The organism is Pseudoalteromonas shioyasakiensis, assembly GCF_001550135.1.
Classification (GTDB): Bacteria; Pseudomonadota; Gammaproteobacteria; order Enterobacterales; family Alteromonadaceae; genus Pseudoalteromonas; species Pseudoalteromonas shioyasakiensis.
Genome location: NZ_LRUE01000010.1, coordinates 1 through 57671 on the forward strand (window position 1 = coordinate 1; position 57671 = coordinate 57671).

Consider the following 57671-nt stretch of genomic DNA (forward strand, 5'->3'; position numbering starts at 1 on the left):
TTTGTCGGATAGACGACACTTGTTACCAAGTGCCGCCCTCCTAAGAACCGTACGTGCAACTTTCACCGCATACGGCTCAAGCCTCCACTAAGGCAACATAATGTCACCCAGCAATGTCACAAACTTGCTACGACAGGTTGGGCCCAAGTATTTCGTCCGTAATTATTGGTCTTCCTATTCTCCAGGTAATCCCGATATTTAGGATCGTACGGGGTTGACGCACTTCGGATCTTAACGTGTCTTCTGATTGGCGTTTTGTTAATTTGAGCAAGAATGAGAACTCGTATTTCATTGTTTATCATTTGATAACCATGAAATAGCCATTGACCATTTAAACCTTGAAAGTATTTACGACCAACCCACATTCTGCTTCTACGGGTATGACGCCGCCGCGCCCACCGCCATAGCGCCCAGAAGATCTGATGACCTACATAGGTAAAGGTTCGCTTTGCCACACAATGGCGATAATAATTCGCCCAACCGTGCAACTTTGGATTCATTAGTTTAATGAGATCTGTCGTTGATACAGTTGCGTGTGATCTGATAAGTTCACGCATGTTACTTAAGAATGACAGCACGTTGCTCTTGCTTGGTTTAATAAGCAGTTTTCCTTTGTACTTTCGAAGGTTAAACCCTAAAAAGTCAAAGCCGTCATCAATATGGGTAACATGTGTTTTCTCCTCAGATAGAGTTAACCCTCTTTCCTTTAGGAACTTAACCAGTTGCGGTTTGACCTCATTAACGAGCACATCTTTCGATGTACCTGTGATAACGAAGTCATCAGCATAACCAATAAAGTTTATCCTTGAGCCAGTTTTAAGCGCTATCGATTTCACTTGCTTCTCCAAGCCTGCAAGCGTCAATAACATCAGTGTTGGCGAGATTATTCCACCTTGTGGCGTTCCTTCGTCTGTTTTGTAGAATAACCCTTTGTCGATAAACCCGCACCCAAGCCATTGTTTCAATATTCGTTTGTCCATTGGAATGTTATCTGTTAGCCATTGGTGGCCAATTTTATCGAAACAAGCCTTGATATCGCCTTCGAGTACCCACTGCGCTGAGCTTGGTTTACACAAGCACTTAAAGCATTGTGCAATCGCATCAGCCGTGCTGCGGTTCGGTCGAAACCCGTAGCTGTTTGGGTCAGCAATAGTTTCAGATATTGGCTCCAAGGCTAGAAGATGTAACGCTTGTTGCGCACGGTCTATCATGCACGGAATACCTAATGGTCTGAGTTTGCCGTTTTTCTTGGGGATATAGATGCGTCTGAGCGGTTTCGCTTTATAGCCTTTTCTGCTCAATTGGTTAACTGCCGCAAGTTTTTGTGCATCAGAATTCCATGTGATGCCATCAATTCCTGCCGTTCGTTTACCTTTATTTTGTGATACTCGTCTGACAGCAAGTAATTTTGCTGACTTCGAGTGAGTCAGTATCCATTGCAAGGCTTTAGCCTTACCCCGTTTACCTTCTCGAATTGCCTTTGCAATACGCATTTGAAGCTTTAATACATGTTGCTCAACGACTTTCCAGTTTATGGATTGCCATTCGCTGTTGTCTGAAGAGGCACTAACTTCAAGCGAAGTCATCATTTGCGTTTCTCCATCAATAAAGTTCTTCAAATCATCTTGCAACGGGAGACCAGTTGGAAGTGGGCTCACTTTCGTGCCAGATAAAATCTGTATCTGCATCATTACAACGCAGCATTGGCTTTTTCCAACCTCCTTTACCTGCACATCTATCGGCAACCTTCACAGGTTACTTTCCCGTAAGGAGAAATACAGGCTTACCTTGTTCCGTATGTCGCGCAATATCAGGTTAGATGCCCACTATAGTGCGGTGAGCCTATCGATCACGAAAGAGCACTGTCCAATCTCTTTCCTACTCACGTTGCCGTTTGGCCACAGCATATAAACCACTTCCGCTGCTTCTCGTATAACGCACCTTACATGGATTCACATACGTTCATCATACTGACACCCTAGCACTTACCCGATTGTGGTTATCAGGAAGAAACGCCTCTCGCGATTTGTTTCCCGCCAATTGGCTTTGTTACATTGTCTGGCTCGCTGCTTTATTCAGAGCCATAGGGTCATCTGGTGATACAGATGGTTCACTCTTATCGCGGTGAACAGCGCTTCATACGACTTCAAGTCGCACGGACAATTATGAGTTAGGGCTAATGCGTGCATTATGCCAAATCTGAGCCTTGATATAGCGAGGCAGATTTTCTATTTCTGATTTTCCAGAAACCATAATCATTATAAATAAACAGACAACCTTACAAGCTCAATTAAAATTTCCTCGTTGAATAGGTATCAATCATTTTGATCCTATGTGTACTATTACTTTAAGGAAATTATTTAGAGAAGGCCTTTAACCGCGTCATGACCAGTTTCTCACTTAGGCGGTCGGTATATGAAAATAGGACAAGTGACACATTGTTTGCTTTACACTTTGCTACCTTATCTCTGTCTCTTTGCTGTGTCTTTTTAAGCCCTTCAACTCCTCCAAATAACTTAACAGGCTTGTAGTGTTGCTGACCCTGATATTCAACAGCTAATACCAGTTCTGGGATGTATATATCAAATCTCTGTTGCCCTAGCCAATCAGGTGACGCTTCTCGTAATACTTCATAATCCGCAAAAAGTGCGTCAATGTACTGGAATAGCATAGTTTCGGCAATCCATCGCTCACCTATGCGGGGATAACCTTTTAATTCTCTTACTTCGTTTTCAGCTTCACGAGGGTTTAATCCCTTCTCAATCGCCAGTTTTTCAATATACGCACCATATCTAACTCTGAATACCGAACCGTACATATTGGAGCAGTAACTTAGGCTTGAATTTGTATTCGCACAAATATGACAAATCCCTTTTTTAAAGCTGTTGTGCTTTAGTGCATAGTCGATATGGGGATGAGACAGGTTGCTTTGGTTGTTAATTGCTAACGCTTCTCTAAAACATTCACAGAAAAGGCTTCGCCGGAAAGTCTATCATAAAAAGTTTGTCGCCACTCGTAAGGATATGTGTGTGACGTCGGTGATAGAGAAGTGGTTTCCCCTTTCAACAAATTGTGCAACCGCCTAAGTGTTTCTCTTTCGAGTGTTGTTTTAAATTTAACGACCGCACGGCTTTTGGTTTTTAGAGAATACACTTTTATCTTATGTACATCTCTGCAATCACTGTCTGCGTAAAAAGGCACCTTCTTAAAAAAGTCGGGGATACTGATACTTGTGAGCTTGCTTAGTTCATTGGGCTTTGCAGTTTGTATCTCCATTTCTATGTAAGTCAATTGCAAGCCACCGTCATTAATAAGCTCAGGGAGAGACAGTGAAGCCTGAGTATCATAATATTTGGAAAGCTTTTTAAGTGTACAACTTGTCAAGGCAACATTGTCGGCTTGCTGAAGACACCCTGAAAATACTGCAAAAATTGCATCTGAGATAGACTCATTATGTTTCTTAACTCGCTCAGCACAGGACGTTAAAAAAGCTCCTTCAGAAAAGCTGTATTGAATAATCAAATTATTAATCACCAATAGTTCATCGGACATATCATAACCATACTGTGGAATTGGTATTTATTCCAACGCTTTACCATCCGCTTTTCACTCTTTAGAGATATCTCAGCTTTGTGCCATTTTCGGTCTTTCGACTGTAATATTACATCTTAAAACTAATTGCGACTACAGATGTTCACCATCTCATTTTTGATTAAACTTATCGTTGAGTATTATTTTCTCTGCTGAGAATACCAATAGTTTTTATATGCCAAACTTCCCCACAATACATGAGCCAATGCGATCTCTGAAGTGTCACGGTTAATATCTATTGGCGATAGTTTGTTGAGTTCATAATTATATTGAAAGTTCAAAGGTGCTTTACTTGGCTGAAGGATGGTTACTTCATCATTAACCATATAAGCAAAATTCTCTGCATACTGCATCATAGCTCTATTAGAAGCCGTTGGATCTGTTAGGTCTTGACCTAACATTGGTGAAATATTCTCTATACCCATTAATGACAAAAGTGTTGGTGCTAAATCGATTTGACTGACTATTCGTTGATCTAAAGAGGGTCCTTTACCTGAGTTTAGAATCACACCCGGAATGTGGAAATTGTTAATGGGAACAAGATCTTTGCCCATTGCTCTCGCATCATGGTCGGCAACAACGAGGAATATAGTATTTTCCCAATAGTCTTGCGCTTTTGCTTTTGCAATAAATTGTCCTAAGGCATAATCTGCATATTGTATGGCTTTATGGCGCAGTAATTCTTTGTCATCATATTGTTGTAATTGTTCAGCAGTGTATTGAATTGGTGAAACAATACCATCAGGTATTTCAAATGGATCATGGTTACTTGACGTAAATATGAAACTAAAAAATGGTTTTCCTTCGTTATGAAGCTTAGTTAATTCAATATCAGCTTGATTAAACAAATCACCATCGCTTGCCCCCCAAGACGCTACAAATTGTGGATTTTCAATATCATTAAAGTCAACAATGTCAGTAAAGCCGTTTCCTAGAAAGAAGCTTTTCATGTTGTCGAAATGACTTTCTCCACCATAAATGAATTGAGCCTCATAACCATTTTCTTTGAGCAGAGATGCAATAGTAAAGAAGTCCTTTTGCGATTTATCTAACTTAACAACTGCCCTAGAGGGCGTTGGAGTAAAGCCAGTTATAACTGCTTCAATACCTCTAACGGAGCGAGTGCCTGTTGCGTACAATCGTTTAAATGCCCAGCCTTCTTGATTTAATTTATCAATTTCAGGTGTTAGCGGGATTCCACCAAGAGATGATACATATTGGGCACCTAAGCTTTCTTCTAAGATTATTACCAAGTTTTTTGGTTGTCCCTTAAAGCTCGGAGAGCGTTTACTTAGAGTGGGTAAGTTGTTGTTTTTGAAGCTTTCTAAAGGTTGTTTTGACTCCTGACGAACCAGCTCAATAACTCTACTATCTTCCATATTGCCATACAACTTAGCTGCATTTTTTTCGTCACCAAATTGATTAAGTGCATAAGCAACACTATATGTTGAATTTAATGTCAGTGAGTTTACTAATGGATCAGTAGAAAAATATACTAAGGCAGGGTTGATTGGTCTATGCCCCAATGTCCCCCGTGCAGATAAAGCAATTACTACAAAAAGCATCAAACAAGAAACCAGCCTACTTCCGATTGTTGCGTTATCTTCTTTTACTTTGTTAGAGACTACCTGATTAGTAAACTGCCATAACTTTTTAACAGGTAATAGCAGTAGAGCAAACACAATCAGTATTGTCATCAAATGACCATTTACCAGCATTTTAGACACTTCATCAGGATAAGCTAGATATTCAATAAATAGCCTGTTTGGTCTAAAGCCGTATTCATTTATAAATGCGGGCGTTGCTAATTCAAAAAACAATATGCCCATAAAGCAGATCAGAAACCAAATTCGCAAAACCAATGACCAATACTCTTGAAATCTAGTTTTTGACACCCAAGGGTGCAATAACGCAGGGATCGCGCATAAGTAACCTACGCTACTTAAGTCTATGCGAAAGCCATTTGTGAGTAGGCTCCAAATACTATTTAAGTCATTAAATCTATCTAATTGCCAGATAGCCAACCCAGTTCGTACTAAGGTTAGGAATAGCATGACAGAAATAGAGAAGAGTAAGAATGGTCTAATAAAGCTGTAGATAGAAGTAAACATCGCAATTCTTTTTGGTGAATAACACGATGTTTACTTTATTAGGTGAAACTTAAGAATTACTTAATTAAAACTGATAATTAGATATTAATGTTGTTTTAAAGCTGGTCGCTGAGGTAGAAGTATAATCAAAACTATTATTACAAACAGTAGTGTCGCGGTAGCTGAATATCTACTCAATTCCAAACCGCCGTGCGCAACAGGCTTGTCTAAAAAGTCACCTACAACAGCTCCTAGGGGGCGAGTCAAAACAAACGCAAGCCAGAATAGTACTGTTCTAGATACTTTAGTGAACAAGTATAGGAACAATACAACTACTAGACCTGTACTGAAAATATATGCAGCTCCAATATAACCCAATCCAGCAGTATCAGCAGTCCAATCTCCCAGTGCAGTCCCAAGTGTTTGAGAAAACATAATAGTTAACCAGTAAAACGATTCTGCTTTAGGGTTGTCAATAGAAGAAACACTGATACTCCCAATTGTTCTATACCAAATAGCCAATGTAATAATTAAGAGAGTAGCTAATAGAGTTGAGCCTCCTAAATACCCAATTCCCAACGATCTATCGGCAAAATCAGCAAGTGTTGTCCCCACTGTCGTTGATGCAATAATAGTGATCCAATAAATAAACGGGCTAAATTTTGTAGATTTTACTTGCATAACAACAGCGGCAATAAAAAAGGACATAAAGATTACAGTTCCAACTAAATAGCCCAAATTCATTGACATTGAAACAGCATCACCACCTGTTTCACCTAACGTAGTCGCGAGTATTTTTATGATCCAAAACCCTATTGTTAATTGAGGTACTTTTATCAGTGCATCGTTTAATTGTTTATTCATATAAAATTCCTCTATGTAGGTATGTCATTAAAAAAGAACTATCAACCAAATACATATGGCAATCACTATACTCACTAATACTGCGGCAGACCCTAAATCTTTCGCTAATCCAGACAGTGGGTGTATTTCGAAACCAATACGGTCAACGACTGCCTCTATTGCAGTATTTACTATCTCGGTAAACATAATAAACAGTACCGCAATGATAAGTATGAGTTTCTCTTTCAGTGTAATATTGAACAAGAAAGTTACTGGGATCGACAATACAAGCAACAGCAACTCTTGTCTGAATGCGGCTTCATTCCTTAGGAGCCACTTGAACGCTCTAGTTGAATTTAATGTTGCGAGATACACTCGTTTAAGACCTTTAGGTTTATTTTTACTATCAAACACGGATTAGTTTACTCCTTGAAAAATTGTTGGCGACTTTGCATTTGCTACGGAAAGATCATTAGTACACTGACTAAAAGGGTTGTTTTCAGGTTGATAAACTTTTGACTTTACCTGCATTTCCGCAAGTAAAATATCGAATATGTTGTCATGGGATATAGGCTGTTCACTCATTCCATTCAAACAATCTAACTTGGCTTTGTGATGTAATAGATCTCCCCAGTAAATTAATGGCACTTTTGTTTGCTCTTCTGGTGCAAATGCATAAGGTAGCCCATGTAAATAGACGCCACTTTCGCCTAAAGATTCGCCATGATCAGAGACATAAATCATTGATGTTTTGATATTGTTCTTATTGCTCAATGCCTCAAGTTCTGTGATGATTTCTGACAAGACTAAATCGGTATAAGCAATCGTGTTGTTGTAGGTATTAACAAGTTCCTCTTGACTACAATTTTGGATATCACTGCGTTGACAGTCGGGAGAAAATACTCGTTTGTTTTTGGGGTAGCGTTTGTAGTAAGTTGGTCCGTGAGAGCCAATCATATGTAATACAATCAACGTATTGTCGCTTTTTAACGAATATAGTTTATCTCTTAATGCTTCAACCAACACCTCATCAAAGCAATATTCACCATCACATAATGGCTTATTACTATTTGTTGAAATTTGCTCAGTTTTGACACGAGCGCAGACACCCTTACAGCTACCATTATTGTTACTAATCCAAAATACTTCAGCCCCAGCCAAATGAATTAAGTCAATGGCGTTTTGTTGGGCTGTAGCCACTCGTTTTTCATAGTTTTCTTTGTTTAATCTAGAAAACATACAGGGAACTGATACTGCTGTTGCTGTGCCACAGGAGGTAACATCTTTAAATGAAACAACGCCTAAGTCTTTGGTTTGGCTATTGGTCGGCTTGTCATAACCATTTAGAGAAAAGTTTTGGGCGCGAGCTGTTTCACCAAGCACCAAAACGGTAATGCTTTTAGTGTTGTTCGGACTAGAAATAGTTGGTGAAGTATCTAGTAAAGTAAACTTTAAAGGCGGATAGATATAATTTCTGTTTGCATATTTCACAGTAGAATCAATTAACGCATAGGGAGTTAAATAGCCGATCAAGTCACGGTTATTTCTTCCAATTGATGCATAGCTAGAATAAAAAACGATTGTTATTAAAAAAATGGTTGCAAAACTACCAATGATTAACTTTGCTCTGGATAGCAACTCTCCCATAAAGGATGAATATGTGAGCTTTACTTTCGCAATCAGTATTGATGGCAGAATACCTAAGACAACAAAAAATACACAAGCAGAAAAATTAACATATGAAAGTGCTTCGGCTCTGTCAGTTTCAAATGTGTTTTGTATCATCCCATAATCAAAAACAATGCCGTAGGTCACTGTGCTATAAAAAACAAGGGAAGATGTTAGTACTAGTAGTATTAGTATAGGTTTAGTTATCCAGCGAAATGCAAAGAAACATTGAATGATGATCGATAATGACAGGAGAAATATTGGGACAGATAATAAAAAGAAAATATTATATTCACTAAGTGCCACTATTGCAGAAGACGTTTTTAAAATAAACGGAGCGTTCAACACCAATGTTACATACGCACAAGTGAACATTACTAACTGATTGGTGGTTAGTGTGATATTTTTTAGAAAAACTAAAGCCTTGTTCATTATTACACCTTAAAATGAATGCTTTGTAGTGATACGGAATTCGATACCATTGACGTTTTGATCTGAGGTCATTGGCTTGATGATATCTACATGTATTACGCGAGCTTCGCTGGTTTGCGTCGAATAAAATCGAGCGCCAATGCCTACGGAAGTCATCCACGAATCTTGGTTGGTGGTATTATCTGAACTACCGAAAACTCTGCCTGTATCGACAAAAATAGCTCCGCCTAACTCAAGTAATTTATAGATATTGATGTGAGGGTAATAACGAGCTTCAGCCGTAAATTGAGTGCTGTGATCGCCATGCCTGTATTGTAATGGATAACCCCGTAAGCCAGTTTCACCACCTAAGACAATAGGGTTGTCTTGAAATTGATTCTCACTAAATTGACTGTTGTTTTTTAAATAGGCACCCCAGCTATCATTTAATTTATGAAAGTATTCATTATTGACGCTTAATACAGTTCTATTTGCATTGTTGGAATCACTGTAAATTTCCCCATCTAAGGTTGCACTAATAAACCAAAAAGTATCATCAAATATTTCTATGCCTTTTGTTAAACTTGACTGCCAAAGTAATGTTGGTGAGGTATCTGTATTCCCGATATCAGTGCCAACCTGAGTTGTTAAATTCCACCCAAGGTTGAAGTCTTCTATATGATTTATCAGGTTGAGGTTAGATAGTTTTCTGAAGTCTTTTTGCAAATACTCAACACTTAGATAAGGGTATATAAACTCTCTATTAGAAGGTACGACAGAAATTAAATCGGGGTTTTGTATCTCATTAATTGCTGAAAATTCATGCTGTTCATTAGTAAAACCAATACCAAATCTTAATGTATCTTCATTGGAGTCATTTTTAAGCCATTGCCAGCTAGCTGTTGAGTAACGTTGATTGTGTTCAAATTGGTTGTAAGTTTTGCCAAGTTTGTATTGGGTATCTATTTGCCTAAAGTTGTCAAAGCCAATATTAAATGCATTGTTGGTATCAAAACTTACAAAGTCTTTCTGTATGAATACAGATTCAGATGTGCCGTCGTCGCTGTTGGTTAGATTAACTTGCGCGTTAATATTATTATTGAGGAATAATGGGAAATGAGTTTTAAATTTATATCCACTGCGTTGATCATTGGTAAACGATTCAAGCTCAGCGTCTATACCCAAGCCTAAGAAATTTCTGTCTTTGATACCAATAGCGTATTTATTCTTTCCCCCCTTACGGCCAAAATCTACTGTTGGCATTAGTGACCAGTTATCCCAAGTTTCAACTGTGATTTTGTCAGAGTTATCGTTTCGAGTTACTCGTGCATCTCTTATGTATTTTTTACTTCTGAGGTGGCGTTCCAGTTCTTCAAGATCTTCTTGGCTTACATCGCACTTTTTTATGAAAAATGCAGCTTCATTGTACAGTGTTTTATTTTTGGTTTTGATATGAAAAAAGTTAGCCCAGCGATGGAGAAAAATAGTGTCTGGATCTTCTAAGTTAAAAATGTCGTAGGTCTTTAATTCTATTTTATCTTTTTGATTACAATTATCGTCAGTTGCATTCGCTGCTTGTGCTCTACAAGTTAAGAAAATTATTGATGTTGCAAGTAGGTTGATAACAAAATGCTTTTTCATAAAGACACCTCTTCTGAGTATGACTTTATGGTAATTTTGTTAACTTAAGATTTGCTTAGTTCAAACTGATAAATAGCAAAGTGTTGCTATTTTTTGCTTAGAAAGGCTTTGCTATTATTGAATTACGGTAGTTAGTTTTAGAAGTTAATTAGAAATGTAGTTTTTATCTTTTATTTGTAGGAAGGTTATGCCGATATTGCTTCTTAATGTTTCTCAATAGAACTTATAAGTAGTGTTGCGACTTCTTCTTCCTTGTGTTCTTGTAAAAGCATAATAGGAATATAGTCGTAATCAATTGCCAGCCAAATATGCGTCTTTCTAGTACTATTTTTTCTAATCCTGCTTAATTTTATGCAATTAAGTTCCCCAAGAGGTGTGTCAATAGTAACTCGTCCACCATTCAGGAAGTTAAATTCTTTGAAGCCACTTGTATCATAAACGGTGTAATGCAATTGTTTTACATTAGAAAACCCATCGTTTTTCAGTGCGTCAAGCCTTAACATTTCAAACACAAATAGTGGGTCTAACACGTCATCTTTTAAGGTTTGTTCACTAATTTCGCCATTCTTTTTAGCTATTAAAGTTTGGTTATTATGATCAAAATTTAACTGTAAATGTTTTTCTTTTTTAAAGGTTCTCGAATCTTTTCCTTTATAGCTCAGTAGCGCTACTTTATTGTCCTGCCATAGAAAAGTACTTGTCTCACTCGTATCTATGCTATAGAAAAAAATTGATGCGCTAGTATTGAATGATAACGAATAAGAAGTGTTATTTTTACTTAGTGTTCTTGTGGCTCGACCATATTTTTTCTTGCCACGTAATACACTGTATTTCGCGGTATATAAATTCAATTCAGATGTTTCTTCAGAACCACTTTTAATAAGAGGGGCAGCAGTTATTGGTAAGGCAAAATAAAGTATTACCAATATAATAATTTTAATAGCGCTGTTGTAGTTCAACATAATTTCTAATGTTCACCAGAGTTATACAATACATCAAGCGTACTATCATATATTGATGACTCAAGGCTAAGCGCTCCTAAAACGGTATGAAAGACATTAAACTGATTATGGCTATTAGCTTGATTTAAGTTTTTAAGCTTTAAATTTCTTGCATCTAAAAAAGTATCAGATGCCCAAAATAAAAATGGGATATCTTTTTGATAATCTGGTGCAAATGAATATGGTGTGCCATGCAAGTAAAGTCCATGCTCACCAAGTGACTCACCGTGATCAGAAATATACATCATTGCTGATGAAGTTTTCGCTAAGGTTTGTAACTCCATTATCAGTGTCGTCAGGAAATGATCGGTATACAGCAGGGTATTATCGTAGGCATTAATCAATTCCTCCGGACTACATTTGCTAATTTCTTCATCACGGCAGACAGGAGTGAATTGGTTAAATTCTTTTGTGTATCGTGAATAGTAGCTTGGTCCATGACTCCCTTTAGTATGCAAAACAACAAAGATCTTTTGTTTATCAGATGAATCGATAGCGTTAATTAAATTAGTCAGTAGTACTTCATCTAACTTACAGCCTTCACCCACGCAGTCAGCTCGTAATTCAACCGCCTCGGTATAACTTGTTGCTTTTATTGGTGGTTCACCCCAGTTATTGGTTCGCCACTGTACATCAACGCCATGTCGAGCTAAGTAAGTTGGTAATGCTTCAAAGTCTAAGTATTGATCACTAGGTGCTAAAATACATGCCAGAGAACCTGTGGTATAGGTAGTGCAGGATTTTGTATTGTTCAGCACTAGTAGATTAGACTGTTCTGCGAGCTTTGGGTTAGTTAATTTGGAATAGCCATACAATGAAAAATTGGCAGCACGAGCGGTTTCACCAATGACCAATACAAAGACTGTTTTATTGTTATTCAGAAAATGGCCATCTGGTAACGCTTTCTGTCCGTCAGTTGTTCTATTTATAGATGAGTAATATCTACCTGAATTTATTATGTATGACCAAGGTAAAATCTTTCCGCCTAAAACGCTGGCATGCTTATCAATCCAAAGCCAACTAGTAGAATTCGTATACAAGAATGCACCAGAGATTACTAAAGCAATTGACGCGTTACCTAATATTTTTACTCTATCAACTTGTTTAATTTTTATTAAGGCAACAAAACAAGCTGGCATTAACCCCAACATTATTATCGGGAAAACTAAGCTTACGGTGAGTAGTTCAATAGATTCTGAATAGCGGGTGTTAAATATATTTCCCATCATGGTTCTATCTAGCACCACTTGATAGTTACTCATGTAATATATAGCGGAAGCATTTAAAACAGTGATGATTACGAGAAATATTTTCAGAACTGTTGGTGAAATAAACGCTAGCAATGAAAATATGGTGTATGAAAAGATAAATACTATCACAACAGTAGATAGTAATATTCCAATTCCGCTAGTGCTCCATACATTGGTGTTTTGATTAACATACTCTAACAGCACCAAATTGTAAGCAAACGTCATTACAATGCTCACCCAAAAAGTGAAGCTGCTTGCCTTCAAAATTGAAATTTTAGAAAGGGCTTTAGTGTTCATCTTGTAATATTGATTTTAATGTGATGTATGTACCAACAATAGCGCTGACTGAAATTGCTATCCAAATTATAGTTAGTTCAGGAAGCTTTCCACTGATAGTACATACTAAAAGGATGAAGCAAAATCCAAGGACAAAATATCCTAAAATAGCAGGCTTTACTTTTGCCCAATTCCACCATTTTGAATAATGTTTTGATAAGTATTCGCCACTTAACCCTGAAACAGTGCCTATTATTGCTCCAAATGCTAAATCTGCGGGCCAATGAGCACCAACAGCGACTCTAGAAATGGCGACTACTGTAGCGACCATAAGCGATAAATATATCCAATACGTTTTATGTTGCTCACTGATTTTAGCTTCTCTCAAAAGAACAAATACCATTGCAGAGATTGCTGTAAAAATCGTAATAGTATGACCAGATGGAAAACTTGTATAAGCAGTCAGGGTTTCGCCAATAATAGTAAATTGCTGATGTTCTAAAACAGCAGCGGGTCTAGGAATGGCAAAGAAACTTTTACCTAAATGACTAAGTGCGCAAGCGAGAGGAACAGCTCCGAACATAGCTGCCCACATTCTCGTATTCACAAGGCAAATGAAGGAAAGCAGCGGAATTAGAATCAGAGCATCCCCCAAGTACGTAATATTGTGCCAAATTTCACTGGGTAGTATTTGCAGAGCATTGTTACTGAAAGAAAAGATATCTTTTTGGCTGGCGATATAGGCGTCTTTATTCAGTGCCATACTTACCATTATGGCACTCATTAAACATATAAAACTTATAAGTTTCCAAAATGGGAAATAGCCTTTAGAATATTGTTGACCAATTGTTAGCTTTACTGGCATAAAATCACCTCAATGTTGGTGATTACATGCTAAAAATTAAAACTTAAGTTTTGCTTAGTTGAAACTGAAACTTTAAATAAGATTGATTGAATGTTGCCTTAATCAAAAATGAAGTCGAATTTTCGCAAATAGATTATGAGCATCTTTTGCATTTATTGATTGTTTATAAAGGTTTCTTTTTCCAAACTTCGCGAGATCGTCTTCAAATTCCCCACCAAAACTATAGCTGAGGTAAAGCGCGGTTAATTTACTTAAAGAATATTTATAGCGAAGCTGGAAAGCACTTTCAGAAAATGAAAAATCATCTTGGTTTTTAGAGCCTATCAACTCACCCTGTCTATCAACGATGTATTGATTTAGGTGATTTGCTTTCCCGATAACAGACTCAAGTTTAAAACGTACTTCCTGACTTTCACTAATTTGATAATCTACACTTAGTTCAATGCCTTGCTCTGTGAAGTTAAATTCATCGACGGTATTACCGTCATCCCATTCAAGCCAACTATCACTATTGTATTGTGATACCGTTAGTCCAATGAGTAGTAGAGTACTAATCTGCTGCTCAATGCTCACTTCAGCGTTGTAAAAGTTACCAGTCAGGCCCTCCGTTCCCATCTCTAGTGCGACTCCAACACTTCCCCAGTCATATTCTGGAGAATTTAGTTCAAGTTCGGCTATATAAAAGGACGGTAGCCATACGGAATTATTCCCTCGCGTTAGTAAATCATCATATCCAGACGAACCCAACTCCAAAGAAAGTTGATATTCAAATTCTGTACTTGTCACCAATTCAACACCTGCACCAACAATACGAGGCAGTTTTTCATTTTGGTGGTTCTTTTTTAATTCAGTTTCAAACGCAAATGTAACATCTCTTATCAACCATCTATCTAAATCTGGAATTTGAAATTGATATTCATATTCAAATTGCTTTCGATTGACTCGCTTGACATAGCCGATGTCATTTAATTGTAAGTCGTCTCCATAGTTAAAAAGACTAAACTCATGACTATGCTGCTCGGATGGTTCTGTACTTCCTGTAAGCCACCAACCGAAGTCGCTCGTTGTTTCAGGCTCTTGTTCTATATCAGATCTGACTATGCCGAAATTTAGCTTAGTATTATCTGAGTATGCATAATTGAAATCAGACTCAATTATAATTGCCTTTCGCTCAATGCTGGGCGTATTAACCCTATTAATTGAAGCGCCAAACTTGTTAGCTCCTAATCGGTACTGCCCTCTTAATATCCAAAAATCTCTACCAAATTTCCCGCTATCGGCACTTTCAAATGCAGATAAAAGCCCAAAATCTAATTGTTCACTACTTATTGTGTATTTAATTGCAGAATCCAACTCACCTGAATAGTCTTCATCATAATATGACTCCCCGCCAATTCTTGGCGTATGTACTACTCTGAGAGACTCTGGCCCGGAAACTTCAAATAAACTTTGATTATCATTGAAAAAAGGTCGTTTTTCTGAGAAAAAGCTTTCTATGGCTGAAAAATTAACAACTAACTCATCTGACTCAACCTGTCCAAAGTCAGGGTTTATGGTGGCACTTAATTGCTGACTTTTAGTAGGTTTCCAAAACAATTCAGCCCCTATATCAGTAGAGTTTTTGTTGTTCGCAATGTCTCGATTAGCCGAAATGTATGGAAAAATATCTAGGCTCGACTGATTGTTAATTTCAACTTTTTGTTTGCTGAAATTTGTTAAAAAACTATTCATTGAAGCGTTTGCCGGAATTGATGAATAGGTTGCATTAGTGGATTCATCAAAACGAGTAATAGAAAGGCCGAATTCATTCTGCTCTTGAATAGCAAAAGACATAGTAGTCCAAGGGATATAAATTTCAGCGTTCCATGAATTGGTAAACACTTTAGTTTTGAAGTACCACTGACTACTCCAATCTAAATCTAACTCTTTATTCTGCTTATAGATACCATCATAAAAATATCCTTGATGATTGACTGAAAATACATAACTTGTTTGTTCGGTATTATTCATATCTATCATTAATTGAATATGATCATTAGTGAAAAGCGTGTCGTTTTCTTGTGTCCTTACTCTCAATGGCGGCTTAGTCGTTGCCACAACACCTATGTATATGCCGCGGTCAGTTGTTATCACTTGATAAGAAAAGTTGCTCTCTACCTTTGTTAGCGTTTGTGGAACAACTTGATAATTAACAGTGTTTCGCTGCGCGCTTTGCCAACCTGAATCATTCAGGGAGCCATCAACGACAACTTCAGTTGCAAAGGCAATACTTGAAGCAAACAGATAAAGAAATAGTAAAGAACCGTTATAATGCTTTTTCATTACAGTGACACAGTAAATGTAATTTTCCTCTCAACTAACGATACTGAAACAGTTGCTCCAATTTTTTCACAATAGGATTTTACTATTGCTAAACCTAATCCAAATCGCTCTGTTGATGTTCTTGATTCGTCTTTTTGCCATAAAGGCTCAAAAAACAATTTAAGTTCATTTTCTTGATAGTTTTCGTAGCAGATATTTGAAATTTTGATTAAAGCATTTCTGTTATCAGTCTTTGCTGTTGTTATCTCTATTGCTGAATTAGTTGGACTATAAAAGATTGCATTGTTAATTAAATTTGATAACACAGTTTCTAAAGCAAATTTATTGGTTTCTACTATCAATGATGGCAAATCGAAAAGAAGTATAATTTCTCTGTCATCTGAATTTTCTCTTGCGATAACATTACTAATCAGATCCGTTAGGTTAATTTCGTTAGTTTCTAATTCATTGCTACTACTACTTTTTTGCAATAGCATGATGCTACTAACGATATTTTTTAAGCGATAGGATATTCCATGGACATCGCTTGCAAGGTTATCTGATATTTCCTTTTCATGAGGAAACTTTAAGGCAACTTCGCTCAAACTTATAAGCTCTGCGATTGGTGTTTTTAATTCGTGAGCAATGTCAGAAGCCATCCTCTGCTCTCGAATGTACAGAATATGATTTTCTTTAATAAACTGATTAACGCCTTCAGCTATCGGAACGAGTTCTTGCGGTAAAAATTCTACTGAAACTTCCGGGTTTTTAGAGTTTAAACTTATTTTTCTTAGCTGCTGACTGAGTTGAGTTATTGGCTTTAAACTCCTATAAACAACAAGTTTGACAATTATTCTGATAATAAATACAGAGAATATAGATGTGAAAATAAAGATAATATCAACAAACCAGAGGATATAGTCTAACTCTTCTCTACTTAGCGCATAGGCAAGTTCCATTGGTTGTTGATTTTTTGCAAATTCTTCTCTGCTTATACCGAGTGTTTCTCGAATGTCAGAGTCAACCTGAGGAAAAAATTTTGTATAAAGCATCCTGCCATTTCTGCCGTCTGGTAATACGGTATCTTGAATAATAAATTCATGTAGTTTTGCATCTAGTCGAGAGAGATCTTTTATTTCAAAAAACTCTAGAGTGTCCGATCTCTCAAATACTTCGCTTTTGTGCCAAAGTTGGTAATATTCAGGGTTTTCTTTGCCTTCAAATTCCGGCATAAACTCCCCAGCAAAATCAAATTCTATTCCGTCCTCATCTTCTTCAACTAATGTTTCAAGTAGCCCAACCTTGTTGACCATGGCTCGGTCAAACTCATCACTTATCCATGTATCAACACTGATATCAGTTGCTAATAAGATACAAATTAAAAGTAATGAAATTGAAATTGATAGATAGCGACTTAGCTTTTTATGAATTGAATTCATTAATGACTCTCAACGAAGTAACCAAAGCCACGCTTAGTTTTAATTGGAAGCTCGTAACCAATAGCTCTTACTTTTTTCCGAGCAGAAGAAAGGTGAGCCTCTATAGAATTTTTTGCAATTGCATCATATTGTCCGGCGAGGTATTCGCTAAGCTTTTCAGAAGAAATGACTTTTCCTTGATTGGAGAATAAGCACTCAACCACTTTGTATTCATTAGGGGTTAGCTGAGCATCTTTACCACCACATCTTAATTGTTTTAAATGTAAATCTAGCGATATAGAACCAATGTTAATACTGTTAGCGTTCATATTCAAAGTACCTCGCCGCATTAAACAGAGTAAACGGACATGCAGCTCGTCAAAAGAAAAAGGTTTAGTAAGGTAGTCATCTGCACCGTTGAGAAGCCCTTCAACTTTATCTTCTGTAAGGTCTTTCGCAGACAAAATTAATACACGGATATCTTTACCTGCATTACGGATTGCTTTCAGTATTGAAGTACCATCGACAGAGGGGAGCATTAAGTCGAGAATTAGTAGTGAATAATCTCCAGACAAAGCCATGCTTAGCCCCTCAGAACCATCACCAGTATCATCCACGGTGAAACCGAGGTTGGTTAATCCTACCCTTAAACTTCGTCTAAGTGATATTGAATCTTCGATAACTAAAACTTTCAATGATGCATGCCTTTGAGTAAATATTATTCAGAATATCGCTTTAAACTTAAGAGTAGCTGAATTTACACTTAATTTATGTCAAAGCTATTTCGTTAAAGCTCTAGCTTTCCCTCTAAGTTTTCAGATTCTTTTTGTGAAAAATCAATTTTAAATCACAAATTAGAGTATTTAAGTTAACTGAACATGGGGAAATAAGAGGCTTAATGTCCGTTTTGTAGATATATTGATACAACTCAAACATAAAATCAGTGTCTCAAATTCGCTCAAAGCCGACCTATAGAGTATTTACGTTAACCCATTATGGGGCATTTTTGAGTTAAGAGACAGCGCAAAAAAGGCAGGTTTTTGATTAATCCAAACTGAGCTTTGTATTACCTCCAGTACTTGATATTTTAATTATGATTCATCTGTAGCTTTGAGGTAAATATACAGGTATCACGCCTTATCAGAAAACCCCAAATATCGACATTTCCCTCCACCCTAAAACCCTTGCCAGACAAGACTTTCTATTCCAATCTTGTCAGAAACCATTCCAGTTTTGGAACAGAAAGAACACTTTCCTCTGTTTTTGATATAAATAATCCGCAATATGACAATAGTCATAATTCTGTCATCTAACTGATCAATAATTGACGCTAATTTAATCACCTAACGTAATGAAGAAGTAATGGACAGTGCCTTGGTGCAACTTTCGTTTGCACTCCCCTCTAGTGAAGATCCTTTATGTGCTGCGCTTGCGCATACTATGGAATATGAACAATTGCATTTTGCGGCTAATGAGCAAAAGCGTGTTGTATTTTGTTGTGTGCTGCCAGATGATGCCCATGAAGGTGATGTGATCTCTATCAGTGCAACGCGCCCTGATGCACGTGAGTCTGCGTACTTTACTGCGCATACTTTAACGCAACACGATCTAGATCAGCACGTTATTATGCTTACGTTAGAGGATGTTACTCACAGTGGTGAATTTGTATTGCAATTAATGCTACACGGCATGCATGCAACACTTAAAGACAGCGCCCAGTTTGATGTCAGCATTGCAGCAAGCACATCACCAGAGCTGCTAACTGGCGATCAATCTAAAAACAATGGCTTACGCCATTACATCAGTAATATTGGCGCAAGCTTTTTAGCCTTTTTCTAGGGCCTAGTCAGCAAAGCTAATTTTACCCATGGTAATATCGGGGATCCCTTGCTCGGTATTACCAAAGCGTTGTTGTCCGCCCGACAAACATTCGTTCGCTAAAATAGCAAATAACACGGCTTCTTTTGCATCTGGGTTTATCCCCAACGAATCGGTGTTTTTTATAACAGAAAGTTCTGGGCAATTAGCCAAAATAATGTCCATTAATAATGGGTTATGAACTCCACCACCACTGGCGTAAACAGCCACATCGGTCAAGCCTTCGCTGCATTGGTTAATTGCTTTAGCAATCATTACCCCTGAAAACTGCACCAAAGTTGCCATCACATCAAAGTGCGATAAGCTCTGCGTATTCGAGCGTGCTTGTGCTGCAAATAAATACTCTAGATTAAACACTTCTGGCCCGGTTGTTTTTGGAAACCCTAAAGCAAAAAACGCATCATCACACAGCGCTGCGAGTAAATCTTCACTTACCGTGCCTTTTGCTGCAATAGCGGCATCTTTATCATAATGAAGTGGTGCAAAATAACGCTGCACATAGGCATCCATAATGGTATTGCCAGGGCCAATGTCAGAGCTAAAAACCGCTCGTGCATCTGCAGATTTAGGTAAGTAGGTTAAGTTTGCAATACCGCCCATATTTAGCAAAATACGGTTTTCGCTGGTACTTGTGAAATACAAGTAGTCACCATATACCGCAAGCGGTGCGCCTTCGCCACCCGCAGCAATGTGCTTTTGTCTAAAATCAGCTATGGTCGTAATACCTGCAGTCACCGCTAAATGATCGCTGTCACCAATTTGTAGTGTTGCATTGCCATATTCTGCACGCTTGTGTTGGTTTTTAGGGCAGTGATAAATAGTTTGTCCGTGGCTGGCAATCACATCAACAAGTTCTTTTGCTACTCCCCAGCTGGCTAACGTTTTGGCAACCATTTCACCATGTAATTGGCCAATCCAAGGGTTGAGTAAAGTGACTTCTTCAAGATCACATTCGCGTTTGGCGAACACTCGCTTTACACGCGTTTTATAATCATCGTCGTAGTCGACCGTCGTAAACTTTAATACTTCTACATGAGTGTTCATGCCCTGCCCTGATACTTCGCATAGCGCGATATCAAGGCCATCTAACGAGGTACCACTCATTAGACCAATTATTAATTTTCTTTCTTTTTTTGCGCTTAAATACAGTTTTTCAATATGTTGATGCATAAATAAATCACTTAAAATCAGCTTATTAGATGTAAATAAGCGGGTTGATGAGTTGGAATAGTTTATATTTTAAAATAATAGATTTAAAGAATAATTATTGCAAAGACTTTTAAATTGCTTTAAAACTGTACCGGTGAGCTCCCCAAAAGGAGAACACACAAGCATCATAACAAAAAGTATGACTCATTAAATTAACTAAATGGTCTAGGTCACTCACCAACCTGCGTTGATTTAAATGATAAAACGCAAGGGAATCATCATGAAAGCAAATACATCAACAGGGCATCGCTCGCTATTGCTGCTATCACCTTTAGCTCTCGCTGTAAGTTCAGTAATTAGTTATGCCCACGCAGAAGAAACTACTGAAGTAAAAAAACCTGAAGTGATCACCGTAACGGGTTCACGTATTCAACGTACCGAGCTGGTTTCAAGTAGCCCAGTGGTGAGCGTTGATGAAGCACAAATTCACCTAGACCGTGCAGTGAACGTTGAAGATATTACAGCAAAACTGCCACAAGCTGCGGCGGGTGCAAACAGCACCGGTGCCACAGTCGGTGACTCATTTGGCTCATCAACCATAGATTTACGCGGCCTTGGCCAAAACCGTACATTAGTACTTATTGACGGTACTCGCGCAGTACCATTTAGTTTTCGTAACTCGGTTGACGTAAATACCATTCCAGCCGGGTTAATTAAACGCGTTGATGTATTAACTGGTGGTGCAGCAGCGGTTTATGGTGCCGATGCAGTAGCAGGCGTTGTAAACTTTGTTTTAGACGATGATTTTACTGGCGCTGAGTTCTCAACCAGTTACGAAAGTGCCGACGGCGGTAACGAAAAGCTTAACTTTGAGGCTATTTTTGGTGGCGACATCGCAGATGGTCGCGGCCATGTAACAGGCTATATTGGTTATACAGAGCGAAAAGAGTTATTAGCCGGCGAGCGTGACTACGCACTTGAAAACTCTACGGCAATGATCAACAGCGGTGGTTATTATACTGACGTTGTATCTGGCAACAGCATAGGTATTGCTGACTCAGGAGCTGTAACAAGTGATCGTCAAACATCTGATTTCACAGCTGACCGTTATTTAACTCAACCGATGGACCGTTTTTCTGCGGGCTTATTATTTGACGTTGATGTAAGCGACAGTGCCATTGCCTATGGTCGCGCAATGTATTCTAAAGTGACCGTAAATGGTGCTGGTGCCAGTGGCCAAACACCGATTTTTGTTAACGAGCAAGTAACCCTAACGCAAGACAATGCGTATATTCCAGATGAACTACGCGACCAACTCACGTTTGATAGCGAAGGCAATGCCCTTGTTAATGTTGAACGTAACCTAGGTTTAGGCGTGCAACACACCGAAGCGGTGCGTGATTCAATGCAATTTCAATTGGGTTTAAAAGGTGATTTAACTGACTACTTACGTTATGACGTATATGGCCAGTATGGCAAAACTGACGAAGTAGCCACCATATACAACAACGCATACCGTAATGATAACAGCGGTAATAGTCGCTTTGCTGCCCTTGCAAATTCAGTGGATATTTTTGATCCAAACCATGATTTTAGCGACTTTAGCGACCCATTGCTATATACCACTCGCGACCGTACACAAAGTGTGATCTCAGCAACACTGTCAGGTGACTCTGGATTCTTATTTGAATTACCAGCCGGCGCTATCGATTTTGCAATTGGTTATGAATACCGTAAAGAAACCGGTAAACAAACCCCAGGTGATGCATTTAGAAACGGTACCAGCTTTGCGTCTATCAGCGCATTTGATATGGATGCAAGCTTTAGCTCTGAAGAGTTCTACGCTGAAATTTTAGTGCCTATCTTAGTTGATAAACCTTTTGCTGAAGAGCTTAGCTTTGAAGGTGCCTACCGTATTTCTGATTACTCAAATACCGAAGCAGAAGACACTTACAAACTAGGTATCAACTGGGCAATAAACAGTGACATTCGTATTCGCGCCAACCGCTTAACCGCGTTTAGAGCACCTAACTTAGGTGAGTTTGCCAGCCCAATCACAGCGCTATCGTTATCGTTATTTGACCAAAACAGCGATCAGTTTGTACCACGCCTAGCAGGGCGTTATAACGGCGATCCTTGTTTACTGGGCACCGGTGATGCGACTCAATGTGCTGCGTTTGGTGCGCCGCCTGTTGGCACCGAGTTTGATTCAAGCACGGCAGAGTACACCTACGGTGGTAACCCGAATATTAAACCTGAACAAGCTGAATCTGATACATTAGGCATTGTTTATACACCTGGCTATTTAGAAGGCTTTGATTTATCACTCGATTACTACAGTATTCGTGTAACAGATGCGGTAAGCCAAATTCAACCAGGTGCTGCACTGCAAAGCTGTTATGTTGATGACCCGAATCCAAACAACCCATTGTGTGGTGCGGTACTTCGCGATCCAAACACTGGTTTTATTAGCACAGCTATCGTCAATGACTTTAACTTAGCCGCAATTGAGCAAGAAGGTATCGACGTTGCAGCAAATTATGTGATTGATGCACCTGAGCAAATGGGTGGTCGTTTTAGATTCTCGTACCAAGGTAACTTTGTTACTAAGCAAACGCGCCAAAACAACAGTACGGTGGCTGAAATTGACTGTAAAGGAACGTACGGCAGCGCCTGCTCGGGCGACTTTGCGAGTATCCTGCAAGCTGATTACAAACACCGCGCAAGCATTGATTGGCAGTTAGATAACATGAACTTCCAACTTGGCTGGCGCAGAATCGGTGAAGTAGAGTATGCTGTTGACCGTTCAGAAACAATTTCAGCACAAAATTACTTAGACTTTGCCGCGGCATGGCAAGTTAATGAGGAACTTGCTGTTAACTTTGGTGTCGATAACTTATTAGACCGTGAACCACCAACACCTGAAGTAGGCGCAAACCACTTTAACACCGTGAGTGATTATAGTGTGATTGGCCGCTCAGTCGGTGTTTCACTGAGATATGCTCCAAGCTTCTAATTAATCCTACTGTTTTAGCTACACAGGATTGATCCCCTCAAGCGCACCCTGCCCGGTGCGCTTTTTTATTTTAAACAGGCTGTAATTATGTCAACAATAAAAAAGGGACAGTGTTTAGATTGTTGGTTATGATATGAGCAACAAAAAGCAGCAAGGAAGATGTAATGCTCAAATCAATAAAGTCCAAAATCCCATTTATTTTCCTAATTAGTATTAGTCTTTTTTGGGGTATGTATTACCAAGGTAGCCACCCGTTAAATGACTTTGGTAAAGCAAACTTTGAATGGTTATACCTGCTTGATGCACTGATAGTATTACCTGTACTTTGCTTAATATTAATTAAAAATAAGAAAGAAGCAGCTTTAAAAGCCTTGATGTTGTGCTCACTAGCTATTTTAGTGGGGAGTTACATTGTTCCCGAACAAAACAAGTTTTTAATGCATTTCTTAGAGCAAGGTCGTTACGGGATTTTAGCTTTGATTGTAATTTTAGAGCTAAGCGCTCTTATTACTGTGTACCTGGCAATAAAATCCGCTTTAAGCCAGCAGACCGACCCAGACACAGCTATAGAAAGGCCAATTAAAAAGCTTTTCAAACAAAGTGCTATTGCAAACTTTTTATGTTTCGAAACACGGATGTGGGCTTTCTTATTTTACGCTAAACACATTAAACCTAGTTATTTCACTGGTGAACAACATTTTAGTTATCATAATAAAGACGGCGCACAAGCTAACTTACTTGGCTTTATTTTTATTATCTTATTAGAACTGCTCATGATGCACTTCTTCATACACTTTGTGTGGTCATCAACAGCAGCAAACATAATCACTGGTTTAACTATATTTAGTCTTTTATTCTTCATTGCAGAATACCGAGCAGTTGCAAAGCGTCCTGTTTCTATTAGTAAATCACAACTCATTATTCGCTGTGGGCTCTATCCTGCTTACAATATTGCTTTAGAAAATATCAAATCCATTGATTTAAATACCGACTTTATTGCACGCGCTCGTTCAATCAAACGTTACAACTATTCTGGCTACCCGAATATTAAAATTAAGCTCATTGAACCTATGGGTGATATCAACACTGTTTTCCTGGGACTAGATGACCCTCATCATTTTATAAACGCAATGAACAAGGAACGAACAAATGCCATTTAACGAGCAAGAGCGCAACGCGCTTTTAGCACTCAAAGGTGTTGGGCCAACGGTGATAAAACGGTTTGAAGAAATCGGTATTGAATCGTTTGAGGAGTTAGCCGGGTTTGATGCCAACACAATTGCTGAACGTGTAGCATCAATGCTGCATTCAAGTTGTTGGCAAAATAGTCCGCAAGCAAAAGCGGCAATCACCGCCGCGATTGCACGAGCAAAACAAGGCTAAAGCTCAATCACTTCTATTGCACCGCGCTTTTGCATGGTGACATACACTTTGTTTTGCGTCTCATTGAAAGCCAAATTCGTCGGATGCTGGCCTTTTAATTGATAGCTATTTAAGAGTTTGCCGGTAGGCGATACTTCAAGCACTTTCCCTTCGCCGTAACGAGTAATAAAGACGTGCCCTTGATTATTAACGCGCATGCCATCTAAGCCATGATCAGCAAACTTAATCAAAGCTTTTTGGTTACTAATGTTTAAGTTCTCATCTAAGTCATATTGCCAAACAACTCGCTGCACACTCTCGTTCACATAAAGCTTCGTGTTGTCGTGATTAACCGCTACCCCATTGGTGGTACCCATGTTTTTTTCGAGTAAATGAGTGCTGCCATCTGCATTAATACGCCACAGCTGGCCCGTTTCGTTCGCCCAGTTAGGGTCACTTGCAAACAGCGCCCCGCTTTTGGTGATAGCAATGTCATTGGGTTGATTCATTTTACTATTATGGGCGAACACTTCTGCTTTATTGCTGCCAGCAGGTACTTTTAAAATATTGTGGTTAACATAATCAGCAATAAACAAATTGCCTTGTGAGTCAAACTGTAAGCCATTACCAACGCTGTCATTTGGTAGCCTTACAAATAACGATGTTTTGCCCATGTTATCAACGCGGCCAATGGTTCCTTGCTGGGCATAGTTCACCGCGTACAAGGCACCGTTATACATGGTTGGCCCTTCAACGCCTTGCGTAAAAACGTTATCTTTAACAAAGTCTTGGCTATCAACTGCAAAGGTTAACGGTGAGTTTAAAAGTAATGTAATTGCCAGTGGCTTAAGTAGTTTCATAGGTCTTCCTTTTACTCATCTAAACTCGTGTATACCGCTAAAATTGGGTATTCGTTTTCACCAAAAGATAATGTCAAAGAACGCTTTTCGCCATCATCTAACTTAATACCTTCGTCAAAGCTCTGAGGATGAACACGACGCCCATCGGCAAACAGCGCCATAATATGGTCAGCCTGAAGAATTCGCGACCCCGATGCTTTATTTTCAATCGTCACAACCGCTAAACGGCGACCACTTTCACTGCTCATTAATACACTATGGACAATGCTAAATTGGCTTTGCTTAGGGTAACGCTTGGCATCATTCTCAAATGAAAAAGCACTGCCAGAGAGCATGACCGGATCCACTGATAGTACATCGGTATTGGCTTGACCAGAGGTTGCAAAAACCGCTGCACATAATAGTAAAATGCGCTTCATATCAATCCTTTTCAATTAACTCAGCCTAAAAACAGCATACACCGTTCCTATAACCAGTGCAAAACCGTGAATAACCCTATAATGAGCGTGTTACTCAGCAATTACAATTTTAGTGTTGATTTTTAATGTTATGCCCGCAAAACGTTAAAGGCGTATCTTAATTTACTGCTGGCAAAAGGAGCCTAGTATGTCTGATATTCAAAATCGTCAATATATTCTTGAGACACGTCCAAAAGGCGTAGCGAATGATAAAAATGTTGTTTTAAAAACTAACTCAGTATCAGCGCCAAAAGATGGCGAGGTATTACTCAGGACCATTTATCTATCACTTGATCCCTACATGCGAGGACGAATGAGTGATGCTGAATCATACGCTGATCCTGTAAAGATTGGTGATGTGATGGTAGGCGCAACCGTATGCCAAGTTGAGCAATCAAACCACCCTGACTACCAAGAAGGTGAATGGGTGTTGGCATACACAGGCTGGCAAGAATACGCAATAAGCGACACTGAAGGCTTAATGAAACTGGGGAAAAACCCTGAAAATCCTTCGTATGCACTTGGAATTATGGGTATGCCTGGTTTTACCGCCTACATGGGGCTTTTAGATATTGGTGAGCCAAAGCCGGGCGAAACAGTCGTGGTTGCTGCAGCTACAGGGCCTGTCGGTGCAACTGTAGGGCAAATAGCTAAATTAAAAGGCTGTAAGGTCGTTGGCGTAGCTGGCGGTAAAGAAAAATGTCAACATGCCGTTGAAAACCTAGGCTTCGATGCCTGTATTGATCACAAAGAAAATGATTTTGCAGAGCAGTTAAGCGCAGCGTGTAATAATGGTATTGATGTTTATTACGAAAATGTCGGTGGCCATGTATTTGATGCTGTGTTACCCCTGTTGAATACAAAAGCACGTATTCCGTTATGTGGTTTAGTATCACAGTACAACGCTACCGAGCTGCCGCCAGGTCCAGATCGCTTATCTATGCTTATGAGTCACATTTTAAAGAAACGCATTAAAGTACAAGGGTTTATTATTTTTGATGACTACGCCCATCGTTATGAGGAATTCGCAAAAGATATGCAAACATGGTTAAGCGAAGGAAAAATCAAATATAAAGAGCATCTTGAAGCTAATTTCGAAAATACGCTGAACGCCTTTAATGCGATGTTAAATGGTGAGAACTTCGGTAAAACTGTCGTGCAAGTTCAGCAGCCAATTTAAATTTCAAGGCGTAGTCAGCTTGGCTACGCCATTTTTAAGGATAACGAATGATTAAATTACACCATTTAAATAAATCACGCTCTAAACGTATTATTTGGTTACTGGAAGAGCTTGGTGTCGATTACGACATTGTTGCTTATCAACGCAATAAAGAAACCTTCTTAGCACCTGATGAACTAAAACAAATTCATCCGCTGGGTAAATCGCCCGTTATTGAAGATAACGGTAAAGTAATTACAGAATCTGGCGCAATTACCGACTACTTAATTAGTAAGTACGGTAAAGGCAAGTTTATGCCAAGCCTGCAAAACGACAACTATGTTGATTATCAGCAATGGCTTCATTTTGCCGAAAGCTCAGCAATGGTCCCTTTTTTATTAAAATTATTTATTACAAAAGATGGCTGTAAAACCAACTTTATTGGTGATTATGCTGATCATGAAATTGGCAAGATACTGAGTTATGTTAATCAGCAATTAAAAGGTAAGCAGTACTTAGTGGATGAAACTTTGACCGGCGCTGATTTTATGATGTCTTTTGTTGTAGAGAAAGCTGATGAGGCAGGCCTGCTAGCACATTTCCCTGAAATTAAACGTTATTTAGAGCAACTGAAAACTCACGAAAGTTATCACACAGCCAATGAGCTAGAAGCAAAATACGGTTAACTCAATAAACAAAGGTACTTCCTGTACCTTTGTTTGCCGCAAAGCGTTGAAGGTGGACTACAGCCATACTTTTACTTCACCAATATTATCAAATAAGTCAGCGCAGCTACCATTTAAGCCGCACACACTCGATTGCGGCCTGACTTTTTAGCCTGATACATGGCTTCGTCAGCCCTTTCGATTGCCGCCTCGATATCGTCATCGGCATTTATTAACGAAACACCAAATGAGCCTGTCACATTGATGTGTTTACCTTTGCCAATTTCAATTTTTAAAACTTCAACGCCAGCTCTTAATCGCTCAGAAAGTGATTTGGCACCTTCTAGCTCTGTTTGGGGTAAGCAGACTAAAAACTCTTCACCGCCATAGCGATATAGTTGGTCGTACTTCCTTAAGTGAGATTTAATACATTTAACAAGGGCTATTAATACCTTATCGCCCGCAGCATGGCCAAACTCATCGTTCACTTGCTTAAAGTGATCAAGGTCGATCATTATCAGTGCGCAGCTCAGCGATTTACGTTTGCAAAGCTCATGCTCTTTTTGTAGGTTTTCAACTAAATTTGTTCGGTTTGATGCACCCGTTAAAGGGTCTCTTGTGTGCAGCAATTCAGAGAATTCATCGATAAGGGTTTCAAATAATTCATGCAAGCTATCTAAATCGGCATGAAACTGGTCCAATAAATTAGCCGGAATAACGGACTTAGACTCTTTTAACGATAACAGGACTTTGGCACCTTGATGCATCTTTTGATGCGCACAAGCGATTTCAGAAAAGTAAGGGTGAAGACTTATGGTCTGTTCGGGTAGCTTATTAAACCATTGCCCAAAACGACAAAGGTTATGAGCATTATCTGCTAAGTCTTGTTCATCTGCAGGTATGTCTGCAATTAAGCACCTTAATAAATTTCTATACCATGACTGGTGCCACTCAATGGCCTGCTCGATTTCTGCAATCACGTCTTCAAGCTGTGTATTCGACAGAGAATTAATGCCCTGCTCGGTATTTTGATGCATAGCCAATGAAAAGACTTCCGCTTATTATTTTATTTCCTAAAACAGTACCTAAGGTAAGTTACAAACTCAACCTAAAGCGCTAGAAATAGATGGCTTAATCAACTAATCGATAACCAACAGCGGGCTCAGTTAAGATATGTTTAGGGCTTGCCGCATTTTGCTCAAGCTTTTGTCTTAACTGACCAATATGTACACGCACATATTCAGGGCGATTAATATACTGCTCTCCCCACACCTCAGATAAAATAGCGTTATGCGTTAATACCTTGTCTTTTTGCTGAAATAACAACAGCAAAATAGCGTACTCTTTTTTAGTTAGTTTGACTTCTTCAGCACCTTTACGCACCACATGTTTATGTGGGTCGATGTGAATATCGCCACATTGCAGGGTCAGGCTTGGTGTTGTTTGCATACGCAGTAGCACCCGAATACGTGCTAGTAATTCGTTTGCGCTGAATGGTTTGGTCAGGTAATCGTTAGCGCCGTTATCAAGGGCGGTGACTTTTTCTGTTTCGCCGTCACGTGCAGAAAGTACCAAAACAGGGAGCAGGCTCCACTGCCTAAACTCCACCAGCCAATCTTGCCCATCCATATCGAGCAAACCTAAATCAAGCAGCACTAAATCAAACTGCTGCTGGCTTAAAAGTGCAAACGCATCAAGCCCTTTCGCGCACACACTGACTTCATGGTTACTTGCTTTGAGCAGTGTTTTTAAAAAACTTTGCAGAGGCGGTGAGTCCTCTAAAACCAAAATATTAGCCACGGCTGTTACTCCAAATTAATATAGCTGTTGCCTGCTTTGTCTGCTCATTGAGGGTTAATTCAAAGCGCCCCTGATGACATTTAGCAACCACATCGCAAATAACACTCCCTAGGCCAACGCCTTCATCTTGACTCGTCTCGTGCTTATTAGCAAAAGGGTTAGTTAACACAATTTGGTATTCGTCTTGTGTTTCAATAAATTGCATGCTCGCCGAACCATCTCCGTAACGAGCTGCGTTTTCGAGCATATTGGCAAAGGCAATTTCAAGTAAGGTTTCATCGCCAAAACATATGCTTTGTTGCTGAGCTTCGATGTGCAGTTTAAAGTTTTGTAGTTGTTGCTGACGGCGTGATTTAGCTTCGCTGATTAAGGTCAAAATGGGTAGTTTTTGCCATTTAATATTCTCAGCTAACTTATTCACTTTACTGAGCTCCATGACTTTATCAAAGTGCTGGTTAAGTATTTTACTTTGCTCATAAATATTAGCAGCTTGCTCTTTGATAACCTCAGAGCTTAGTTGAATATCATCATCAGCCAACATGCTTGATGCGCCCATAATGGTCGCTAATGGCGTGCGTAAGTCATGGGATAAACTCCGTAATAATGTATTTTTTGACCTCTCTAGCTCCGCCTGTACTTTTATCGCCGCTGATTGCTCGCGTAGTAAGGTTTTTTCTTGAACCTGATACAGTAAAGAGCACGCTGTATTCGCCAAAGCCTGTTGCTCTGCATTAAGTGCTTTGGCAAACGCGATGCCGCCAAATTCAGCTTGTTGTTCATTTAAATAAATAAACTGCTTAGAGGCTACTAACTGCCAATCACACGCAACCTTTAAATGTGCGGCCATGGTTGTTAAAAACAGCTGCTTTTGCTCCTCAAGGCTATCGAGATCATTAAGCTTTTTAGCTAATTCATACAATAAGCGACTATTACTTGCATGGGCTTGCACATCGCGAACCTTGGTATTGAGCTCCCCGGCTAAGTGGCTTATCACTAAACCCACAATCAACATCACCAAAAAAGTGACCACATATTCAATATTTTCGATATGAAAAGTAAAATACGGCACCACATAAAACCAGTCAGTACAGGCGACACTTACTAAGGTGGTAAGCGCAGCAACACGACGATTACTGCGCACCGCAACCCAGGTCACCCACAGCAGCTGTAGCATCACAATATCAGTGGTTGTAAACAGTTCTCGAAACGGAAATATCGCGAGCACCACCACAAGTGGCATCAACACACTTAAAAATGCGGCTTTTAAATACTGTATTTTGAATACTGACTGCATCATCTTTTCACTTATTGTTTGTCCCTATTAGATTAAAGGGTTTTCAGTTTTGTCACTATAAAGTTTTTATAAAGTTTTTTTATCTCAGCATAAAATCTTTATAAAGCTTTCAACCTCTCTAAAGACTTCTGTTTTTTTGCTATTAGCATTTAGCGCGTACCCACAATAGCGAGAAAGACAATGGCTCAGTTTGCAGTAATCGGATTAGGACGTTTTGGCGTAACCGCCTGTTTAGAACTTTCAAAACAAGGTCATACAGTGTGTGCCGCCGATATTAGCGAAAGCACCGTTAATCACTATGCCGACCAACTCAGTTTTACCGTGGTGGTTGATGCCAGTGATGAAACACAATTAGCACGGCTCGATTTACCCAGTTGCCAAGCCGTATTGGTGGCCATTGGCGAGAATATTGAAGCCAGTATTTTATGTGTATTGCATTTAAAAAACTTAGGCGTAAAGCAAATTTGGGTAAAAGCCTGTACCAAAAGCCACCATCAAATACTAAGTAAACTCGGCGTTGACCGCATCATTCACCCTGAAGAAGAAATGGGCGTGAGGGTTGCACAAGCGCTTAACTACCCAATGGTTAATCAATATTTCCCGCTTAACCAATCCACGTTTATTGTTGAACTAGGCATTGATCTACAGCTTTCAGGTCGCAAAATTGGCTGGCTACTCAAAGAGCGTAATAGCGATATTAAACCGCTCACACTACGACGTGATGATTATTTCAATACAGAGCTGACTAACGACACCGAACTGCGCCACGGAGATAGTCTGGTGTTACTGGGCTCTAAAACCTACTTAACTAAATTAGCAAAACGGTTTCGTGCATTATGATTAACTGGCAAGCCAATGTTTACCCTAAACAATTTAGCGGTGTAAAGTGTCGTAAGCGGCAAAAAGTAAACCCACCTTTAGTGCTCACTATCGGCTTTATTGTGTTAATTATGCTCGGCACGGGCTTACTCATGTTGCCAATGGCAAGCACCCAACCGATCAGCTGGCTCGATGCATTATTTACGGCAACCTCTGCGGTTACAGTAACAGGGCTGGTGGTCATCGACACTGGTACTGATCTGACTGTATTTGGTCAAAGCGTAGTAATGCTGCTGATTCAAATAGGTGGTATTGGCTTTATGACCGTGGCGGTGATTTCAATATTAAGTTTAGGAAAAACTCTAGGCTTACAGCAACGCTTACTAGCCAGTCGCGCTTTCGACACTAACGATTTAACCTCGGTGATCAAGGTTGCTAAGTATGTTTTAGTGTATTCATTAGTGATTGAGTCAGTGGCATTTTGCTTACTCTTTATTAGTTGGTTTGATGAATATGGCGCACTAAAAAGCGCCTATCACAGTCTGTTTTATACGATTTCGGCGTTCAATAATGCGGGCTTTGCGTTAAGCGGCGATAGCTTATCGGCATTCAAAGGCGATATAACCGTAAACGTGATAATCACCGCTTTGTTTATCATCGGCGGCTTAGGGTTTACTGTACTGATTGATATCTACAAACAAAAGCGCTGGTCGTTACTATCAACCAATACCCGCTTGGTGTTGATTGCCACCTTTGTGCTCAACTGCATCGCATTTATATTGATTTTTTTCTTTGAACACGCCAATCCGGCGACATTAGCGCCGCTATCAACGTCTGAGCAGATATTAACGGCTTGGTTTCAAGCGGTGACACCTCGTACCGCAGGGTTTAATACCCTACCGATTGATGGTTTGAGTCAAGATTCAACGCTTTTGACTATGCTGCTGATGGTGATTGGCGGTGGTTCAGTTAGTACGGCGAGCGGCATAAAGCTCGGCACCTTTGTGATCCTAATTCTAGCGATGCGCAGCTATTTAAAACAGCAAACCACGGTCACCGTGTTTAACCGTCAGCTGAGCGACAAGTTAGTGATCAAGGCATTAAGCGTCATGATACTGTACTTATTTATCGCTTTTACCAGCATTATGATCATCACCAAGCTTGAACAAGGGTCGTTACTTGATATTACCTTTGAGGCAATTTCGGCACTCAGTACCGTAGGTCTTTCGCGAGGTATTACTGGGGATTTAAGTGCGCCTAGTCAGCTCATCATCATATTGCTGATGTTGATAGGTCGGGTTGGGCCATTAACATTTGCTTATTGTTTTGCTCGCCAGCACAGCCAACCTTTGACCTACCCTACTACCAGTATTCAAATTGGCTAAAAATCTGTAAAAAAGGCAACCAAGAAAAGGTTGCCTTTGGACTTTATTTGGAATTTCTAAGTAGAAATTAACTTAAATTCTTCATCTTCAAAACTAGTAGCAAAACTGTAGATACTTTTCCTATCTTCAAAGAGAGTGAATTTTGTATTAAGCATTTTCATTTCATTAGTAACTTCATCGTATGCTTTTAAAAACTCTGTTTTTTGGCTTTTGGGCTTCTCAAGCGTAAATAGCATGTTTTGTGCTTCAATAGCTCCAGCCTGAATTAATCGCCTAACGCGATTTATCCATTGTTCACCGTGTTCTATTAATGCTAATGGTTTTGTTTGATTAAAAGACAATGGCTTTATTGCTTTAGTAATTTGACTTCCTTTTGTTACAAAAGGAATATCAATTTGAACACCCAAGCCAGCAGGCAATTTCTGCTGAGTATAATGCACGCCCCTGATATTATCTTTTAAATCTTGTCTTAGAGCCTTAACCATTTGCTGTTCGCGGTACTCTTTAGTCACAAAGTTTCTGGCTATATACTTGTTATATAGCTGTTCAAGTGCGATTTGAGGAGCTTCATGCAGTACAGCTCTTGTCTCACTAAAACTAACAATCCCTTCCCTGAACCGAGTAACTTCTTCAAGCAACTTAACTTGTTGTTCGCCATAAAACCTAGAGCCTAAGCTTTTCACTCTTGTTAATTCTTTTTCAAAAGTAACTAAAGCACTTTTATAAAGCTCACCGTTTAAATCGTCAAAAAATTCTGTAACTCGACCAAAGCTTTTAGGTGCTAATTTGTAGTCAACAAAACCTGTTTTTGGAGAGAATAATAATATTCCAACATTGGCAAATTCTTGTGTTTCACTGAAAGGCATAAAACGTATGATTGAGTATTTGCATAAATTTTTCATCTTATATCCTCCCAAAATTTTGCCAATTTAAATTGTTTTAATACTACGATTATTTCACTCTCAATGCTATCTAAATCATAATATTCAAGCCATTCTTCAGGTAAAGAGTTTATGACAGCATCAATATTTTTTAATGAAGCCTCCATCTTATCTTCGTACTCAACCCGGCTCCAAAGTGGTAACTGCGGATCATTCCAAGCTGACCTGCCTAAGTGTAATTCTTTATGCTTCTCTAAAGAAAAATTAGGTTCAAAAGACAAATTATGATCGAGTACATAAACTTCTTTTTTTAAGGGCTCATAGAACAGATTTGGATTACCTCCAAGGCTTGTTAGATTCCTATCATCATTTTTTATCCAATAATCAAAAATATAGAGATCTCTTAAAAGTTCATTTGATAAAAATTCCAACTCAGCAAATGTAACATCTTGAATATTAGGTATGAATCTAGAACCAAAACACATACCAGGACCAAGATCATCATATCCATATTCAACAAGTGCATCATCAACATATATGAGATCATAATCAGGGTTAGGTAAACCAAAACTTCTACATAAATGCGCAGCAATCCACTCTTTAACCAACCCTTTAGCTGTAGCACGAGCACCTTTTACAATGTATTGCTCATCATTTTCAGTCCTACACAAAAATGGTGTCGTCTGGCCTTGTTTAAATTGTCTGACAATTTCCGTAACAGCTAACATTTATATCCTTAAAAACTCAAAGCCTTATATAGAAAGTATAATTTTATTTCGCGAATAAACTTTATACACGTTTTTGTATATTTCAAACTATAAATATTTATTAAACATTAATCTATCCGCTACAACTGCTGGAGCAAGGCATTAATATCACTGTAGCGCTGCTGTTCACAAAGGCCAAAACCTGAAAGCTGCCTGACTTTGTTGCGGGTAAATAAAGGCACGCTCATGCCCGCTAAAAACCGGCACTGTGTATCGATGCTCACATCACTAATCCCTTTAGCAGCTAAGTGCTGTTTAAGCTCAGCAACTTTGCTGGCAATCACATTTTGCTCAGGCATTTGATGCACTAGTGAGTAACTAAGTTTTACCTGCTGGCCTCTACACACTGAACAATGGCCACATTGCTGGGGTGCATGTTGATCATCAAAATAGCGAGCTAAGTTATAACTTAAGCAGCTATCAAGCTCAAAAAAGCGTACTAAAGTAGCGATACGTTTAATTTCGGCCTGCTCTTTTTCGATAAAATATTGGTGAAGTTGCTGTGCTAAATCAGCGTGATTTATTACCGAGTTATTCACCTCATACACTTGCGTGATACGTTTAGTTTCAAGGGCTATGTGGCCCTTTTCAGCCAAATAATCGAGCGCTGCAACCACGCGCTTTCTATCAACTTGAGTGGCACGGGTTAGTGCATCAAAATTAAGTGTGCCCCAAATTTTCTTAAACTCAGTGTGTTTGAATACCTGTTGTAAAAACGCTTGTCGGTCAGCATCAAACTGGCTAAGTAGCTCGTTTTGCTCCGTTAAAAACTTATATTTAAAATCGGCGTAATAGGCATATAAAGGCGTAATAGCCCCTTGCATCTCTAACTGTACTAGTAAGGTTTTTAACGCTAAAGCACGAATATTACTTTCGCTCGATAAGCTGTACTCTTGCATTTCCCACTGGTTGTTCGTTTGTTCGTTGCGAATGTTATTAATGACATAGTCAATCCCACTTTGCTCGGGAGTGTCGGCATAAACGAAGTTCTCAACGGTATTTAAGCCATCAAGGTTTGCTAGGGTAAAACAGTTTGACGGCGCACCATCTCGCCCTGCACGGCCAATCTCTTGGCTATAGTTTTCAATCGATTTTGGCAAATCATAGTGGATCACAAAGCGAATATCAGACTTATCAACGCCCATTCCAAAAGCAATGGTTGCCACAACGATATTGATTTTACCCGCCATAAAATCATCTTGGATTTGCCAGCGTTTATCATCCTCAAGGCCTGCATGATAAGCCACCGCATTAAAGCCCGCTCTTGCCAAGCCTTCTGCTACTTGCTCAGCGGTATGTTGTAAGGTGACATAAACAATCCCAGCACCTTGTTGGCTGGCTATAATACTGGCTAATTGCTGAGGTTTTTCTTGGCTTGCAACACTGAGCACTGATAAGTCGAGGTTGCTTCGGTAAAAGCCAGTTTGCACCACACATTCTGGGGCAATAGCAAAACGCTCGCACATATCGCGCTTTACTTTTTTAGTCGCTGTAGCAGTGAGAAGTAATACCAGTGGAATATTAAGCTCTTCACTATAGCGCGGCAGCTTTAGGTAATCAGGCCTAAAGTTGTGACCCCATTCAGATATACAGTGCGCTTCATCAACCACCAGCATCGAAATAGACACTTGTTTAATAAATTCACGAAAGCGCTCATTCTTAAAACGCTCAACTGAGACCATTAAAATTTTCACCTTTCCTGCTCGCACATCACTCATTACCGTATGACTTTGCTCACTGGTTTGGCTTGAATCAAGGCTTGCCGCGTAAATACCTTTGCTATTTAAAAAGCTGATTTGATCTTTCATCAGTGCCAATAATGGCGAAACTACTAAGGTCAAATTAGGTAGGTGCATTGCAGTTAATTGATAGCACAAAGATTTACCCGAGCCAGTTGGAAAAATTGCCAACGACGATTGCTGATTTAATAACTGCTCAATGGTTTGTTGCTGACCTTGGCGAAACTCATTAAAGCCAAAGTATTGATTCAACGAAGTGTGTAGTGGTGTAGTCATCCTGATCCCTCACTTTCATTTCCCTTTTCAGGTAATGATAGGTCTCTTACTGCGAATTAGCCATGTTAACGTGTTTAACTCAATCTCCCAAGGCCATTGATATAACTAAGCGCACTATATTGTTCTTAACAGGTACTGACAAAATCAGTAAAAAGGCGCACAATGGACGCGTTGCCATGGGGTATTGATGGATGGACTTACAATACCTAAGCGCTTTTTCGCAAGAGTGTTTAGGTATTATACTTTTGAGGGCAACGTAATGATTAACCAACCTCCTAAAATCGTGATAATCGGTGGTGGCGCTGGTGGCTTAGAACTAGCAACACAATTAGGACACAAACTCGGGAAAAAACGCCAAGCAGAGATACTTTTAATCGATAAAAACCGCAGCCATATTTGGAAGCCGTTACTTCATGAAGTAGCGACGGGGTCGATTGATGCCGATTTAGACGGCGTTGTATACTCAGCTCATGCAGCAAAACATCATTATAATTTTCAACTCGGCAGCTTTTGCCACTTAGATCAAACCAACAAAACCATTACTTTAAGCGAGTTAAAAGACGAACTTGGCCACCGTATTTTACCTGAGCGCCAAGTCAGTTATGACTACCTCGTACTTGCTATAGGCAGTGTCAGTAACGACTTTAATACCCCAGGTGTTAACAAGCACTGTTTTTACCTTGATTCAAACCAACAAGCTGAGCGCTTTCAGCATGCCCTACTCGATAACTTCACCCGCTTACATCAAGATGACGACCCACAGCATTCTTTAACCATTGCCATAGTGGGTGGTGGTGCAACCGGGGTTGAGCTGTCGGCAGAGCTTTATCATGTATCAGACATGCTGAAAATGTATGGCCTGAATAAAATGACCGCTAAACGCTTACACATTGATTTAATTGAAGCAGGGCCGCGAATTTTACCCGCGTTACCAGAGCGTATTGCAAACTCAGCTAAGCGTGAACTGGTTAAATTAGGGGTAACGGTGCGCGAAGGCACGCAAGTAAAAGAGGCCACAGAAAACAGCTTTATCACCAAAAACGATGAACATATCAAAGCCGATATTATGGTTTGGGCTGCGGGTGTAAAAGCCCCTGATTTCATTAAAGACATTGGTATCTTTGAACTTACCCGCAATAACCAAATTAAGGTGAACCAATATCTGCAAAGTAGCGTTAACGACGATATTTTTGTGATTGGTGATTGCTGTGCATTTACTCAAGAAGATGGCACGCAAGTGCCGCCCAGAGCGCAATCGGCTCATCAAATGGCGCAATGTGTTGAAAAAAACCTTATAGCCACACTCAAAAACCAGCCTCTGAGTGCCTTTAACTACAGTGATCATGGCTCTTTAGTTAACTTGTCACGCTACAGCACAGTAGGCAGTTTAATGGGCAACCTAACCAGTAATAGCTTTTTTATAGAGGGTAAAATAGCGCGATTTATGTATATTTCGCTCTATCGTATGCATCAACGTGCCATCCATGGCAGTGCAAAAACCTTTGCACTGTGGATCAGCGAAAAAGTACTACGCGTTGTTAGGCCAAAAATGAAACTGCATTAAGCTACAGCATAAAGCCGGCAAATTAGTTGTTTGTCGGCTATTTGTGCACTTCGTCCCCAAGTCATTGACATCAAAATATAAAACCATACACTTCAGGCAAAATAAATCCATGGATTGAATATGAAAAAAGGTATTTCACTAACCGTTTTTGCAGGGCTTTGTGCCTGTGGGACCTACCTGATATTAGATAAACCCACTCCCATCGAAGCGATAAGCAACAAAGTCTCGACATCTTCTGCTAATATCGCTGAACAAAAGAAAGCTACGAGTTTCTTTGAACCATCAAGCCAGCCAAATAGTAAAGCATCAGAGCTGGCTAAGCTCAAGCTAGCCAAACACCAGTGTAAGCAACAAAGTTTAAAAGCCACTCAAGCTGCAGCTGATCACAGTCAAATAGAGGCAGCGATTAAACAAGCATTAAAAGACGGTGACTCTCTTGAAGATATTTTAAGTTATTCAGAGCTTGTGAAAATATCTTACCGTTCATTTAATACCTTAGTTATTAACGCAATCAAAGAGAATGCAGAACAGCAATTTCAATATGCCTCATCTGTTAACATACTAAAAAGCTGGCAAGGACTTGAGGTCATTGATTATTTTGATGCTGATACAATCAACCAACTAACGGCAGTTAATGGACCCCTTAGTCAAAATACAGGTTCAATGATGTTTAATGTTCCATTACCTGAGCAAGTAAACAAAACAGCATTGTACAAACTATTAGATAACAACGATGATTTTAATACCTATTTAAAAACACCATTTAAAATCGGTCCATCACGGCTCATTTCACCATCTATTTTGTTTCTTGCTAATGCTCATGCGCTTAGTTTGACTGAGTTTGAAAACGCAATATCCAGCAAAGAGTTTACTGTTAACGACATTGCTGTGGCTTTAAAAAGCAACTTACCTAATGATTATTTAACAGCCCTCATCTCTCAAACAGCACAGCTAGGCGGCTCGCCTACAGCAATGAGTGATGACTTTATGGATGAACAATTGTATTTAAACCTTGCTGATGTGGCTGTGAGTGAATTTAACGTACCAATTTTAAAGTTGTTAAGTGAACGAGGTATTGAGCCCACTAATCAGCCAAATGTATTTACAGCGATGGATATAGCCATTGTAAACCTAAAGGGCAGCTCAAATAGCGAAGTACAGCCACTAGAGAGCAAACACTTAGAAACACTAAGTTATCTAAAAAATAAAGGTTATCGAGCTCACGGCGAGCTTGTGCGCGACACACCGAACGATAGGCTACTGATGCTTAAATCTTCATTTTTACCGAGTAGCCTTTTATTTGTTGGCGACCAAGTTGCTAATGATGCTTTTTCTCAGTTCAAAGATTTAAAGCTAATCCCAAATAACCAAGCATTTAAACGTAAAGAAAAAGATAACTCTGCAATATCAAAAGCACTCAGTGCCTATGAGAGACAAAAACAGCAAGCCAAAAAAATAACTCCTGAGTGTGAAACGATAGATCAGCGGATCAATTCACTAGAAGCGATAAAAACACGCTCTCAAGCACTCGAAGAATTAGAAACGCTCGAAGCGCAACAAGGCTTACTAACTCCCAATACGCTTCAAGAAATCGACCCTGTACAAGTTCATAATTGGCAATTCTTGCATTCAAATGAGTATAAATATCAAACCTCAACGCAGTATCAAGCCTTTAAAGAAGCAATTGTCGAAAAAGACTTTAGTACTGTTGCAACGATTACCCAAACAGCAAAGCTCAGTACCCACCAGACAAATATGTTGCTTGCAGCAACAATAGCAAACGCTCAACAATTGACGTCTATTTGGCAAAACAGAGTCGCTCCAACTGCACCTGAAAATCTTTTTGTATTTACTAAGTTACCATTAGCACAATGGCAAACATTAGCCGATAGTGGCTTTGATTTTTCATTAAAAGACATGCAAAACAACGATATGTATTTTTATGCAAGCATGCATTCAAAAGAAGCAGTTAAGTTTTTAATGAGCCTTGCAGTTGCACATGATTTTTCTAAACCTGGGCTTGATATTCTCGACCAAGCACTGGAGCAAAGCTATAACACACAAACCCTCGCAGACTATATGCCAAGCGCATTAAAACTTGTTGAGCAATATGAGCCTAACCACTTTCGCCGTGCTGAGCGTCTAAAAGTTTTTGTCCCTGATGTTTATGAAGAGCTTATTAAACTTGAGCCAAAACTTGCACCCAAAGGTGGCACTGTAATGAATAACTATCAGTACAGCGCTTATTAAGCTCCTTACCTATTTGAGCCGTAAATTAACCTATCTGTTTACGGCTTAGCCGCGTATAATGCCCACTTTTTGTGGGGCGCAAAAATTGAATATTATTACTCTAAGCGTTTTATCGCTTGCTATGTCGACTGATGCTTTTGCAGCTTCAATCACCAAAGGTAGTACGCTTAAAAATCCTCGTGTTCTGAGTGCAATCAAGCTGGGTTTATTGTTTGGCTGTATCGAAGCTATCGCACCGATTGTTGGCTGGCTAATTGGCAGTGCTGGTGCAGATTACGTTGAAGCCTTTGATCACTGGATTGCCTTTGTGTTGTTAGTGGGTTTAGGTGTTCATATGTTGCTTGAGAGTCGTAAAGAAGATGACGACGATGAAGAAGAACTTGCCCCGAATACCAAACGCTCTTTCATTGCCACATTACTAACCGCTGTTGGCACTAGTATCGATGCCATGACAGTAGGTATTAGCCTTGCTTTCATGAAAGTGAACATTTACTTAGCAGCCGCCATGATAGGCCTAGCAACCACAATTATGGTTACCATCGGCGCACTACTTGGTAACGTAATGAGTGGCTGGGTTGGCAAAAAGGCCGAAGCAATCGGTGGTGTTGCACTTATCTTTATCGGCTGTGGCATCCTATACAGCCACACCATGGCTTAACCTAACAGCTTATCAAACTCTTCTTTGGGCATGGGCTTATGAAAATAGTACCCTTGCCCAAGCTCGCAGCCTAAATCGATTAAACTATTTAAGTGTTGCTTTTCTTCAATACCTTCAGCCACAATTTGCAAATTCAAGGTATGCGCTAAGCTGGTGATGGTTCTAACAATGTCCATACTTTCTGTATCGGTGAGCATATCTCTCACAAAAGATTGATCTATTTTGAGTACATCCACGGGAAAGAGTTTTAAATAAGACAAACTTGAATAGCCCGTACCAAAGTCATCAATGGCAATGGCTAACCCTAAGTCAGAGAGCTTATTAAGCATCATTTTTATTTCTTCAAAATCATGCATCAACGCGCTTTCGGTTACTTCAAGCTCTAACAGTTCGCTGGCAAGCCCCGCTTGTTCAATGGTATCAGCAACGAGATTACAAAAATTACCATCGGTAAATTGTTTTGCTGCAATGTTCACGGCAACCTTTATGTTATGCCCTTTATCGGCCCACTCTTTAGCCGCTTTACAGCTTTGCTTAAGCACTGACTGGCCCAAAGCATGAATAAGACCTGTTTCTTCTGCAAGGGGTATAAAATCCAGTGGTGAAATTAGCTTATTCTCGTCATCTCTCAGTCGCACTAGGGCTTCAACACCAATAATTTTTTCTGTCAAAAGCGCTAGTTTCGGCTGATAAAACACCTCAATCTTATCTTGCTCAATAGCATGTCTTAAGAGCTTTTCAACGCTTTGACGCTGCTTAAATTGATACTCTAAGTCATCGGAGTAATAGCAAAAACGGTTACGCCCCTGCTCTTTCGCACGGTACATGGCTGCATCGGCATGAGTCATCATCTCTTCTGCTTGAGTAGAGTCCGCAGGGTTAACACTCACCCCCACACTGACCGATAATATATACTCTTGGCTATCAATACGAAACGGCTCATTCATAGTATTAATAATATCGCTGGCAATGGCATCGACCACAGAAGTACTCTGCACGTCAGGTAATAAAATTACAAATTCATCGCCGCCAATTCTAGCTAACGTGGTATTTAAATCGATGAGAGACTCAAGGCGCTTAGCCACATGTTTAATAATTAAATCGCCTTGATGATGACCTAGGGTATCGTTTAAGTACTTAAAGTGATCGATATCAATCAGCATTAAAGCCACTTTCTTTTTCATGCTCATAGCGACTTTACATGCATGAGTGACCCTATCATGCAATAACACCCGATTAGGCAAGTCTGTTAGTAAATCATGATTAGCTAAATGGCTCATTTTCACTGCCATCGCGATTGATTCACTGACATCATGAAACACGATAATACCGCCAATGATATTACCTTCAATATCACGTATTGGCGCAGCTGAATCTTCTACCCTATATACTCGCCCATCAAGCCCAGTTAATTGACTATTTAACGCCATAGCAACAATGCGCTGCTCTTTTAAAGCAACAGATATAGGATTGACGAGTGTTTTGTTAGATGTTGCATCAACGAGCTTCATTACCTCTTCAATATGACGCCCTTTTGCTTCTTCAGCGTGCCAACCTGTTAATCGCTCAGCAATAGGGTTCATAAAGTTAATAATTGCATTATTATTTGTAGCTATTACGGCATCACCAATAGAATTAAGCATAACCCGTAAACGTTCAGACTCATTCGATAGCAGTTTTTTTGTATGGGTAATTGAGGTGATATCCGAAAGAGTAAGAATAACACCAACAACTTCTCGCTCTTTTATTCTTAAATTTATTTGCGCTCTAACATATTCAATCTTATTGCGAGGGCTAGGCAACTGAATATTTAAAACTTCTTGCTCTATGCCCTTAGTCAAGCAGCGATGAAAAGCCTCATACAATTCATCTGGTAATACATCTTTAGCGAAACAACCTAACATTTGCTCGCTGCTTTTTGAAAACCAATGGCTGGTTTCATCATTACTAAAGAGGTTTTCCTCGGTATTTGACCAGTAAGATATATACACAGGTACTTGCGCAACGAGTGTCGAAATATCATTTTTTGCAGCCAGTATTTGCGCCTCTTGGTGTTTAAGCTTTAACTGGTTTTGTACTCTCAGGCGACAAATGTTCAAATCAACGGGTTTATGAATAAGATCAATCCCACCGCTTGCAAAACTTTGATATTCAAAAATTTGCTCATTATGAGAGGTAACGAAAATCACATGACTTTGCGCGGTTTTAGGGTTGTTTTTAAGTTTTTTACACACCTCAAAGCCATTCATGCCAGGCATTTCAATGTCGAGCAAAATCACATCTGGCTGAAAGAAAACTGCTTTCTCAATTGCTTGAGTGCCATTATCGCAACAAACAATCTCACCAAGGTCGCTAAGCGACTCGGCCATAATCATCAAACTAGTCGGCTCATCATCCACTACAAGCACTTTATTGTGTGAATTTTCATGATGAGAAAAAAGCATATCCATCGCCTCTGTAAATAGTACTTAAAAAAACTCTAGTCCTATCTCAGCAGACGCGCCAACATAAAAAATAATTTTTTAATTCTTAAGTTGTAGAAAATCCCAAAATCCGGTCTATGATTTATTTATCGCGTGGAGGGAATAGTTTGCAACCGGTAGCTAGTCGCACAGATTTAAAGCTTAATAATTCTGTTATTTTGATTGTTGATGATGAACCAATTAATACAACCGTAATAGAAAGTTTGCTCTCGCCCTACTATAAAACTCACACTACAGATTGCGGTGAAAACGTGCTGCACCTGTGCGAAACCGTTAAGCCAGATTTAATATTGCTTGATGTGATGCTTGGTACTATGAGCGGCCTAGATGTTTGCAAGCAATTAAAAAAACACTCCCAATACAAAGATATTCCGGTGATATTTATTACCGCTATTATGGATCAAGATGACCAAAATCGCTGCTGGCAAGCAGGCGCCGTCGATTTTGTATCAAAACCGGTTTATGGCGTCACATTACTTAATCGCGTAAAAGCGCATTTGACCTTAAAAAAACAAGCTGATTTGCTCAAAAACCTTTGTGAACACGACAGCCTCACTGGTTTAAACAACCGACGATTTTTACAAAACACCCTTGATCAAAACATTCGTTTAGCCATCAGAAACGATAAAGCCCTTTCGGTATTAATGCTCGATATTGATTACTTTAAACAGTACAACGACTCTCTTGGCCATCAACAAGGTGACGAATGCCTAAAACGCGTTGCTGATGAAATCAAAAAAAGTGTTAACCGCCCAACTGATACCACTATCCGCTATGGCGGTGAAGAATTTTTATGTGTATTGCCAGACACCGATATTCAAGGGGCACAATTTATTGCCCATAAGCTATTGGCAAACATTCGTGAACTAAATATTGAACACCCACATGCAACCTCTGGAGTCCTCTCTATTAGTATTGGTAGCGCAACATTTTCTGGGCATGAAGCCATCGACACTGACGAACTAATTCGCAGTGCCGACAAAGCGCTCTATCAAGCCAAGCATCAAGGGAGAAACCGCTGTGTTTGCATACTTGCTGAACCCAGTTTTAGCTTTTAAGCTAAATCAAACCTTACTACCGACTCACGTTTGCGGTATGGAGGGCTGAGCCATGGATTACGAAGTATTACACCAGAAAAAAACGACAACATCTGAAGGACGCTTTTTAATACCATTAGCGATTGCTTTTATAGCCGCAATTATGTGCTCAGCAATCTTCTTTTTCGAACTACAACTTCATAAAAATATTAATAACAGTGTTGCTGAACGACTGAGAGAATCAAGCGCTACCGTAGATGTGCAAGTCCATGAAAAAATAAATAAATATAAAAACGATTTACAGTTTTTATATTCCACTCCACCTATAGCAGGACTTGCCAGAGCTGCAGCAAATGGTGGTAACGACCCTCTTGATAACACTACCTCAGAGCAATGGAAAAAACGTTTAGAAACGATATTCGTTGCATTTTTACAATCAAATTCTGAATTCGAGCAATTACGTATCATCAGTACACAACAAGCAGGACAAGAACTTATCAGGGTAGACAGAGCTGCCGGTGGCATAGTTGTAAAATCCGATAATCAGTTACAGGATAAAAGTGGCCGTGATTACTACCAACAGAGTTCGCAATTACCACAGGGTGATATGTATTTATCAGCAATAACACTTAACCGGGAATATGGAAAGCTCGATTATCCATATAAGCCTATGCTGCGAATAGCCTTACCCATTTTTGATGAAAATATGCAGCGCTATGGGCTGATTATTGCAAACATTAACACCTCTCACCTATTTGCATCTCTTAATGCGATGGTACAAGCACCAAACTCATTGATCCTAACAGACAGCGAAGGCTACTTTTTAGTTCACCCAAATGAAGACTTACGCTTTAGTCGCGACTTAGCGCCAAACAAACGTTGGGACTCAGTGTATAAATCTGAACCCGCCTATCTAGAAAATATACTCAGCATTAGCTCTAACTTTGCTGGTGAACAACAATACGAAGCGTTAAGTAAACGCATACCTCTTACTGGGGATTTAGAAACCGGGTTTATAGATGCCCACATTATGCTTCCTCACTCTGAAATTAATGTGATGGAGCGCGAACAGAGGATCAGCACCTATGTTTTTTTGCTGGGTGTTTCTGCTTTTTTAGTGTTTGTGCTTGGATTTTTACATCGGAATTTAAAGCGTAATCGTGAGCTTGCCGAGGCAAGAGCAGTATCTTCAGCCATTATTAGCGGCTCAAAAGATGCCATTATTGCGGTCAGTGATATTGGTCTTGTGTCTAGTTGGAATAAAGCGGCCACTGAACTGTTTGGGTTTCAACGGGAACAAGTTCTAGGCGCTGATATAAACAAACTGAACCTATTTCCAAATATTAATATTAAAGAGGTATGTAACGAGGTTAAAAGCCAACGAAAGCAACATGAAATTGAAGTCGACTACCAGCAATCAAATCAACAAACAACTCATTTAGCACTCGCTTTTTCAGCTATTTTTGATGAACATCATCAACACAACGGCTCAGCCATCCTCATTCGCGACACTACCGTTGAAAAGCAAGCGAGCGACAAAATTAAGCAAATAAATAACGAACTCGAAATTAAAGTCGCACAAAGAACTGCCCAGCTCGAAAAAGCCAGCCAAGTTAAAAGCGCTTTTATATCCAATATCAGCCATGAAATGCGTACTCCCTTAAACGGCATTATCGGCACACTTAATTTAATTAAACGAGAGTCATTAAGTAACCAACAGCAACATTATTTAGAAATGACCGAGGTAAGCGTTAATAGCTTAAATGTGCTTATTAACGACATTCTTGATTTATCAAAAATTGAGGCTGGCAAACTCGACTTGGACAAAAAAGCGTTTAACCCTATTAATTTTTTTGAAAGCTTAAGTGGCAGCATGGCTGTTAAAGCACAAGAGAAAAACCTTGAATTTATTTTAGATATTGCCGATGTTGAGTACAGCTCGATTGTTACTGACCCTCATCGCTACTCACAAGTGCTTACCAATTTAATAAATAACGCGATCAAATTTACTAAAACAGGCTTTATAAAATTTACCGCCACAAGCAAACGACTTAGCGATGATAACGTTGAGCTATGCTGCACAATTCAAGATACTGGCATTGGTATTGCGCCTGAAAATCAAAATAAATTGTTTAGTGCTTTTACCCAAGCCGATAACAGTGTGGCCGCACAATATGGGGGCACAGGGCTTGGTTTATCGATATGTAAGCAACTAGCTAGTTTACTCAATGGACACATATCCTTTGAATCAACCGAGGGGAAAGGGAGTGCTTTCACATTTACCATTCAGTTAGACAGCCAAAATGTAGAAGAACGCCAACCAAGCAGCCGCTTAAAAGACAGCGTTTTTGCTGTGTCGGTCAAACAACCTGAGCTTGAACGAAGCCTAACAAAACTAATCTCTCATTGCGGTGGACAGCTCACGAATGTTGACCTAGAAAGCTTTGAGGTAAGCGATAACATGCCCTTTGATACGCTAATTTTAGAGCCTGGCAATCCGTTACTCGCAAAACTTGATAGCTTTAGTGAAAATACCTATGACTATAGCCTGCCCTTTAAATTAGTGGTGCTTATAAACCCAACCGAACCACCACCACAAGCTAAATTCTGTGCCTATACGCGGTTATCTAAACCTGTGCTTATCTCTGAGTTTTTACTTAAACTAGCTGATGAACGACTCATCCAAGAACAGCCAACTCAAGATACAATGCCAATGCGCCGCGAGACAGATACGCACATTCACATTGATGTTGATATTGCAGGCGCTAAAGTACTCATTGTTGATGATAACGATATTAATGCTGCAGTTGCCAAAGGCACATTAATGAGCTTGGCGCTGCGCTTTGAAATGGCATCGAATGGTAAGCAAGCCATTGAAATATTAGCAAATGCAGCAGATGGCGACCCATTCAATTGTGTTTTGATGGATTGCCAAATGCCTGTACTAAATGGCTATGATGCAGCAGCACAAATACGCAAAGGGGCTGGTGGAGAGCACCATAGCGACATTCCTATTATTGCTATGACTGCCAATGCTATGCTCGGTGAGCGTAAAAAGTGCTTAAACGCAGGTATGAACGACTACATCACAAAACCAATCAGTGCCGATAAGCTCATCACCACCACAGCAAAATGGGTTGCATCAACGTACCCTAAACATCATACAGCGCCAAAAACGATTGCTGTGTCTGAGGTAAATCAATCGCAAGCTTTACAGCAAGAAGAATTAATCGATGAAGAAAAACAGCATTGGAATCGCGAAGCAGCCCTTGGTCGCTTAATGAATAACGAAGTACTATTAAACAAAGTGAGTAAGATGTTTTTAGAAAGCTCACATAAAAAAATAACGCTACTAACACAAGCAATCAAAGACAAAGATTACCATGGGATTGCAACCACCAGCCATGCCCTAAAAGGGACCTGTGGCGATGTGGGCGCAGCCAAATTGCACCAGCACTTTACTGAGCTTGAGGTGCTGGCCGCAAGTAAGGGCAATACGCTAAAAGATATTCAACTTAAGCTACTCGAAATCGAGAAAGACTATGAGGTTCTGTTAGAAATTTTACAAAAGCATACCGTAGCCAGAGTCGGCTAATTTTATTAATAGCAAATAAATGGGCTTTGAAAATCAAAGCCCATTTTTCATTAAAGCGCCGCATATTTGTCTTCTAATTTTCATAAAGTGGGAGTATGTTTATACAAACCACTAAAGGAATGACGCTATGACCGCTAAAACGCTGATTTTCAACTTTGATGGCACAGGCAGCGAACCTCGTGATGCTGAACAATTCAGCGCTGCACACTTCAAAGAAGACGCCAGTATTTCTAATATTCTTAAACTTCATTTACTTTTTGGTGGCGCACTCAATAGTGAACCCGAAACACCATTTCCAACCCAACTTAGCTTTTATTATCAGGGTATAGGCACCCAAGGTAGCCGCTTTCGACGTTTATTTAATCAAGCCCTTGCACCAAGAGGCGATGATGTTGCCAGCATTTTAAATCGTGCTATGAGCGACTTTAAAAGCTACTACACTGTAGGTGATAAAATACTTCTGACTGGTTTTAGCCGAGGTGCTGCCCTTGCTAGGCGCTTTGCCAAATGTTTAGAGCCACTTATTAGTGATGATGTTTACTTATGTGTATTTGATACCGTTGCATCTATTGGTTTTTCAAAAGTAACAAAAGCAACCCGCGGTGCTGAGCACGTTATTTTTGAAAACTACACACTTGCAAGCAATATAAAAGCAGCCCTTCATTGCGTAGCACTTGATGAAAAGCGCCGTGCATTTGAACCCACACTTATTAATAGTGCGCCGCATGTGCAAGAGATCTGGTTTGCGGGCGCTCATTCAGATGTGGGTGGCGGCTATTATCGTGATGGTTTAGCCGACATTTGCCTGCGCTATGCAATTGAGTGGCTGATTGAACAAACCGTTGCATTAAACTTACTTACCAGTGCGGATATCAATTACAACACCTTGCTCCCAGAAGAGCATCGTAATCTCATTGCTCAAGATGATGTCACCGTAACACCAGATCCATTGGCACTAAGCCATCAGCAAAACTATTTTTGGTTTAACCCTTTGTTTAAACTGGTAGATCGCGAATGCTGTGTATTGGTTGATAACGAACAAAGCACGCTCACGCCAACTATTCATTACACAGTAGCAGAGCGTATTAATCGTTTAACAAGCTATCGCCCTGAATCGTTAAAGAGCCTTCACTACGACGTACTTTATAATGACGAAACTCGCTTAAGCTTTAAGGGTTTAAGCCCGCATATTGCGCTTGATAAACAAAATATGACGGTGCTGAGCGTAGACGAAAGTAAAGATGTGTTTGTTTATGGCGCTGAAAAATACAACCACACAGGCTTAATGTTAGAGCAAGGTGGTACGTACCGATTTATGCCTTACCCAGAGCAAACTTGGTATGACGATGGCATTAGTTGTGGCCCTGCAGGCTGGCACCGTGACAATATTCAACTAGGGGTGAAAGAAATCCCGATGGCCGTGCTTGAACCGTTTAGACGATTACCGCACGCACAATGGTTTGCGTTGATTGGCGCTATCGATAACAACGATGAGCATTTGTTTGAAATTGCTGAGGGTGCTGATATTCGTATTGCTAAATCAGGCGAGTTTTGCCCGTTTGCCAACGACCTAAACCGCTTTTATGGGGCGAATGCGGGGCGTATTAAACTGCGCGTGACTCGTTTAGGATAGTTTAGTGTTTGGGATAGTTTATTGCTTAACATAGCGAGCGATGATCTCCGTTATCGCTTGCTGGTTGTTTAAAATTGCTGAGTTAATAGCCGCTCTGTCTTCTGCTAAAAGGGTTGTTTCGCTCAGCATAAAATAAACGCTGTCATTATTGACAATATACGGATGCAGCTCGATACCCTGCTGATTATTTTTTTGAATTAAATATAAACCAGCTAGTTCATCATCAACAAAAAAATCGACCCGCCTAGCAACTAGCATAGCGAGACGCTGACGCAAAGATGACACAGTAACGAGTTGTTCTTTATATTTTGCGTCTTCTTTAAAATGAGTGAAGTCAGGGCCAAAGTAACTACCACTGTTAGTTAAAATAACTTGCTGATGTTCGAGCAGCCCTTGTAAATCAAGAGATTCTAACCGGCCATGCGGGTACCAAAACAAGCGCATCACTTCATTACGGTAAGGCTTGGAAAAGAAACTAAAAGAGTCACGTTCTGTGCTATAGCTTGCCGCGGGTAGTAAATCGACTTTACCGTGCTTAAGCTCTGCAAAGCCGCGTTTAGATGAAGGCATAACAACGTATTTAGCGCAAAATCCTGCCTCTTTTAGCACTAAATTAACCACATCAATATCAATGCCAGTAAGCTTGCCATTTTGCTTAAAAGCATAAGGTGCCCACTGCTGACTAATCCCCACTTTTAGGGTTTTATCGCAGCTAAAAGCCGAGTTACTCAATACAGCAACAACAAGTAAAAACAGCGCTTTTAACCCCATTAAGCCACCTTAGTTTAAATACTTACAGATCATATTATTCAAGTATGGTTGATAATGTCTGAAAGACCAATGTGTGATGTGGGAAACCATAAGTTAGCGAGTTTCAAGGGGAAAGAGTAAAGTTGCGAGGTGCGAGGTGCGAGGTACGAGTCTGTAGCAGCGATTTTACATCGCGTTTGATTGATTGGTTTATCTTTTAAAATAAAAAGGTTTACATGGATTATGTTGGGTATCGCTCCGCTCGACCCAACCTACCCTAAAAATGTGCAGTTCAAATGCTGAGAAAAGCACACGACCTAATCAACCCCACTGATCGACTGACATCTAATATCTGACCTCTAACGACTAAAAGCCAGCGATTTTACATCGCGTCCTAGCGCCTAAAACCTAGCGCCTGATGTTTCCCCCGTAGGCGTGAAACTTGTTTCGCGCGTCTGACCGCTGAAGGCGGAGTAGGTCGTCATTTATGGCGACACAAAACCGTTAACATAAACGGGCTAAAGCCCGACCTACAAGTTATTTTAGTGGTTTAAATACTCCTCCCGCGAAATAAATTTCAAACATTTCACTTTAATTGTCGCGGCATAAAGCCGCTGCTACAGGTCGTCTGACCGCTGAAGGCTGAAAGCTGACAGCTTCTTTCCCCTTTCCCCTCGCTAACTTTACTCTTTCTAACTTCCCCCCACAAAAAAGCAGCCATAAGGCTGCTTTGAAGGGAAATCACATTTTAATGATGGGCATTAAATGTGGTTATTACACTTAAAGTGCTTTCCATACATCCGCGACACCTGGCTCGTCTCCTTGAGTCCACCATTTCGCTTCGTATTTATTACCTTGGTAAGTGACTTGGTCGCCACCGTTGTAGATACCCGCAGCTTGCCACACAACATCACCGTTCCCATCGGTTGGTTGTGAAGTTGCTTCCCATGGGCCGCCTAAATCAGGGCGCTCACCTTGTGTCCACCACTTAGCGGTGTACTCTACGCCGTTATAAATCACCGTATCACCACCAACATAAGTCGCCGCTGCATCCCATGTGGTTTCACCATCTGGCGGAGTTGTTGTACCAGAATCTGTCACGGTGACATTAAAGCTCACTGCTGTTGCAGTTTGACCATCACTTACCGAAACCGACACAACATAACTTGTATCTGCATCAACGCTGCCCGCTTGTAAACTCACATCAGCACCAGAGCCTACTAACGTTAAGCCTGCTGGCACTGTCCAGCTGTATGAAAGCGTATCTCCATCAGCATCAGATGCCGAAACAGCCACGTCCACACTCGCGTCTTCTGCCACTGTTTTATCAGTAATTGCCGCAACGACTGGTGCTTGGTTCTCGCCTGTCGTTGGTGCTACTACATTCACTGTAACGTTACGGCTTACACTTGCCTCGCCATCGCTCACACTGACAGTAACCGTGTATTGCGTATCAGCACTCACTGATGGCGCTGTGATTACAAGGGTATTTGAATTTTCACCGCTTACTGTTAACGCACTGTCAGCTGTCCAGCTAAAGCTTAGCGGATCGTTATCAGCATCTGTTGCCGATGCACTAACAGATACACTTTCGCCAGAGTTAACAGATACAGTGCTTGATACAGATACCACTGGCGCTCTATTGCTAGGCTCAGTGACGGTACCACCAAGTGCCTCGTGCATGGCATTAAGAATATCGCCATTATCAGCATCAATTTCCCATGCAAACAGACCACCTAAATTATATTGATTAACATAAGCACCTTTTGCCAAAACAGAACGACGGTTATCGTATGTAATTAATTTACCGTTGCTACGGTTCCATACATAAGCGGCTTCGGCTTGTTCGTCATAACCTGTTTCAAACCCATTGATGCCATTTTCTGCAGCGCCCAACATGTAAGTTTTGATGCCTTTGTAATCAATAACACCGTCTTCCCATACGCCTTGCGCTGTAGTGCCTTTAAGTTTGCCGTTTCCTGGTGCTGTCATAGGGTTATCAGCGATAGTCGCGTTTTCTGGATAAACACCTTCCCAGCCACGGCCATACATAGCAGCACCTACCACGATTTTCTTCGATGGTACGTTTTGCGCAAGTAGATTTTGCACTGCATTATCAGTTGTATAAGCAGGGCCTTTATATGGAACGCCTTCTTCATCAACACCCGTGCCATCACACTGACCAACACGGAAATGCGATGAACAATAAAGCGCAGCCTGATGGCCAGTTACATTGCTCCATGCACCATAGTAGTCGTAGCTCATTAAGAAAATGTAATCCATATATTGCTGAGCTTGTGAGTAGTCGACATCTTCAATTTTGTCGTAACCAGCACCAATCGCTGATGTTAACTCATACTCACGACCTGTCTCTGCTTCAAGCTTATCAAGCATCGCGCGCAGCTCTTGCATTAACGCAACGTATGCTGGGCCGTCAGCAACTGGGTCGCCTAAGTTTGGATTAGCCCCCTGACCACCTGGGTATTCCCAGTCAATATCAACACCGTCGTAGAACTTCCACGTTCTTAAAAACTCTTCCATTGATGCCACAAATGTGTCGCGGTTTGCTTTATCGGTAAAGTAGGCAAATGGGTCTGATAAAGTCCAACCACCCACTGATGGTAAAATTTTCAGATCAGGGTAGCGCTGCTTTAACGCCATTAACTGCGAATACGTACCACGAATTGGGTCATTACTATCAACACCCGGTAGCGCTTTTTGAATCGCAGCCCAAGGGTCGTGGATCACCACTTCAAAATCTTGCGAGCCTGCACAGGCAGTATTTAACGCGTTTTTAGGCCCACCTGTTAACGAGTCATTAGGTCCACAAATTGGAATAAATCCATACAAGATATGACTGAGGTTTTGCGCTGGGATATTAGTTACGTCGAAATCGCGACCATAAATACCCCATTCAACAAAGTAGGCACCGGTTACAAGGCCATCTTTAGTGCCAATATTTTGGTTATTTGGATCATAATCCATCGGCAATGGCGCTAAGTGTCCACCATCTGTATCGGCAATAACAATTGGCTTACCTTCACTGCGAGCACAGGTGGTACCGCCTTCACATAGTTCTACATATAATGTGTGACGACCTGCTTTATCATACGGGAAGCTAATAACACCACTTTTAGTGCCTGCTGCCAGCGAGCCTTCATTAACCAACATATCATCGAAATACACTTTATAGCTGTCGCCGCCATCCCCACTCCATGCGTTCCATTCAATGCTGATAGTGACTTCATCAACGCGGTTCACCAAGCTCTTATATGAACCTGTGCCCTCAAGATCAACCTCAACAAATGAGTATTCTTGTGGCTCCCAAATAATGGTTGGTGTTGAAGGTGCTGCATTCGCTGCACTTGCAAAGAGTGCAACACCAATGGCTGCGGTTAATTGTTTTATATTCATGATTCTCTCTTATCTGTTTTTATATAGCGTTACGCTGTTATTGATAAAGTTTGAACTACAAAACTTTAGATTTCTGTCCATACTTGGCTGGCACCCGGTACATCTCCTTGGGTCCACCACTGCGCTCGATAGCGCTGTCCTTGATAGGTTACTTCGTCGCCGCCTTGATAGGCTTTGCCGCTGTTCCATTCGATTGATGCACTGCCAGATTCAAGCTGCCATGCATCACTACTGTCTGGTTGTGCGCCTTGGTTCCACCATTTCGCGCTGTAGATTCCACCGTTGAAACTCACTTTATCGCCCGTGTTGTATTGGCTTGTGCTATTCCAAGCAGGCACGCTCGGATCAACTGGATCAGGGTCGACCACAGTGCTATTAAGCACAGTCACGGTAAAACTTACTTGGCTTGTGAGCTCGCCATCTGACACAGATACACTTACGGTGTAACTTGCATTAGCATCCACAGCAGGGGCGTTTAGCGTGATGTTGGCATCATTACCCGTAAAGCTCAGTGGTGCCGGTACATCCCAGCTATAAGTTAAGGTGCTTTGCTGATCATCAAAGGCGTGCAGGTGTATCGCAGTGCTGCTTTCTTCTTCGACTTGAAGGTCATCTGGTTGATGAATTCTCGGCGCGGTATTGTCAGGAGCTGCTTGTATGCTTAGTGCAAAGCTGTAGTTTACATTCGTTGTAAAGACCTGATTAGTCATTAAATCAGACGCATCAAAGGCAATATCTCCGGCGCTATTTTGCACGCCAATATTAACTAAGTGCGCGTAATTAAGGTTTAACAGCGCTGCAAATTCAGCCTGCCAATTAGCTTGATTATCAGCTGTGATCTGCATTTGTTGAGTAAGTAACTCTTGGCCATTTTCATCAAATAACCGAGCTGACACACTACCGCCAACCTCAGCGTCTTGTCCTTGACGAACAAAGTAGCTGATTGCTGTCCAATCGCTTGGCTCTGTCGGGGTCGCATCGCTAACGATATTAATATCGCTACAGTTGTAGAAGCCTTCGCCACCGGCATCATCTCGTTGCCAACGCGTGTATAAAATGGCATCGCCACTGCGCCCTTGTGGAATCGATACGCTCATTTCATAGTAACGGTCGTTGTTAGCATCAATGCTAAAATCAAGATTACCGTACTCTTCAACAAGCTCTAGGTCATCCCAAGTAAGCACTTGAGTCGCACTATCAAAGCCCGGTTTTGTTAAATAAAACTGCCAAAAACTCGGGTTATGCGGCGTACTCGCTAAAAAGCGCACTAAAATATCGCCATTTGCATTAGGAATAACCTCACTGCGTTGCCAATGCGCTGAAGGTAAATCCATACCGCGTTTTTCTGGGTCGCCTGCGGCACATAATCGGCCATCAGGTACACTTTGTTTTACTGCTTCAAGGTCAGTGTAGTTAACCGTATTTGCCGAGTATTCAATGTCTTGCACAAACTGCACATGCCCTGCTTCAACAAACGCTGCGCGACAAGCAAGGTTAGGGATCCCCGTGCCATCCGCAGGCCACCAGTACCCGCCATCGGCATTACAAAATGCTTGGCGCGCCTTCGGGCTCTCTAAGAATCCGTGGGCATTCACATGGCTTGATGCACAGGCAAGCAGCATGCTGGTTGCCACTGCCGATAAAGACAATGCCTTTGATTTCATTACTTTCATTGTTGTTCTCGCTGTAGAAATGCGGAGCAAAGTGCTTGCTCCGCTTAGTTGGTTAAAGCGTGCAACTCACCGTCCAGTCAGCCGATGTGCCTGGCTCTGTGCTCGTCCACCACTTTGCTTCGTAAATCACGTTGTTGTGATTCATTAAGTCGCCGCCAACAGCATGGCTTGGGTTACCAGCCCAGTCAGTTTGCGGCCAATTTGGATACACAGGGATGCTTGCTACATCAACACCATTACAGCTTCCCTCGCCACCCGTATCACCACCGGTATCACCACCGGTATCACCGCCAGTATCACCACTGCCTGCAGTGCCATCTGGTAGCATTGGGTATTCGTATTTAAAAGCGTAAGTTTTGCCATTTTTCTCAATAGTGAAATTAGTTGGCCCCGTAATTGGCATGTAGTACATAACTTGTGCCTCAACGGTTTCACCTGTGTTAAATGACTTTTCGATACCGCCCCACTCATTCACTAAGGTGATTGAAAAACGATGGAACTCATTTTCAAAGCCGCCGATATTATCGCCAGCTGCATTCGAGCCATTCGCTTCAACAGCCATGCCGAGCTTTTCTTGTGCATTCCAATTTGATTTGAAAATTGCCGAGGTAGAAACGGGCACATCAAAGCTGATTTTTGCGCCGCTTAAGTCGATATCTGAGTTATTGGTGAATGCGAATGTAGGTGAAATTGGGTAGTTATCATCACCAATTGGGAAGTCTTTCACTGTAAAGCTTACGTCTACAGCTTCGCTTGGCAGGGTAAAATCGACATTGCCTTGATGAGTGTTGTAAGCCACACCACTTTGGTTAAATTTATCGTAAGCAAGTGTGGTTAAGCTTGAGCCCATGAAGTACTCACCTTTCGCTGAGTCATAATCATAGTCACCAGCAAGCTCCCAGAACATAATGCCACCAAGGCCATTGTTGATAACATAATCAACTTTGGTTGCCATTGATTGCTCATCTTCAATTGATAAGAATACCTTTTTCTCTGCATTCCATAGCCATGGAGCAACCGCTACATCATCGTAAAAACGTGTGTAAGTACCCGTTAATACATCATCTGCATCGGTTTCTGGCGTTAGGCCATAGATTTCAAGGTAAGAAGGGTTAATGCCATTTTCGAGATTTTTCGCATGCCATAGCGGGTTCGAACCTGCTGGCATTTCTTCACCAACATCGTTCTTATCGTGCCATAGGTTATCTATGCCAAGTGCGCCATTACCGCATTGGTTTTTCTCACCAACGCCTGTCCCTTTAGCACATTTTGATTGATCTGGCAGCGCTGCTTGGCCCCATAAACCATTAGTACCGCCCGACACATCTTTAAAGCCACGGGTGTAATATGGAATACCAATATTGATTCGACCCGCAGAGACCGCACCGCGGAAGTAACGCACAGCCCAATCCGTATTTAAGTAACCAATACCTTCAAACTCAGCGGTGGTATAAACGCCCCATTGCGCTAATTCAGAATCAAGACCGGTATCAAACAAGGCTGCGTTGTGGCCTACATGTGAATTCCATGCACCATGTAAGTCATAAGACATAATGTTAACGTAATCGAGATACTTCACGCTTTGGAATGTTTCCATACCACGTAATAAGTAACCTGAAGATGGCGAAGCAATTGTTAACAAATAATGCTTACCTGCCTTTTCACCTGCAATATCAAGTTCTTCACGTAGTTTTTGCATCAATACGCGATACGAGGCATTAAGACCTGCACGACGTGCATTAGAGATAGGA

The 57671-nt window shown here is 40.4% G+C and carries 42 protein-coding genes (1 of these 42 running past the window's edge); 14 read left to right on the forward strand and 28 right to left on the reverse strand.

The window, feature by feature from the left end:
- Positions 1 to 116: 116 nt before the first annotated feature.
- The 14 genes from ltrA to PASHI_RS04415 all read right to left on the reverse strand — a co-directional run bounded on the left by ltrA (position 117) and on the right by PASHI_RS04415 (position 18050).
- On the reverse strand, positions 117 to 1589 hold the full coding sequence (gene ltrA, locus PASHI_RS04350; RefSeq protein WP_062564752.1) for a group II intron reverse transcriptase/maturase: 1473 nt from the start codon (positions 1587 to 1589) through the stop codon (positions 117 to 119).
- A gap of 767 nt (positions 1590 to 2356) precedes the next feature.
- Positions 2357 to 2818: a PDDEXK family nuclease gene (locus tag PASHI_RS04355; RefSeq protein ID WP_062564706.1), complete on the reverse strand. Its 462-nt coding sequence runs from the start codon at positions 2816 to 2818 to the stop codon at positions 2357 to 2359.
- A gap of 125 nt (positions 2819 to 2943) precedes the next feature.
- Complete coding sequence (locus PASHI_RS04360; protein ID WP_062564707.1) at positions 2944 to 3552, reverse strand: hypothetical protein; 609 nt, start codon at positions 3550 to 3552, stop codon at positions 2944 to 2946.
- Between the two features lie 179 nt (positions 3553 to 3731).
- Complete coding sequence (locus tag PASHI_RS04365; protein WP_082710863.1) at positions 3732 to 5702, reverse strand: LTA synthase family protein; 1971 nt, start codon at positions 5700 to 5702, stop codon at positions 3732 to 3734.
- A gap of 84 nt (positions 5703 to 5786) precedes the next feature.
- On the reverse strand, positions 5787 to 6545 hold the full coding sequence (locus PASHI_RS04370; protein WP_062564708.1) for a COG4705 family protein: 759 nt from the start codon (positions 6543 to 6545) through the stop codon (positions 5787 to 5789).
- A 27-nt stretch (positions 6546 to 6572) separates the two neighbouring features.
- Positions 6573 to 6938, reverse strand: a complete 366-nt coding sequence (locus tag PASHI_RS04375; RefSeq protein ID WP_062564709.1) for a diacylglycerol kinase — start codon at positions 6936 to 6938, stop codon at positions 6573 to 6575.
- Positions 6939 to 6941: 3 nt separating this feature from the next.
- Positions 6942 to 8624, reverse strand: a complete 1683-nt coding sequence (locus PASHI_RS04380; protein WP_062564710.1) for a phosphoethanolamine transferase — start codon at positions 8622 to 8624, stop codon at positions 6942 to 6944.
- Positions 8625 to 8633: 9 nt separating this feature from the next.
- Entirely contained in the window at positions 8634 to 10244 is a 1611-nt protein-coding gene (locus PASHI_RS04385; RefSeq protein WP_062564711.1) for a BamA/TamA family outer membrane protein, read from the reverse strand.
- Positions 10245 to 10447: 203 nt separating this feature from the next.
- The gene (locus PASHI_RS04390) at positions 10448 to 11206 is read right to left on the reverse strand and encodes a DUF3108 domain-containing protein (RefSeq protein ID WP_062564712.1); all 759 of its coding nucleotides are present in this window, start codon (positions 11204 to 11206) and stop codon (positions 10448 to 10450) included.
- A 5-nt stretch (positions 11207 to 11211) separates the two neighbouring features.
- The gene (gene eptA / locus PASHI_RS04395) at positions 11212 to 12792 is read right to left on the reverse strand and encodes a phosphoethanolamine--lipid A transferase EptA (protein ID WP_082710864.1); all 1581 of its coding nucleotides are present in this window, start codon (positions 12790 to 12792) and stop codon (positions 11212 to 11214) included.
- Entirely contained in the window at positions 12782 to 13636 is an 855-nt protein-coding gene (locus PASHI_RS04400) for a phosphatase PAP2 family protein (protein ID WP_062564713.1), read from the reverse strand. Before PASHI_RS04400 ends, eptA begins: the two co-directional genes overlap by 11 nt.
- Positions 13637 to 13738: 102 nt before the next feature.
- Positions 13739 to 15958, reverse strand: a complete 2220-nt coding sequence (locus tag PASHI_RS04405; RefSeq protein ID WP_062564714.1) for a DUF5916 domain-containing protein — start codon at positions 15956 to 15958, stop codon at positions 13739 to 13741.
- Positions 15958 to 17376: a sensor histidine kinase gene (locus tag PASHI_RS04410; RefSeq protein ID WP_062564715.1), complete on the reverse strand. Its 1419-nt coding sequence runs from the start codon at positions 17374 to 17376 to the stop codon at positions 15958 to 15960. The genes PASHI_RS04405 and PASHI_RS04410 overlap by 1 nt, the downstream gene beginning before the upstream one ends.
- Positions 17376 to 18050: a response regulator transcription factor gene (locus tag PASHI_RS04415; protein WP_062564716.1), complete on the reverse strand. Its 675-nt coding sequence runs from the start codon at positions 18048 to 18050 to the stop codon at positions 17376 to 17378. Before PASHI_RS04415 ends, PASHI_RS04410 begins: the two co-directional genes overlap by 1 nt.
- A 667-nt stretch (positions 18051 to 18717) precedes the next feature.
- On the opposite strand from PASHI_RS04415, the gene PASHI_RS04420 reads away from it, so the two are divergent.
- Positions 18718 to 19194: a hypothetical protein gene (locus PASHI_RS04420; RefSeq protein WP_062564717.1), complete on the forward strand. Its 477-nt coding sequence runs from the start codon at positions 18718 to 18720 to the stop codon at positions 19192 to 19194.
- 3 nt (positions 19195 to 19197) lie between these two features.
- Here the strand turns inward: PASHI_RS04420 and PASHI_RS04425 are convergent, their stop codons facing one another.
- The gene (locus PASHI_RS04425; RefSeq protein WP_062564718.1) at positions 19198 to 20403 is read right to left on the reverse strand and encodes an anhydro-N-acetylmuramic acid kinase; all 1206 of its coding nucleotides are present in this window, start codon (positions 20401 to 20403) and stop codon (positions 19198 to 19200) included.
- Between the two features lie 259 nt (positions 20404 to 20662).
- Between PASHI_RS04425 and PASHI_RS04430 the strand changes: the two genes are divergently transcribed.
- The 3 genes from PASHI_RS04430 (at position 20663) to PASHI_RS04440 (ending at position 24781) form a co-directional block, all read left to right on the forward strand.
- The gene (locus tag PASHI_RS04430) at positions 20663 to 23398 is read left to right on the forward strand and encodes a TonB-dependent receptor domain-containing protein (RefSeq protein ID WP_062564719.1); all 2736 of its coding nucleotides are present in this window, start codon (positions 20663 to 20665) and stop codon (positions 23396 to 23398) included.
- Positions 23399 to 23562: 164 nt separating this feature from the next.
- On the forward strand, positions 23563 to 24558 hold the full coding sequence (locus PASHI_RS04435) for a hypothetical protein (protein ID WP_062564720.1): 996 nt from the start codon (positions 23563 to 23565) through the stop codon (positions 24556 to 24558).
- On the forward strand, positions 24548 to 24781 hold the full coding sequence (locus PASHI_RS04440) for a helix-hairpin-helix domain-containing protein (protein ID WP_062564721.1): 234 nt from the start codon (positions 24548 to 24550) through the stop codon (positions 24779 to 24781). Before PASHI_RS04435 ends, PASHI_RS04440 begins: the two co-directional genes overlap by 11 nt.
- Here the strand turns inward: PASHI_RS04440 and PASHI_RS04445 are convergent.
- Positions 24778 to 25620, reverse strand: a complete 843-nt coding sequence (locus PASHI_RS04445) for an SMP-30/gluconolactonase/LRE family protein (protein WP_062564722.1) — start codon at positions 25618 to 25620, stop codon at positions 24778 to 24780. The two genes, PASHI_RS04440 and PASHI_RS04445, sit on opposite strands and share 4 nt — an antisense overlap.
- 11 nt (positions 25621 to 25631) lie before the next feature.
- The gene (locus PASHI_RS04450; protein ID WP_062564723.1) at positions 25632 to 26039 is read right to left on the reverse strand and encodes a hypothetical protein; all 408 of its coding nucleotides are present in this window, start codon (positions 26037 to 26039) and stop codon (positions 25632 to 25634) included.
- A gap of 187 nt (positions 26040 to 26226) precedes the next feature.
- Between PASHI_RS04450 and PASHI_RS04455 the strand changes: the two genes are divergently transcribed.
- Positions 26227 to 27258 (forward strand): NADP-dependent oxidoreductase, encoded by a 1032-nt coding sequence (locus PASHI_RS04455; protein WP_062564724.1) that lies wholly within the window; start codon positions 26227 to 26229, stop codon positions 27256 to 27258.
- A gap of 47 nt (positions 27259 to 27305) precedes the next feature.
- On the forward strand, positions 27306 to 27923 hold the full coding sequence (locus tag PASHI_RS04460) for a glutathione S-transferase family protein (protein WP_062564725.1): 618 nt from the start codon (positions 27306 to 27308) through the stop codon (positions 27921 to 27923).
- A gap of 113 nt (positions 27924 to 28036) precedes the next feature.
- On the opposite strand, the gene PASHI_RS04465 is transcribed toward PASHI_RS04460, so the two are convergent.
- The 3 genes from PASHI_RS04465 to PASHI_RS04475 form a co-directional block, all read right to left on the reverse strand.
- A complete protein-coding gene (locus PASHI_RS04465) occupies positions 28037 to 28939 on the reverse strand; it encodes a diguanylate cyclase (protein WP_062564726.1) in 903 nt (300 codons plus the stop codon).
- Between the two features lie 94 nt (positions 28940 to 29033).
- Positions 29034 to 29702 (reverse strand): response regulator, encoded by a 669-nt coding sequence (locus PASHI_RS04470; RefSeq protein ID WP_062564727.1) that lies wholly within the window; start codon positions 29700 to 29702, stop codon positions 29034 to 29036.
- A complete protein-coding gene (locus PASHI_RS04475) occupies positions 29695 to 30999 on the reverse strand; it encodes a DUF4118 domain-containing protein (protein WP_062564728.1) in 1305 nt (434 codons plus the stop codon). The genes PASHI_RS04470 and PASHI_RS04475 overlap by 8 nt, the downstream gene beginning before the upstream one ends.
- Positions 31000 to 31176: 177 nt before the next feature.
- Here PASHI_RS04475 and PASHI_RS04480 point away from each other — a divergent pair, with 177 nt between their 5' ends.
- Entirely contained in the window at positions 31177 to 31836 is a 660-nt protein-coding gene (locus PASHI_RS04480) for a potassium channel family protein (protein WP_054553462.1), read from the forward strand.
- Entirely contained in the window at positions 31833 to 33200 is a 1368-nt protein-coding gene (locus PASHI_RS04485; protein WP_062564729.1) for a TrkH family potassium uptake protein, read from the forward strand. Before PASHI_RS04480 ends, PASHI_RS04485 begins: the two co-directional genes overlap by 4 nt.
- 56 nt (positions 33201 to 33256) lie before the next feature.
- Here the strand turns inward: PASHI_RS04485 and PASHI_RS04490 are convergent, their stop codons facing one another.
- From PASHI_RS04490 to PASHI_RS04500, 3 genes are all read right to left on the reverse strand, one after another.
- On the reverse strand, positions 33257 to 34102 hold the full coding sequence (locus PASHI_RS04490; protein ID WP_062564730.1) for a DUF3037 domain-containing protein: 846 nt from the start codon (positions 34100 to 34102) through the stop codon (positions 33257 to 33259).
- On the reverse strand, positions 34099 to 34809 hold the full coding sequence (locus tag PASHI_RS04495; protein ID WP_062564731.1) for a HipA family kinase: 711 nt from the start codon (positions 34807 to 34809) through the stop codon (positions 34099 to 34101). The genes PASHI_RS04490 and PASHI_RS04495 overlap by 4 nt, the downstream gene beginning before the upstream one ends.
- 119 nt (positions 34810 to 34928) lie before the next feature.
- Complete coding sequence (locus PASHI_RS04500; RefSeq protein WP_062564732.1) at positions 34929 to 36863, reverse strand: RecQ family ATP-dependent DNA helicase; 1935 nt, start codon at positions 36861 to 36863, stop codon at positions 34929 to 34931.
- A gap of 259 nt (positions 36864 to 37122) precedes the next feature.
- On the opposite strand from PASHI_RS04500, the gene PASHI_RS04505 reads away from it, so the two are divergent.
- The 3 genes from PASHI_RS04505 to PASHI_RS04515 all read left to right on the forward strand — a co-directional run bounded on the left by PASHI_RS04505 (position 37123) and on the right by PASHI_RS04515 (position 41335).
- Positions 37123 to 38427, forward strand: coding sequence for an NAD(P)/FAD-dependent oxidoreductase (locus PASHI_RS04505; protein ID WP_062564733.1), 1305 nt, complete (start codon positions 37123 to 37125; stop codon positions 38425 to 38427).
- Positions 38428 to 38547: 120 nt separating this feature from the next.
- Entirely contained in the window at positions 38548 to 40677 is a 2130-nt protein-coding gene (locus PASHI_RS04510; protein ID WP_062564734.1) for a hypothetical protein, read from the forward strand.
- A gap of 85 nt (positions 40678 to 40762) precedes the next feature.
- The gene (locus tag PASHI_RS04515; protein ID WP_062564755.1) at positions 40763 to 41335 is read left to right on the forward strand and encodes a manganese efflux pump MntP; all 573 of its coding nucleotides are present in this window, start codon (positions 40763 to 40765) and stop codon (positions 41333 to 41335) included.
- Here PASHI_RS04515 and PASHI_RS04520 read toward each other — a convergent pair.
- Positions 41332 to 43779: an EAL domain-containing protein gene (locus tag PASHI_RS04520; protein ID WP_062564735.1), complete on the reverse strand. Its 2448-nt coding sequence runs from the start codon at positions 43777 to 43779 to the stop codon at positions 41332 to 41334. The genes PASHI_RS04515 and PASHI_RS04520 overlap by 4 nt on opposite strands.
- 146 nt (positions 43780 to 43925) lie before the next feature.
- Here PASHI_RS04520 and PASHI_RS04525 point away from each other — a divergent pair, with 146 nt between their 5' ends.
- The 3 genes from PASHI_RS04525 to PASHI_RS04535 all read left to right on the forward strand — a co-directional run bounded on the left by PASHI_RS04525 (position 43926) and on the right by PASHI_RS04535 (position 50083).
- Entirely contained in the window at positions 43926 to 44876 is a 951-nt protein-coding gene (locus tag PASHI_RS04525) for a GGDEF domain-containing response regulator (RefSeq protein WP_240701548.1), read from the forward strand.
- Between the two features lie 52 nt (positions 44877 to 44928).
- A complete protein-coding gene (locus PASHI_RS04530; RefSeq protein WP_062564737.1) occupies positions 44929 to 48450 on the forward strand; it encodes an ATP-binding protein in 3522 nt (1173 codons plus the stop codon).
- A 127-nt stretch (positions 48451 to 48577) separates the two neighbouring features.
- Positions 48578 to 50083 (forward strand): phospholipase effector Tle1 domain-containing protein, encoded by a 1506-nt coding sequence (locus PASHI_RS04535; protein WP_062564738.1) that lies wholly within the window; start codon positions 48578 to 48580, stop codon positions 50081 to 50083.
- 18 nt (positions 50084 to 50101) lie between these two features.
- Here the strand turns inward: PASHI_RS04535 and PASHI_RS04540 are convergent, their stop codons facing one another.
- The 4 genes from PASHI_RS04540 to PASHI_RS04555 all read right to left on the reverse strand — a co-directional run.
- Positions 50102 to 50854 (reverse strand): substrate-binding periplasmic protein, encoded by a 753-nt coding sequence (locus PASHI_RS04540; protein ID WP_062564739.1) that lies wholly within the window; start codon positions 50852 to 50854, stop codon positions 50102 to 50104.
- 759 nt (positions 50855 to 51613) lie between these two features.
- Complete coding sequence (locus tag PASHI_RS04545; protein ID WP_062564740.1) at positions 51614 to 54247, reverse strand: glycosyl hydrolase family 18 protein; 2634 nt, start codon at positions 54245 to 54247, stop codon at positions 51614 to 51616.
- Positions 54248 to 54312: 65 nt separating this feature from the next.
- Entirely contained in the window at positions 54313 to 55920 is a 1608-nt protein-coding gene (locus PASHI_RS04550) for a lytic polysaccharide monooxygenase (protein ID WP_062564741.1), read from the reverse strand.
- Positions 55921 to 55972: 52 nt separating this feature from the next.
- Positions 55973 to 57671: the 3' portion of a glycosyl hydrolase family 18 protein gene (locus PASHI_RS04555; protein WP_062564742.1), read on the reverse strand. Its footprint extends 1478 nt past the window's final position; only the last 1699 of its 3177 coding nucleotides appear in the window; the start codon falls outside the window, past its right edge; it ends in the stop codon at positions 55973 to 55975.

Coding starts and splice junctions, on each gene's coding strand:
- ltrA (WP_062564752.1), bottom strand. CDS start 1,589: ATGATGACTTCGCTTGAAGTTAGTGCCTCTTCAGACAACAGCGAATGG.
- PASHI_RS04355 (WP_062564706.1), bottom strand. CDS start 2,818: ATGTACGGTTCGGTATTCAGAGTTAGATATGGTGCGTATATTGAAAAA.
- PASHI_RS04360 (WP_062564707.1), bottom strand. CDS start 3,552: ATGTCCGATGAACTATTGGTGATTAATAATTTGATTATTCAATACAGC.
- PASHI_RS04365 (WP_082710863.1), bottom strand. CDS start 5,702: ATGTTTACTTCTATCTACAGCTTTATTAGACCATTCTTACTCTTCTCT.
- PASHI_RS04370 (WP_062564708.1), bottom strand. CDS start 6,545: ATGAATAAACAATTAAACGATGCACTGATAAAAGTACCTCAATTAACA.
- PASHI_RS04380 (WP_062564710.1), bottom strand. CDS start 8,624: ATGAACAAGGCTTTAGTTTTTCTAAAAAATATCACACTAACCACCAAT.
- PASHI_RS04385 (WP_062564711.1), bottom strand. CDS start 10,244: ATGAAAAAGCATTTTGTTATCAACCTACTTGCAACATCAATAATTTTC.
- PASHI_RS04390 (WP_062564712.1), bottom strand. CDS start 11,206: ATGTTGAACTACAACAGCGCTATTAAAATTATTATATTGGTAATACTT.
- eptA (WP_082710864.1), bottom strand. CDS start 12,792: ATGAACACTAAAGCCCTTTCTAAAATTTCAATTTTGAAGGCAAGCAGC.
- PASHI_RS04400 (WP_062564713.1), bottom strand. CDS start 13,636: ATGCCAGTAAAGCTAACAATTGGTCAACAATATTCTAAAGGCTATTTC.
- PASHI_RS04405 (WP_062564714.1), bottom strand. CDS start 15,958: ATGAAAAAGCATTATAACGGTTCTTTACTATTTCTTTATCTGTTTGCT.
- PASHI_RS04410 (WP_062564715.1), bottom strand. CDS start 17,376: ATGAATTCAATTCATAAAAAGCTAAGTCGCTATCTATCAATTTCAATT.
- PASHI_RS04420 (WP_062564717.1), top strand. CDS start 18,718: ATGGACAGTGCCTTGGTGCAACTTTCGTTTGCACTCCCCTCTAGTGAA.
- PASHI_RS04425 (WP_062564718.1), bottom strand. CDS start 20,403: ATGCATCAACATATTGAAAAACTGTATTTAAGCGCAAAAAAAGAAAGA.
- PASHI_RS04430 (WP_062564719.1), top strand. CDS start 20,663: ATGAAAGCAAATACATCAACAGGGCATCGCTCGCTATTGCTGCTATCA.
- PASHI_RS04435 (WP_062564720.1), top strand. CDS start 23,563: ATGCTCAAATCAATAAAGTCCAAAATCCCATTTATTTTCCTAATTAGT.
- PASHI_RS04440 (WP_062564721.1), top strand. CDS start 24,548: ATGCCATTTAACGAGCAAGAGCGCAACGCGCTTTTAGCACTCAAAGGT.
- PASHI_RS04445 (WP_062564722.1), bottom strand. CDS start 25,620: ATGAAACTACTTAAGCCACTGGCAATTACATTACTTTTAAACTCACCG.
- PASHI_RS04450 (WP_062564723.1), bottom strand. CDS start 26,039: ATGAAGCGCATTTTACTATTATGTGCAGCGGTTTTTGCAACCTCTGGT.
- PASHI_RS04455 (WP_062564724.1), top strand. CDS start 26,227: ATGTCTGATATTCAAAATCGTCAATATATTCTTGAGACACGTCCAAAA.
- PASHI_RS04460 (WP_062564725.1), top strand. CDS start 27,306: ATGATTAAATTACACCATTTAAATAAATCACGCTCTAAACGTATTATT.
- PASHI_RS04465 (WP_062564726.1), bottom strand. CDS start 28,939: ATGCATCAAAATACCGAGCAGGGCATTAATTCTCTGTCGAATACACAG.
- PASHI_RS04475 (WP_062564728.1), bottom strand. CDS start 30,999: ATGATGCAGTCAGTATTCAAAATACAGTATTTAAAAGCCGCATTTTTA.
- PASHI_RS04480 (WP_054553462.1), top strand. CDS start 31,177: ATGGCTCAGTTTGCAGTAATCGGATTAGGACGTTTTGGCGTAACCGCC.
- PASHI_RS04485 (WP_062564729.1), top strand. CDS start 31,833: ATGATTAACTGGCAAGCCAATGTTTACCCTAAACAATTTAGCGGTGTA.
- PASHI_RS04490 (WP_062564730.1), bottom strand. CDS start 34,102: ATGAAAAATTTATGCAAATACTCAATCATACGTTTTATGCCTTTCAGT.
- PASHI_RS04495 (WP_062564731.1), bottom strand. CDS start 34,809: ATGTTAGCTGTTACGGAAATTGTCAGACAATTTAAACAAGGCCAGACG.
- PASHI_RS04500 (WP_062564732.1), bottom strand. CDS start 36,863: ATGACTACACCACTACACACTTCGTTGAATCAATACTTTGGCTTTAAT.
- PASHI_RS04505 (WP_062564733.1), top strand. CDS start 37,123: ATGATTAACCAACCTCCTAAAATCGTGATAATCGGTGGTGGCGCTGGT.
- PASHI_RS04510 (WP_062564734.1), top strand. CDS start 38,548: ATGAAAAAAGGTATTTCACTAACCGTTTTTGCAGGGCTTTGTGCCTGT.
- PASHI_RS04520 (WP_062564735.1), bottom strand. CDS start 43,779: ATGCTTTTTTCTCATCATGAAAATTCACACAATAAAGTGCTTGTAGTG.
- PASHI_RS04530 (WP_062564737.1), top strand. CDS start 44,929: ATGGATTACGAAGTATTACACCAGAAAAAAACGACAACATCTGAAGGA.
- PASHI_RS04535 (WP_062564738.1), top strand. CDS start 48,578: ATGACCGCTAAAACGCTGATTTTCAACTTTGATGGCACAGGCAGCGAA.
- PASHI_RS04540 (WP_062564739.1), bottom strand. CDS start 50,854: ATGGGGTTAAAAGCGCTGTTTTTACTTGTTGTTGCTGTATTGAGTAAC.
- PASHI_RS04545 (WP_062564740.1), bottom strand. CDS start 54,247: ATGAATATAAAACAATTAACCGCAGCCATTGGTGTTGCACTCTTTGCA.
- PASHI_RS04550 (WP_062564741.1), bottom strand. CDS start 55,920: ATGAAAGTAATGAAATCAAAGGCATTGTCTTTATCGGCAGTGGCAACC.